At 40.9% G+C, this 57,671-nt stretch carries 54 protein-coding genes, 1 pseudogene and 1 riboswitch (1 of these 56 running past the window's edge); of the genes and pseudogenes, 44 read left to right on the top strand and 11 right to left on the bottom strand.

From position 1 onward, the window contains the following. The first annotated feature begins 164 nt into the window (after window positions 1-164). From ACYSNU_RS14650 to ACYSNU_RS14630, 5 genes are all read left to right on the top strand, one after another. On the top strand, window positions 165-377 hold the full coding sequence (locus ACYSNU_RS14650; RefSeq protein WP_461737928.1) for a hypothetical protein: 213 nt from the start codon (window positions 165-167) through the stop codon (window positions 375-377). A gap of 396 nt (window positions 378-773) precedes the next feature. Continuing rightward, window positions 774-1,040, top strand: coding sequence for a phosphocarrier protein HPr (locus tag ACYSNU_RS14645; protein WP_048603058.1), 267 nt, complete (start codon window positions 774-776; stop codon window positions 1,038-1,040). Further along, window positions 1,040-2,773: a phosphoenolpyruvate--protein phosphotransferase gene (ptsP, locus tag ACYSNU_RS14640; protein WP_461737927.1), complete on the top strand. Its 1,734-nt coding sequence runs from the start codon at window positions 1,040-1,042 to the stop codon at window positions 2,771-2,773. The genes ACYSNU_RS14645 and ptsP overlap by 1 nt, the downstream gene beginning before the upstream one ends. A gap of 499 nt (window positions 2,774-3,272) precedes the next feature. After that, the gene (locus ACYSNU_RS14635; RefSeq protein WP_461737926.1) at window positions 3,273-4,322 is read left to right on the top strand and encodes a glycosyltransferase family 4 protein; all 1,050 of its coding nucleotides are present in this window, start codon (window positions 3,273-3,275) and stop codon (window positions 4,320-4,322) included. A gap of 10 nt (window positions 4,323-4,332) precedes the next feature. After that, window positions 4,333-5,571, top strand: a complete 1,239-nt coding sequence (locus tag ACYSNU_RS14630) for a glycosyltransferase family 4 protein (protein WP_461737924.1) — start codon at window positions 4,333-4,335, stop codon at window positions 5,569-5,571. Window positions 5,572-5,805: 234 nt separating this feature from the next. On the opposite strand, the gene ACYSNU_RS14625 is transcribed toward ACYSNU_RS14630, so the two are convergent. Then, window positions 5,806-6,696 (bottom strand): ArsR/SmtB family transcription factor, encoded by an 891-nt coding sequence (locus ACYSNU_RS14625; protein WP_461737923.1) that lies wholly within the window; start codon window positions 6,694-6,696, stop codon window positions 5,806-5,808. A gap of 256 nt (window positions 6,697-6,952) precedes the next feature. Here ACYSNU_RS14625 and ACYSNU_RS14620 point away from each other — a divergent pair, with 256 nt between their 5' ends. From ACYSNU_RS14620 to ACYSNU_RS14555, 14 genes and pseudogenes are all read left to right on the top strand, one after another. Beyond that, on the top strand, window positions 6,953-8,293 hold the full coding sequence (locus ACYSNU_RS14620; RefSeq protein WP_461737922.1) for an ABC transporter substrate-binding protein: 1,341 nt from the start codon (window positions 6,953-6,955) through the stop codon (window positions 8,291-8,293). Between the two features lie 104 nt (window positions 8,294-8,397). After that, a complete protein-coding gene (locus ACYSNU_RS14615) occupies window positions 8,398-9,309 on the top strand; it encodes a carbohydrate ABC transporter permease (RefSeq protein WP_461737921.1) in 912 nt (303 codons plus the stop codon). 12 nt (window positions 9,310-9,321) lie between these two features. After that, window positions 9,322-10,155, top strand: coding sequence for a carbohydrate ABC transporter permease (locus ACYSNU_RS14610; protein ID WP_461737920.1), 834 nt, complete (start codon window positions 9,322-9,324; stop codon window positions 10,153-10,155). Window positions 10,156-10,160: 5 nt separating this feature from the next. Beyond that, complete coding sequence (locus ACYSNU_RS14605) at window positions 10,161-10,793, top strand: DUF624 domain-containing protein (protein WP_461737919.1); 633 nt, start codon at window positions 10,161-10,163, stop codon at window positions 10,791-10,793. Then, on the top strand, window positions 10,771-12,204 hold the full coding sequence (locus tag ACYSNU_RS14600) for a glycoside hydrolase family 43 protein (RefSeq protein ID WP_461737918.1): 1,434 nt from the start codon (window positions 10,771-10,773) through the stop codon (window positions 12,202-12,204). Before ACYSNU_RS14605 ends, ACYSNU_RS14600 begins: the two co-directional genes overlap by 23 nt. 2 nt (window positions 12,205-12,206) lie before the next feature. Beyond that, on the top strand, window positions 12,207-13,184 hold the full coding sequence (locus ACYSNU_RS14595; RefSeq protein WP_461737917.1) for a glycoside hydrolase family 43 protein: 978 nt from the start codon (window positions 12,207-12,209) through the stop codon (window positions 13,182-13,184). A 1-nt stretch (window position 13,185) separates the two neighbouring features. Continuing rightward, window positions 13,186-14,631, top strand: a complete 1,446-nt coding sequence (locus ACYSNU_RS14590; RefSeq protein ID WP_461737916.1) for an alpha-N-arabinofuranosidase — start codon at window positions 13,186-13,188, stop codon at window positions 14,629-14,631. A 28-nt stretch (window positions 14,632-14,659) separates the two neighbouring features. Next, window positions 14,660-14,872: a DUF6171 family protein gene (locus ACYSNU_RS14585; protein ID WP_461737915.1), complete on the top strand. Its 213-nt coding sequence runs from the start codon at window positions 14,660-14,662 to the stop codon at window positions 14,870-14,872. Between the two features lie 56 nt (window positions 14,873-14,928). After that, a complete protein-coding gene (locus tag ACYSNU_RS14580) occupies window positions 14,929-16,131 on the top strand; it encodes an arabinan endo-1,5-alpha-L-arabinosidase (RefSeq protein ID WP_461737914.1) in 1,203 nt (400 codons plus the stop codon). After that, on the top strand, window positions 16,106-17,344 hold the full coding sequence (locus tag ACYSNU_RS14575) for an alpha-galactosidase (protein WP_461737913.1): 1,239 nt from the start codon (window positions 16,106-16,108) through the stop codon (window positions 17,342-17,344). Before ACYSNU_RS14580 ends, ACYSNU_RS14575 begins: the two co-directional genes overlap by 26 nt. 1 nt (window position 17,345) lies before the next feature. Continuing rightward, window positions 17,346-19,280 (top strand): glycoside hydrolase family 127 protein, encoded by a 1,935-nt coding sequence (locus tag ACYSNU_RS14570; protein ID WP_461737912.1) that lies wholly within the window; start codon window positions 17,346-17,348, stop codon window positions 19,278-19,280. A 460-nt stretch (window positions 19,281-19,740) separates the two neighbouring features. After that, entirely contained in the window at window positions 19,741-21,114 is a 1,374-nt protein-coding gene (locus ACYSNU_RS14565) for a DUF1576 domain-containing protein (RefSeq protein ID WP_461737911.1), read from the top strand. A gap of 103 nt (window positions 21,115-21,217) precedes the next feature. Next, window positions 21,218-22,084: pseudogene (locus ACYSNU_RS14560) on the top strand (NAD(P)-dependent oxidoreductase); the annotation flags it as partial. Window positions 22,085-22,188: 104 nt separating this feature from the next. Continuing rightward, a complete protein-coding gene (locus ACYSNU_RS14555; protein WP_265458896.1) occupies window positions 22,189-22,419 on the top strand; it encodes a YkuJ family protein in 231 nt (76 codons plus the stop codon). Between the two features lie 47 nt (window positions 22,420-22,466). Here ACYSNU_RS14555 and ACYSNU_RS14550 read toward each other — a convergent pair whose 3' ends face one another. The 3 genes from ACYSNU_RS14550 to ACYSNU_RS14540 are packed head-to-tail and all read right to left on the bottom strand — an operon-like array spanning window position 22,467 to window position 24,609. Continuing rightward, window positions 22,467-23,300 (bottom strand): amino acid ABC transporter substrate-binding protein, encoded by an 834-nt coding sequence (locus ACYSNU_RS14550; RefSeq protein ID WP_461737910.1) that lies wholly within the window; start codon window positions 23,298-23,300, stop codon window positions 22,467-22,469. Then, window positions 23,290-23,952: an amino acid ABC transporter ATP-binding protein gene (locus tag ACYSNU_RS14545; protein WP_461737908.1), complete on the bottom strand. Its 663-nt coding sequence runs from the start codon at window positions 23,950-23,952 to the stop codon at window positions 23,290-23,292. Before ACYSNU_RS14545 ends, ACYSNU_RS14550 begins: the two co-directional genes overlap by 11 nt. Window positions 23,953-23,961: 9 nt before the next feature. Beyond that, window positions 23,962-24,609, bottom strand: coding sequence for an amino acid ABC transporter permease (locus tag ACYSNU_RS14540; RefSeq protein WP_461737907.1), 648 nt, complete (start codon window positions 24,607-24,609; stop codon window positions 23,962-23,964). A gap of 298 nt (window positions 24,610-24,907) precedes the next feature. Between ACYSNU_RS14540 and ACYSNU_RS14535 the strand changes: the two genes are divergently transcribed. The 17 genes from ACYSNU_RS14535 (at window position 24,908) to ACYSNU_RS14455 (ending at window position 40,160) form a co-directional block, all read left to right on the top strand. Continuing rightward, window positions 24,908-25,042 (top strand): hypothetical protein, encoded by a 135-nt coding sequence (locus tag ACYSNU_RS14535; protein ID WP_461737906.1) that lies wholly within the window; start codon window positions 24,908-24,910, stop codon window positions 25,040-25,042. A gap of 41 nt (window positions 25,043-25,083) precedes the next feature. Then, window positions 25,084-25,584: a hypothetical protein gene (locus ACYSNU_RS14530; RefSeq protein WP_461737904.1), complete on the top strand. Its 501-nt coding sequence runs from the start codon at window positions 25,084-25,086 to the stop codon at window positions 25,582-25,584. Between the two features lie 262 nt (window positions 25,585-25,846). Beyond that, window positions 25,847-25,930: riboswitch (glycine riboswitch) on the top strand. Between the two features lie 61 nt (window positions 25,931-25,991). Next, the gene (gcvT, locus tag ACYSNU_RS14525; RefSeq protein ID WP_461737903.1) at window positions 25,992-27,083 is read left to right on the top strand and encodes a glycine cleavage system aminomethyltransferase GcvT; all 1,092 of its coding nucleotides are present in this window, start codon (window positions 25,992-25,994) and stop codon (window positions 27,081-27,083) included. Window positions 27,084-27,128: 45 nt separating this feature from the next. Next, the gene (gcvH, locus tag ACYSNU_RS14520) at window positions 27,129-27,500 is read left to right on the top strand and encodes a glycine cleavage system protein GcvH (RefSeq protein ID WP_461737902.1); all 372 of its coding nucleotides are present in this window, start codon (window positions 27,129-27,131) and stop codon (window positions 27,498-27,500) included. Between the two features lie 717 nt (window positions 27,501-28,217). Then, the gene (gene gcvPA / locus ACYSNU_RS14515) at window positions 28,218-29,537 is read left to right on the top strand and encodes an aminomethyl-transferring glycine dehydrogenase subunit GcvPA (protein WP_461737900.1); all 1,320 of its coding nucleotides are present in this window, start codon (window positions 28,218-28,220) and stop codon (window positions 29,535-29,537) included. Between the two features lie 11 nt (window positions 29,538-29,548). Next, window positions 29,549-30,982 carry an aminomethyl-transferring glycine dehydrogenase subunit GcvPB gene (gene gcvPB, locus ACYSNU_RS14510; RefSeq protein WP_461737899.1) on the top strand — a complete coding sequence of 478 codons (1,434 nt, stop codon included), beginning with the start codon at window positions 29,549-29,551 and terminating at the stop codon, window positions 30,980-30,982. A 227-nt stretch (window positions 30,983-31,209) separates the two neighbouring features. Beyond that, complete coding sequence (gene fabT, locus ACYSNU_RS14505; RefSeq protein ID WP_265458914.1) at window positions 31,210-31,650, top strand: fatty acid biosynthesis transcriptional regulator FabT; 441 nt, start codon at window positions 31,210-31,212, stop codon at window positions 31,648-31,650. A gap of 9 nt (window positions 31,651-31,659) precedes the next feature. Then, window positions 31,660-32,628 carry a beta-ketoacyl-ACP synthase III gene (locus tag ACYSNU_RS14500; RefSeq protein WP_461737898.1) on the top strand — a complete coding sequence of 323 codons (969 nt, stop codon included), beginning with the start codon at window positions 31,660-31,662 and terminating at the stop codon, window positions 32,626-32,628. Window positions 32,629-32,689: 61 nt separating this feature from the next. Further along, window positions 32,690-32,920, top strand: coding sequence for an acyl carrier protein (locus tag ACYSNU_RS14495; RefSeq protein WP_265458918.1), 231 nt, complete (start codon window positions 32,690-32,692; stop codon window positions 32,918-32,920). A 170-nt stretch (window positions 32,921-33,090) separates the two neighbouring features. Next, the gene (fabD, locus tag ACYSNU_RS14490) at window positions 33,091-34,032 is read left to right on the top strand and encodes an ACP S-malonyltransferase (RefSeq protein WP_461737897.1); all 942 of its coding nucleotides are present in this window, start codon (window positions 33,091-33,093) and stop codon (window positions 34,030-34,032) included. Next, window positions 34,022-34,759 (top strand): 3-oxoacyl-[acyl-carrier-protein] reductase, encoded by a 738-nt coding sequence (gene fabG / locus ACYSNU_RS14485; RefSeq protein WP_461737896.1) that lies wholly within the window; start codon window positions 34,022-34,024, stop codon window positions 34,757-34,759. Before fabD ends, fabG begins: the two co-directional genes overlap by 11 nt. Window positions 34,760-34,826: 67 nt before the next feature. Continuing rightward, window positions 34,827-36,062: a beta-ketoacyl-ACP synthase II gene (fabF, locus tag ACYSNU_RS14480; protein ID WP_461737895.1), complete on the top strand. Its 1,236-nt coding sequence runs from the start codon at window positions 34,827-34,829 to the stop codon at window positions 36,060-36,062. Window positions 36,063-36,179: 117 nt separating this feature from the next. After that, a complete protein-coding gene (gene accB, locus ACYSNU_RS14475) occupies window positions 36,180-36,656 on the top strand; it encodes an acetyl-CoA carboxylase biotin carboxyl carrier protein (protein ID WP_461737894.1) in 477 nt (158 codons plus the stop codon). Window positions 36,657-36,679: 23 nt separating this feature from the next. Continuing rightward, entirely contained in the window at window positions 36,680-37,105 is a 426-nt protein-coding gene (gene fabZ, locus ACYSNU_RS14470; protein ID WP_265458923.1) for a 3-hydroxyacyl-ACP dehydratase FabZ, read from the top strand. A gap of 6 nt (window positions 37,106-37,111) precedes the next feature. Further along, the gene (locus ACYSNU_RS14465) at window positions 37,112-38,476 is read left to right on the top strand and encodes an acetyl-CoA carboxylase biotin carboxylase subunit (RefSeq protein ID WP_461737893.1); all 1,365 of its coding nucleotides are present in this window, start codon (window positions 37,112-37,114) and stop codon (window positions 38,474-38,476) included. A gap of 35 nt (window positions 38,477-38,511) precedes the next feature. After that, entirely contained in the window at window positions 38,512-39,375 is an 864-nt protein-coding gene (accD, locus tag ACYSNU_RS14460) for an acetyl-CoA carboxylase, carboxyltransferase subunit beta (RefSeq protein WP_461737892.1), read from the top strand. Next, a complete protein-coding gene (locus tag ACYSNU_RS14455) occupies window positions 39,375-40,160 on the top strand; it encodes an acetyl-CoA carboxylase carboxyl transferase subunit alpha (RefSeq protein ID WP_461737891.1) in 786 nt (261 codons plus the stop codon). Before accD ends, ACYSNU_RS14455 begins: the two co-directional genes overlap by 1 nt. Window positions 40,161-40,310: 150 nt before the next feature. Here the strand turns inward: ACYSNU_RS14455 and ACYSNU_RS14450 are convergent, their stop codons facing one another. Beyond that, complete coding sequence (locus ACYSNU_RS14450) at window positions 40,311-42,785, bottom strand: transglycosylase domain-containing protein (RefSeq protein ID WP_461737941.1); 2,475 nt, start codon at window positions 42,783-42,785, stop codon at window positions 40,311-40,313. 448 nt (window positions 42,786-43,233) lie between these two features. Here ACYSNU_RS14450 and tyrS point away from each other — a divergent pair, with 448 nt between their 5' ends. From tyrS to ACYSNU_RS14435, 3 genes are all read left to right on the top strand, one after another. Then, window positions 43,234-44,496, top strand: a complete 1,263-nt coding sequence (gene tyrS / locus ACYSNU_RS14445) for a tyrosine--tRNA ligase (protein ID WP_461737890.1) — start codon at window positions 43,234-43,236, stop codon at window positions 44,494-44,496. Window positions 44,497-44,587: 91 nt separating this feature from the next. Further along, window positions 44,588-45,487, top strand: coding sequence for an AEC family transporter (locus ACYSNU_RS14440; RefSeq protein WP_461737939.1), 900 nt, complete (start codon window positions 44,588-44,590; stop codon window positions 45,485-45,487). 70 nt (window positions 45,488-45,557) lie between these two features. Then, complete coding sequence (locus tag ACYSNU_RS14435; protein ID WP_461737889.1) at window positions 45,558-46,448, top strand: deoxyribonuclease IV; 891 nt, start codon at window positions 45,558-45,560, stop codon at window positions 46,446-46,448. Between the two features lie 70 nt (window positions 46,449-46,518). Here the strand turns inward: ACYSNU_RS14435 and ACYSNU_RS14430 are convergent, their stop codons facing one another. Then, the gene (locus ACYSNU_RS14430; RefSeq protein WP_461737888.1) at window positions 46,519-47,796 is read right to left on the bottom strand and encodes an MFS transporter; all 1,278 of its coding nucleotides are present in this window, start codon (window positions 47,794-47,796) and stop codon (window positions 46,519-46,521) included. 350 nt (window positions 47,797-48,146) lie between these two features. Between ACYSNU_RS14430 and ACYSNU_RS14425 the strand changes: the two genes are divergently transcribed. Beyond that, window positions 48,147-48,497 (top strand): cyclophilin-like fold protein, encoded by a 351-nt coding sequence (locus ACYSNU_RS14425; protein ID WP_461737887.1) that lies wholly within the window; start codon window positions 48,147-48,149, stop codon window positions 48,495-48,497. Window positions 48,498-48,583: 86 nt separating this feature from the next. Here the strand turns inward: ACYSNU_RS14425 and ACYSNU_RS14420 are convergent, their stop codons facing one another. Next, window positions 48,584-48,784: a hypothetical protein gene (locus tag ACYSNU_RS14420; protein ID WP_461737886.1), complete on the bottom strand. Its 201-nt coding sequence runs from the start codon at window positions 48,782-48,784 to the stop codon at window positions 48,584-48,586. 19 nt (window positions 48,785-48,803) lie between these two features. Further along, window positions 48,804-49,142, bottom strand: a complete 339-nt coding sequence (locus ACYSNU_RS14415) for a GNAT family N-acetyltransferase (RefSeq protein WP_265458933.1) — start codon at window positions 49,140-49,142, stop codon at window positions 48,804-48,806. A 193-nt stretch (window positions 49,143-49,335) separates the two neighbouring features. On the opposite strand from ACYSNU_RS14415, the gene ACYSNU_RS14410 reads away from it, so the two are divergent. After that, the gene (locus ACYSNU_RS14410; protein ID WP_461737885.1) at window positions 49,336-50,034 is read left to right on the top strand and encodes a helix-turn-helix domain-containing protein; all 699 of its coding nucleotides are present in this window, start codon (window positions 49,336-49,338) and stop codon (window positions 50,032-50,034) included. A gap of 58 nt (window positions 50,035-50,092) precedes the next feature. Here ACYSNU_RS14410 and ACYSNU_RS14405 read toward each other — a convergent pair whose 3' ends face one another. From ACYSNU_RS14405 to ACYSNU_RS14395, 3 genes are all read right to left on the bottom strand, one after another. Beyond that, complete coding sequence (locus ACYSNU_RS14405; RefSeq protein WP_461737884.1) at window positions 50,093-50,722, bottom strand: NAD(P)-dependent oxidoreductase; 630 nt, start codon at window positions 50,720-50,722, stop codon at window positions 50,093-50,095. 103 nt (window positions 50,723-50,825) lie between these two features. Next, window positions 50,826-51,689, bottom strand: a complete 864-nt coding sequence (locus tag ACYSNU_RS14400) for an SDR family oxidoreductase (RefSeq protein ID WP_461737883.1) — start codon at window positions 51,687-51,689, stop codon at window positions 50,826-50,828. 383 nt (window positions 51,690-52,072) lie between these two features. Beyond that, the gene (locus tag ACYSNU_RS14395) at window positions 52,073-53,878 is read right to left on the bottom strand and encodes a heavy metal translocating P-type ATPase (protein ID WP_461737882.1); all 1,806 of its coding nucleotides are present in this window, start codon (window positions 53,876-53,878) and stop codon (window positions 52,073-52,075) included. 247 nt (window positions 53,879-54,125) lie between these two features. Between ACYSNU_RS14395 and ACYSNU_RS14390 the strand changes: the two genes are divergently transcribed. The 3 genes from ACYSNU_RS14390 to ACYSNU_RS14380 form a co-directional block, all read left to right on the top strand. Further along, window positions 54,126-54,350 carry a YneF family protein gene (locus ACYSNU_RS14390; protein ID WP_265458938.1) on the top strand — a complete coding sequence of 75 codons (225 nt, stop codon included), beginning with the start codon at window positions 54,126-54,128 and terminating at the stop codon, window positions 54,348-54,350. A gap of 164 nt (window positions 54,351-54,514) precedes the next feature. After that, entirely contained in the window at window positions 54,515-56,263 is a 1,749-nt protein-coding gene (locus tag ACYSNU_RS14385; protein ID WP_461737881.1) for an ABC transporter ATP-binding protein, read from the top strand. 1 nt (window position 56,264) lies between these two features. Further along, window positions 56,265-57,671, top strand: partial view of an ABC transporter ATP-binding protein gene (locus ACYSNU_RS14380; RefSeq protein WP_461737880.1) — the 5' portion only. The gene runs 375 nt beyond the window's last position; only the first 1,407 of its 1,782 coding nucleotides appear in the window; its start codon is at window positions 56,265-56,267; the stop codon falls past the right edge of the window.

The raw sequence follows: 57,671 nt of genomic DNA, 5'->3' as shown, positions 1-57,671 counted from the left end.
AAATTTGACCTTTTGTAATTATTATACGATATTTTCTAAGAAGTGCAAGTATTTGGCTTGGTTTACTTCCATTACCAAATGTTTTTTTAGAATTTTATTTTCTGGTTCTTGTCCGATTGACTTTTTTTATTTATGATAGAAAAAACAAACAGGAGGTGTCAAAGATGTTTGAAAATCCTTTTGCAGAAAAAATAACTGCCTTAAGAGCTGGTGAGCTTTCTGAAATCGTCGTCACCCGGGAAGAATTTTTAGTTTTTCGCGATGTCTGGAAGGAGTTACCAGATAAAAAAGATATTGTCGGTGAAGCGGGATTAGAAGGTAAGATTATTTATCGCTATCAGCCTGAAAGTCAGGCGGCCGAGGAACCGACAGAATAAAGCTAACGACCAACAATGGTGTTACCAGAAATTTTTTTATAAGCAAAATTCATTTTAATAGGAAAAGATCTTTAAAAAAAATGCAAACAGGAGCCTTCATTCCTGACAAAAGTTTAAAATTTTTGCTAAGACGGTGGGGAGAAAAAAGCTGACTTATATGACGGGAAGCACTTGAAATCACCAGAAAAATCAAGTTTGTTTTTAAATAACGGTCTTTCTTAGTTTTTTGTGAAAAATTCCGCAAAAAGCCCTAGAGATTTCCCGAAAATCAATCGAAAATAGTTGTCTCTAGCGTGAAAAAATGGTAATCTTTTAAATTGAAGGGAATTTCTGTTTGAAGACTATTTAAAAAAAGAAAACCCTAACAATATGTAAACTCAAAGGAGCATGTTTATTATGGAAAAAAAAGACTTTCACGTAGTAGCTGAAACAGGGATCCACGCACGTCCTGCAACTTTATTGGTGCAAACAGCTAGTAAATTCAACTCAGATATCAACCTTGAATACAAAGGCAAATCTGTCAACTTAAAATCAATCATGGGCGTTATGTCTCTTGGTGTTGGCCAAGGTTCTGATGTAACAATCACAGCTGAAGGTGCTGACGAAGCAGATGCTATGGCAGCAATCGTTGACACAATGAAGAAAGAAGGACTTTCTGAATAATGGTTGAAATGCTAAAAGGGATTGCCGCAAGTGATGGCGTTGCTGTCGCTAAAGCTTACCTGCTAGTTCAACCTGATCTGTCCTTTAGTAAATTTTCTGTTGATGATACTGCGGCTGAAGCAGCTCGTTTAGACAAAGCTTTGGCACAATCAACAGAAGACTTGCAAGCGATTCGGGAAAAAGCAGCGCAAAGTCTTGGTGAAGCAGAAGCGCAAGTATTTGACGCGCATTTAATGGTTTTGGCAGATCCAGAAATGGTCGGCCAAATTAAACAAAATATTACAGATAACAAAGTAAATGCAGAATCTGCTTTAAAAGAAGTAACGGATATGTACATCGGCATGTTCGAAGCAATGGACGATAACGCCTATATGCAAGAACGTGCTGCCGATATTCGTGACGTAACCAAGCGGATTTTAGCTCATTTACTAGGAGTTACACTACCAAATCCTTCTATGATTAATGAAGAAGTGGTCGTTGTTGCCCATGACTTGACCCCAAGTGATACTGCACAATTAGACCGTAACTTTGTTAAAGCCTTTGTCACTGACATCGGCGGACGGACTTCTCACTCAGCTATCATGGCTCGGTCTTTAGAAATTCCAGCAATCGTTGGAACTAAAGAAATCACAGCTAAAGTTAAAGCTGGCGATATTTTAGCAGTTAACGGTATTGAAGGGGACGTTATTGTCAATCCTACTGATGACCAAGCTGCTGAATTTAAAAAAGCTGGCGAAGCTTATGCGGCTCAAAAAGCTGAATGGGAAAAATTAAAAAATGCTGAAACTGTCACTGCTGACGGTAAACATTTTGAATTGGCTGCCAATATTGGTACGCCAAAAGATTTAGATAGTGTTCATAATAACGGGGCGGAAGCCATCGGTTTATACCGAACTGAGTTCTTGTATATGGATGCGCCTGATTTCCCATCTGAAGACGACCAATTTGAAGCTTACAAAGCTGTGTTGGAAGGCATGGATGGCAAACCAGTTGTTGTTCGGACAATGGATATTGGTGGCGATAAGGAATTACCTTATTTGAAATTGCCTCATGAAATGAACCCATTCTTGGGCTATCGCGCTTTGCGCATTAGCTTATCAGAATTAGGCGACGATATGTTCCGCACGCAAATGCGGGCATTGTTGCGGGCTTCTGTTCACGGTAATTTACGCATTATGTTCCCGATGGTTGCGACCTTGAAGGAATTTAGAGCGGCTCGTAAAATCTTTGATGAAGAAAAACAAAAATTAGTCGATGCTGGTACGAAGGTTTCTGATACCATTCAAGTGGGTATCATGATTGAAATTCCAGCGGCAGCTGTTTTAGCTGATAAATTCGCTAAAGAAGTTGATTTCTTCTCAGTTGGAACCAACGACTTGATTCAATACACAATGGCAGCTGACCGGATGAACGAACAGGTGTCTTACTTGTATCAACCTTATAACCCATCAATTTTACGTTTAATTAAAAACGTGATTGATGCAGCTCACGCTGAAGGTAAATGGGCAGGTATGTGTGGCGAAATGGCCGGCGACCAAACTGCTGTGCCAATTTTAATGGGGATGGGCTTAGATGAGTTCTCAATGAGTGCAACATCTATTCTGAAAACCCGCAGCTTAATGAAACGTCTTGACACAACTAAAATGACTGAACTTGCAAATCGTGCTCTTAACGACTGCGATACAATGGAAGAAGTTGTTGAGTTGGTCAATGAATACGTTGCTGAAGCTTAATCTGAATTTGAAAGTTCTATTCTCTCTAGCATTTCGCTGGGGAGAATGGAGCTTTTTTTATTTTAAAATCGTGTAAGTGATTGAAACAAAAAAAAACGCGGACTGCGCGCGGAGGCTATTTAATCGGACTTCGAAAAAGTTAGTTCTTAAACTATTTGCAATAGAAAGTCTGGGATGGCAAAAATTATTACTCAAATTTTTTAATTTGTTTTATGATTTCGCCAACAGGTTTGCCAAAATGAATGTGTGATTTAAAAACCAAAAACTATTCCCCCCTTCAAAGTTGTCAATAATTTTCCGGCATTTCAGTAAATTTTCAACTCAAAGCTTCACCTAACAATATTGTTAGAATGAACATCAGAAATTGAATTATCCTTGATTTAGTAGGGTTTTTTATGAAAAAATGCTGAATTTTTTGAAAAACATCAGACTTTAGTTTGAGAGACAAAGTAACTAGCTATGCTATAATAACTGTGAACTACTGAAAGGAGGAGCAACCATGAAAGTGCTATTGTATTTCGAAGGAGAAAAAATCTTAGCTAAGTCTGGTATTGGTCGCGCCTTAGACCATCAAAAACGTGCTCTCTCAGAAGTTGGTATTGAATATACACTTGATCCGAACTGTGAGGATTACGATATTTTGCATATCAACACATACGGCATTAACAGTCATAATATGGTCGCTAAAGCGCGGCGAATGGGTAAAAAAGTCATTTATCATGCCCACTCGACCGAGGAGGACTTTAGAAATTCATTCATTGGGTCCAATCAAATTTCGCCACTTGTCAGACGCTATTTAACTAGTTTATATACGCGGGCGGATTATTTAATTACTCCGACCAGCTATTCAAAATCGCTTTTAGAAAGCTACGGAATTCAAGTGCCGATTACCGCAATCTCCAATGGCATTGACTTGGAGGAGTATCGGCCGGATCCTCAAAAAGAAAAACTTTTTAGAGAGTATTTTCATTTAGCACCAGATCAAAAAGTCATTATCTGTGTCGGATTATTTTTTGAACGAAAAGGGATTATCGATTTTGTTGAAATCGCCAGACAGATGCCAGAATATACCTTTATCTGGTTTGGTCATGTTGCAATGATGAGTATTCCTAAAAATATTCGCGATATCGTCAAAGAAAATCATCCTGAAAATGTCATCTTCCCTGGTTATATTAAAGGAGATATCATTGAAGGAGCATACTCTGGTGCGGATTTATTTTTCTTTCCTTCATACGAAGAGACAGAAGGCATCGTTGTCTTGGAGGCTTTAGCCAGTCGTCAGCAAGTTTTAGTTAGAGACATCCCAGTCTATCAGGATTGGCTAGTTGCCGGAGAAAATTGTTACATGGGTCAGTCTAATCGTGATTTTCGTCAATTGATTCGAGGAATCGTCGAAGAGGAGCTGCCGTCAACGGTCAAGGCGGGCTATTATACGGCTCAACAGCGCAGCATTAGAGAAATCGGTTTTGAATTAAAAGCAGTTTATGAAAAAGTTTTGTACCAAGCGGATTATGCCAAAAAGAAAGAGCAGGTTCTGCAAAAGGGATAGGAGGCGCAACATGCGTATTGGATTTTTTACAGACACGTACTTTCCCCAAGTCAGTGGGGTCGCAACGTCAATCAAAACCTTAAAAGAAGAATTAGAAAAACACGGTCATGAGGTCTACATCTTTACCACTACAGATCCCAATGCCAGTGGAATTGAACCCAATATTATTCGGATGCCCAGCGTCCCTTTTGTTTCCTTTAAAGATCGGCGGGTCGTGGTGCGGGGCATGTGGTATGCCTATCTGATTGCCCGGGAATTAGAATTAGATTTAATTCATACCCATACTGAATTTGGTGCTGGCTTTTTAGGCAAGCTCGTCGGCAAAAAAATGCGCATTCCAGTAATTCATACCTACCACACCATGTATGAAGACTACCTGCATTATATCGCCCACGGCAAAGTGATTCGGCCAGTCCATGTAAAATACTTTTCAAGAATGTTCGTTAATCATTCAACCGGCGTCGTATGTCCAAGTCAGCGGGTCATTGATAAATTGCGCAGCTATGGCGGCACTTCACCAATGCGGATTATTCCAACCGGCATTGATGTGCGTAAATTTTCCGGTAGTAAAGTGACTGCTGAAGACACGCAACAACTGCGGGCTTCATTAGGCATCTCCGAAGATCAGATTATGCTATTATCATTGAGTCGTTTATCTTATGAAAAAAATATTCAAGCCTTAATTCAAGGTTTACCGGCAGTTATTGAAAAACTGCCACAAGTTAGAATGGTCATCGTCGGCAAAGGACCGTATCAAGAAGGTCTAGAAGAGATGGTCACAGAGTTAAATTTACAAGATTACGTCCAATTTACCGGCGAAATCAGTAACAATCATGTAACCCGCTATTATAAAGCCGCCGACTATTTTATTAGTGCTTCCCGTTCAGAAACCCAAGGTCTGACTTACACTGAAGCGATGGCCGCTGGAACTCAGTCCGTCTTATTAGGCAATGATTATTTAGAACAATTATTAAGCGATGTGACGCTCGGCGTTACTTATAAAACAGAAGCTGATTTTCCAACAGCTTTAGTGGATTATATTCACTCAGAGGTCAAAATGGACTCGGAAGTGTTAGCCAACAAAATGTATGAAATTTCCTCTGAACACTTTGGCGAATCAATGTTAGAATTTTACAATGATATGATTGATTACTATCAAGAACAAAGCTTTGAAAAAGAATATGAAAAAGAGTTTGATCCCACATTTGAACGTTTAAAAGTAAAATTAACTTCTTTGCGTCAACGCTAAAATAAAAATACGGCCTTTACTTCAAGGCCCAGCTGTTAGAGATAAATCTGACAACTGGGCCTTTTTGTATAGGCAGTTTTTTTGAGAAATATTTTTTTGTCTGGTAGTAAATTCTATGCAAGGGACTATTTATTCAGTATGCAGCTCCCTTCTGATTTATCAGCATCTGAGATTTGCAAATTTCTAAAAGATAAATTATCACTAGATTTCATTTTTGTTTCAGAAAGCCAGCAGTTAACTATAAAACATTTTAATTTTAATGTCCTGGTCGTAATTACCAAAGCCTTTACCAAATAAAGTGCAACCACCAACGTGTTTAGCATCTTCTTTGACTTCAATTTTTAAATGCCAAGTGTCTTCAGTCGGGGGAATATCAGAGATTTTAACGTCTGACAGGGGTTCACCGTCCATATAAGTTCCGTGATCCATAATCCGAATCGTCTTCAAAAGACCGTATTGGTTTAAATTATCAACATACCAATCCGGATTGTATTTGCCGCGAATATCAGCGAAATCTCCGGGACTAGTCCAGGTCCCCAATTCAATCCCGTTTAAAGAGAAAGTAATATCAGAAGGCCAATTATTATTAGAAAAAGGAAACTCAGAGGAAATCTCCATTGAAATTTCCATCATCTCCAATTTTTCAGTCACTGCTAAAAAGTTTGGCGTCTGATATTCCACGAAGCCTTTTGTGAACCATAAAATCCGCGCATCCATCCGATGAGGGTCCATAAAGTATTTTGGCTCGTCGACCGGTCCGATAAAGCCCTGCAAGGTAGCTAGTCCGCAGGTCGGTTCAACATAATAATTTGTATAGTGGCCGACTGGTATGGAATTTTCCTTGGTATCAAAAGCATTAAAGATTTTTTCAGGAAAATTAATATCGATATGGTCGACCCGCAGACTGGAAATTTTACTCTGGCCAACTTTTTCGGTCTTGATGATACTAGCCTCTTCCAATTTTTTAACATGCATGGTGACAATAGCACTACTCAAGCCTAAAGCCTGAGCCAGTTCCTTAACGCTCATTTTATTTTTGGACAGCAGCTGAATAATATTAATTCTGACATTACTCGCCAGCGCCTCGTACACATTCAATGAATCTTGATTAATTTCTAATTGCATTTTCCATTCACCTCTATATTAAAGCGATTTCATAAATATGTTAACATATTTATTAATCACTGTAAATGATAAACTTGAATTTTCTTTTGATTAATAAATATGTTAATCTTAATTTAAAAATTTTTTCTATAATTAGTAAAAATATTGTTGACAGCGTTTGCAATTTGTATTATTGTTTACGTGTAAGTTAGATGTGTTTGCAAATGCGTTAGGTTATCTTCAGTGAATTACTATCTAAATAGGAGGAAGTCAAAGGATGAAAATCAAAAAAATACTTTTAGCGGGTGCAGTTTTGGGTTTGGCAGGCTTAACATTATCAGCTTGTGGTGGAGGAAGTTCAAGCTCCAGTGGTGACAGTGATTCTAAAGAACTAACCTTCATGTTCCGTGGTGGGGAAGATGAGAAAAAGGCCTATGAAGCAGCAATTAAACAATTTGAAGAGGCTGAGGGTGTTTCTGTAAAAATTATTGCAACAGATGCCGATCAATACGCTACCAAATTGCAAGCGGCTATATCAGGCGGAAATATGCCAGATGTATTTTATATCGAGCAAGGAAATGTTATGGCTTATGTTGACAATGGTGTTCTACTAGATATCACAGATGAGATTGAAAATTCAGATTTTGATTTAGCTAATGTTTGGGAATATGGTGTTGATAGTTATCGATATGATGGCGAGAAGGTGGGAGAAGGAGCCTTATATGGTTTGCCTAAAGATGTGGGACCATTTGCATTAGGCTATAACAAGCAAATGTTTGAGGATGCCGGAATTGCACTTCCGGACAATGATACTCCGTACACTTGGGAGGAATTTGCTCAAGTTGCACAGGAATTAACAAAGGATACTGATGGGGATGGCAATTTAGATCAATGGGGAACAGGTTTCAACGTAAACTGGAGTTTACAGTCCTTTGTTTGGAGTAATGATGGTGATTGGATTAACGAAGACAAAGATACGGTCACTGTCGACACACCAGAATTTGCTGAAGCACTTCAGTTCTTTGCTGATTTACAAAATGTTTACGAAGTAACTCCTTCTATCTCAGATTCTCAAACATTGGATACTTATCAAAGATGGATGAATGGCGAGATTGCTTTCTTCCCAGTCGGACCATGGGATATGAGCACATATGCCACTTTAGATTTTGAATACGATTTGATGCCTTGGCCAGCAGGTTCAACTGGTGTCCCTGCAACTTATGTGGGTTCCTTAGGAATTGGTGTTTCAAGCAATACTGAGTACCCTGACGAAGCGGTTAAATTAGTTGAGTACCTGAGTGCCTCTGAAGAAGGACAACAGCAATTAGTCGATGCTGAGATTCAAATTCCCAATCTAATTGATATGGCGGAAACATGGGCATCAGATACAGCAACAGTTCCAGCTAACAAAGAAGAATTTATACAAATTGTGCAAGATTATGGACGGGCGCTACCGGCAGCAACAACGTACAATGCTGAATGGTATGACGAATTCTTCATTAATATCCAACCAGTTTTAGATGGTGACCAGACTGCAGCAGATTATTTGCAGGAAGTTCAACCAAAAATGCAGCAAAAACTTGATGCCGCCTTGCAACAACAAGCAACAGCGAATTAATTTCTGATAGTAGTCAAAAAGCAAGGATTCTTGAAGGATTCCTATTTATATAATTTAGGAATCCTTCAAGTTGTTACTATCAACAAAGAAGTGGAGGTTTATCCATGAAACAATCAGGGGCAAATGTTGCCAGAAAAAGTAAACTGTATGCAAAAGAACATCGAGTTGCTTTCCTTTTTATTTTATTGCCAATTATTGGCTTTGTTCTCTTTTCTTTAATTCCGCTTTTCTATTCAGCCTATGCAGCATTTACAGACTGGAACGGTTTAGGAAGAATGAACTTTATCGGTCTTGATAATTTTATTAATCTATTTAAAGATGAATATTTTTATAAAACAATGTACAACACGCTTTATCTAATGTTAGGAATTCCGATTGGCTTAATTCTATCCTTTATGTTGGCATCTGCGTTAAGCCGAGACATCAAGGGAACAACTATCTTTAGAACGGTTTATTACATACCAGTTATTTCGTCTTTAGCAGCTATTTCAATTTTATGGCAGTGGGCTTATAACGGTGATTTTGGATTAGTGAACCAAGTGCTAGATTTGTTTGGTATCGATGGACCCAATTGGTTGCAAAATGCTGCAACAGTTAAACCGGCAATTATTATTATGACAGTCTGGAAAGGTTTAGGTTATTCAATGTTGCTCTATTTAGCCGCTATTCAAAGTGTTCCTAAAACTTTTTACGAGGCTGCTGAATTAGACGGTGCATCCTCCTTCCAGAAATTCAAAAATATTACCTGGCCAATGGTAAAACCCGTTACTTTCTTTTTAGTAGTTACCAATATCATTGGCGGTTCACAAATTTTTACAGAAATTAATATCATGACACCGACTGGCGGTCCTGGTTATAGCAGTGCAACAGTTGTTTGGTATATCTGGCAGAAGGCTTTTGGCAATTGGCAAATGGGATACGCAAGTAGTATGGCGCTGATTTTAGCTGTCCTCGTATTTGCGATTACCGCTTTCCAATTTTATATGAACAATCGCTCAAGCTATAAGATAGATTAGGGGGGAGCAAAGATGAAAAAGAGCAAAGTCAGTAGCATCATTATCGTGATAATTTTATCGATTGGTGCCATCGTAATGATTGGTCCCCTTCTTTGGATGGTGTCCACTTCATTAAAAGATCGAACGGGGGTTTTTCAATTGCCTCCGCAATGGATTCCCAACCCTATCAGGTTTGACGCTTATGAGCGTTTAGCTAATCTAGATACCCTTTTTTCAGGGATTAAGAATACTGTAATCGTCTCCCTTTCAGTGACGGTTGTTGGAACAATTACTTCAAGCTTGGCGGCGTTTTCCTTTGCCAAATTAAGGATGCCGCATAAGAATTTACTATTTTTAATCTTGTTAACAGCCTTGATGATTCCATATCCAGCTGTAATGATTCCGCAATTTATGATGTTTTCGAAAATTGGTTGGGTGGATACATTATTGCCTCTGATTATCCCTGGAATGTTCGGGAATATAACGATGATCTTCTTTTTGAGACAATATTTATCCAATATTCCTGATTCAGTTGTTGAAGCGGCAAAAATCGATGGAGCAGGTTACCTGCAGACTTTTTTCAGACTAATCTTTCCATTGATTCGTCCAGCAGTAGCTGCTCAATTCATTTTGTGGTTTATGGGAGCTTGGAACGACTATTTGGCACCATTAATTTATCTAAATAGTCCTGAAAAACAAACATTGCAAGTTGTTATTGCTAATTTGAATGCGGCTTACGCCATTCAAACGGATTATCCATTAATCATGGCGGCTTCTGTAGTTTCTTTGTTACCAGTATTAATTGTGTTTATTATTTTCCAAAAACAAATCATTGAATCAGTGGCACTTTCTGGTTCGAAGGGATAATTCTTATGACGACAAAATTAATGAAGGGATTAAATGTAATTGTCATTTTAATTCTAGTCAATGGAATGTGGTTGATTGGAGCAGCAGTGGGACTATTTATTGCTGGGCTAACTCCAAGTACGGTAGCTGCTGTAAAGATTCTAAGGAATCCTCAGTTATTTGACGACTATAGCTCATATTTTGAACTGCTTAAACAATTTACCAGAGAATATATCAATGCTTTTCGTGTCTACAATTGGCGAATTATAATCCCTTCTACAATCGCTTTATTACTTTATTTTGATTTGCTAATTATTCAGGGAAATGAATTGTTGCGGGCAATGATTCAATGGCCGTTACTTATTCTGGCAAGTTATTTCTTTTTAAGTTTTATTAATTTGATAATGGCTGTGGATATTAGTCAAGAATCATGGATTAAAAAACTCAAATTTGCGTTAGCAGCGCCTATCTTATTACCATTACAATCAATTTGCAGTTTATTGATGATTGTCTCATTTTTTGTTTTAGTTCTGGCTTATCATTGGTTATTTTTTGTAGCCATTTCGACACTACTTTATACGATGATTAGACTTTTATCCAGCGGCTATGAGCAGAAGGGACTGTTGGTGGTTGCCAATGAAACCTTCGCAGAAATTTAGCAGCTTGCTGCTGGCTACCTTGTTATTGGCTGGTTGCGCCGATAATCAGCAGGTCACTCAAACTCTTGAAGATCCAGAGTTTGAGAATGTCAGCGTACATGATCCATCTATTATCAAAGATCAAGATGAATTTTATATTGTGGGTTCCCATGCACAATTTGCGAAATCAACAGATTTGATGCATTGGGAACAAGTATCTAATTCTGTTGCTGAAGATAGTTTATTTGAAAATGTGCGGCAAGAATTAGCTGACGAATTTGCCTATTCGAAGACGGACACAATGTGGGCGAGTGATATTTTCGAAGCAAAGAATGGGAAATTCTATTTGTATTATTGTTTATGCCAAGGAACATCACCATTAGCAGTTTTAGGCGTTGCGGAATCTGAAAATGTCGACGGACCTTATAAGAAGGTCGAATCATTTTTATATTCGGGAAGTTCGCCTCAGTTTGGTGAGACATATGATGCAACAATCAATCCCAATGTCATTGATCCGCAAGCTTTTTACGATAATGATGGAAAAATGTGGATGGTTTATGGTTCTTATTCAGGTGGCATCTTTATTTTGGAAATGGATGATCAAACAGGCTTACCTGTTGATAGAGATTCCTATGGTACCCATCTGATTGGCGGAAACCATAGCCGTATTGAAGCACCATATATTCAGTATAACGAGCAAAATGGATATTACTATTTGTTTACTTCTTTTGGTGGACTGGATTCATACGGTGGCTATAACATTCGTGTTGCTCGCTCAAAGAATCCCGATGGACCTTATGAAGATAGCCAAGGAAATCTGATGTCTGAAGTAAAAGGTGCAGAGGGAAGTTCTTTTGACGATACAAGTATTCAAGATTATGGTGTTAAGCTGATAGGAAATTTTCTCTATGAAGAGGACGATGGCTTAACCAATGCTGGCTACATTTCGCCAGGACATAATTCATCATATTATGATGCAACTCAAGATCAATATTATTTGATTTTCCATACTCGTTTTCCAAATTCGGGCGAATTACATGAAGTAAGAGTGCATCAGTATTATTTTACTGAAAATGGTTGGCCCATTATGAGTCCTTTAAGGTTTGCGGATGAGTCGTTGGCAGACTATTCAAAAAAACAAGTGACAGGTAGCTATTCTTTGATTACCTTCACAAAGGATATATCTGATTGGCTAAATAATCCTCAGACAATTGAACTAACTTCAAAGCAAACTATTACTGGTGATGTTACCGGTGAGTGGACATTGTCAGAGGACAATCTGAATCAGGATTCAAGTGTTATCTTGAATGGAAAAAAATATAACGGAAAATTTATTTCAAATTGGGATGAAAATCAGGGACAACAAGTCATTACCTTCAGTGGAATGGCAGATGATGGGATTCCTGTATTTCTAGTTGGAAGAGGGGAATAAGTATGGAAGATAAGTTGCGCATTCAAAATCCCATCGTATTCGAAAGAGCAGACCCGTGGGTTTATTTGCACACAGATGGTTACTATTATTTTACTGGATCTGTCCCAGGCTATCAGGGAATCGAAGTCAGAAGGAGCCGGTCCATAAATGACTTGGAAAATGCTGAAAAAGTTTTGGTTTGGCACGCTCACGACACAGGACCTATGAGTCGCTTAATTTGGGCACCAGAAATCCATTTTTTAAAGGGGAAATGGTATATCTATTTCGCAGCAAGCGATGAAGAAGATGTTCGCAATCGTCATCATCACCATCGCATGTTTGTAATTGAAAATACCAACGCCAATCCTTTAGAAGGCAGCTGGCAGGAAAAAGGCCAGCTTAAAACGCAATTTGAAAGTTTTAGCTTGGATGGCACAGTTTTTACTCTGAAGGATAAACTCTATTATGTCTGGGCGCAACAAGATCCGAATATTCCAGGAAATTCGAATTTATATATTTCTGAGATGGCAAATCCTTGGACTTTAAAGGGCAAGCAAACTTTAATTAGCATGCCGACAGAGCCTTGGGAAAAAATCGGCTTCAAGGTTAACGAAGGCCCAGCGGCTATCATCAGAAACGGCAAAGTTTTCATTACTTATTCGGGAAGTGCTACTGATGAAAATTACGCAATGGGATTATTATGGGCTGATGAAAACAGCGATTTATTAGATGGGTTTTCATGGCATAAAGAATTAGAGCCGGTCTTTGTTTCTTCAGAAAGCCATCATCAATTTGGACCGGGACATAATTCATTTACGACTGGGCCCCATGGTGAAGATATATTAATTTATCACGCACGTCCAGAAAAAAATCAAGAAGGAGATCCGTTGAGTAATCCAAATCGGCATGCGATTGCCCAGCAATTTGATTGGAATGAGTCAGGTTTTCCAGTCTTCGGTGAACCGGTAGAAAATACTCGAGAATTGGGAGTGAAAAACTAATATGTCTATCAAAATCTTAAACAAAAAATCAGGGCCAACAATCAGTAAATATATCTATGGTCACTTTGCAGAACATTTAGGTCGCTGTATTTATGAAGGTCTTTATGTAGGAGCAGATTCACCAATCGCCAATGTAAATGGCATGCGGACGGATGTTGTGGAAGCACTGAAAAACATTAAAATTCCCGTGTTGCGTTGGCCGGGGGGCTGTTTTGCCGATGAATATCATTGGAAAGACGGCATCGGTGCCAAAGAGAACCGCAAAAAAATGATTAATACTCATTGGGGCGGTGTTGTGGAGAATAATCATTTCGGAACCCATGAATTTTTTGAGTTGGTCAAGCAATTAGAGTGTGAAGCCTATGTCAATGGCAATGTCGGCAGCGGCACAGTTCAGGAAATGTCTGAATGGGTGGAATACATTACGATGGCCGGCGTTTCACCGATGGCCGATTGGCGCAGAGAAAATGGGCGAGAAGAACCGTGGGATATGAAATTTTTTGGCGTCGGCAATGAAAACTGGGGCTGTGGCGGCAATATGCGCCCCGAATATTATGCAGATTTATACCGTCGCTATCAAACTTATGTTAGACAATATGGCGACCAAAAAATTTATAAAGTTGCTGGTGGGGCCAATGTTGACGATTATCATTGGACTGATGTATTAATGAAAAATGCCCACTGGCTGATGGATGGCTTGAGTTTACATTATTATGTGCATCCCCAAGGGTGGGAGAAAAAAGGCAGTGCCTTAGATTTTGATGAAGCAGAATGGTTTATCACCTGCCAAAAGGCGGCTCATATGGATGAGTTAATTACGCGCCACAGCACCATCATGGACCAATATGATCCAGAACAACGAGTGGGCATCATTGTTGATGAATGGGGCACATGGTTTAGCGCTGAACCTGGCACAAATCCAGGCTTTTTATATCAGCAAAATACAATTCGTGATGCAATGGTAGCGGCGATTACTTTAAATATTTTTCATAACCATGCAGAACGGGTGCACATGGCAAATATTGCACAAACGGTTAACGTCCTGCAGGCGATGATTTTAACTGATGGCGATAAAATGATTAAAACACCAAGCTATCACGTTTTTGATTTATACAAAGAGCATCAAGATGCTGAGCGGGTGGATTTATATGGTCAAGCACCGGAAACCATAACTTATACGGCTTCAAAAAAAGACGGTGTCCTGCAGTTATCGATTTGTAATTTTGCAGTCAGCGGCTCAGAGGAATTGAGTTTTGAGATGGAATCAGCGATAAAAGCTGTCAAGTCAGCTCGCTTCATCACGGCAGATAAAATGAATCAGCATAATGATTTTGATTCACCAGAAGAAATTGTTATTCAAGATTTTAAAGATTTCGCAACTGCGGGGGAAAATTTAACTATCACAGTTCCAGCGATGAGCGTTATGACGCTCGCAATTCAATTGTAAAATGGCTTGCCGTGGATGCGATATTCAGATGGAAGTGGAGGCAGCCGATGTTGCCAGCTTAATTGCCGAGCAATTGACTTTAGAAATAAATTTAATTCATCCAGAAATTGCTGAACAACGTAAAACAATTTGTGAGGCTTGCCCGTTTCGTTTTAAAGAAAACTGTAGCAAGTGTGGTTGTTTTTATGAATTTCGGGCCAACTTAGCAAATAAAGATTGTCCAGCTGGTTTCTGGAAATAAGAATAGGCTTGGGACATCCAGTTGGAGGTGCCAAGCTTTTTTTAGTAGGTGAATAGATGGAAGATGTTAGAGGGGTTCATGACCCAACGATTATTGAAGCGAATCAGCAATTTTATTTATTTTCAACTGACACGCAACAACCACCAACTCAAGGCGTGCCAATTCGAGTCTCGAAGAACTTGTCCGATTGGCAGTTTGTCGGCGCTGCTCTAAAAGGAGTACCGCAAGAAGCACAGGTGTGGAGTCAGGCACAAGGGCTTTGGGCTCCTGATGTGGTTCAAGTCAGTGCAGAATTTCGCATGTATTATTCGGCTTCAACTTTTGGCAGTAAAACCTCGCTGATTGGTCTAGCAACGGCCGCTGACCCAAGCGGCCCCTGGACCGATCAAGGGGCAGTAGTTAAAACCAATCCAGAAATTGCTGACCATAATGCAATTGATGCGAATCTCACTTTGGATCGTGAGGGCAATCAATGGCTAGTCTATGGTTCATTTTTTGGCGGGATTTATTTAGCGAAGATTAATCCTAAAACAGGTAAATTATTAAACCCTGACGATTATGGAATAAAAATTGCTCAGCGGCCGCAGACAGTCGATGGGGCAATTGAAGGGCCTTTTATTTATTATCATCCTGAAACAGATTATTTTTATTTATTTGTTTCCTTTGATTCTTTAAACGATAGCTATAATATCCGGGTCAGTCGGGCTCGGGAAATTACGGGGCCGTATCTTGATTTAGCAGGTCGCAAAATGACGGACTTTGACTCCCCACCAAGAGAAATTGGTGTTAAACTTTTAGGGAGTTATCAATTTGCTAAAGAAAATCCCATCTACGGACCGGGGCACAATTCTATTTTAAAGACGACGCAAGGAGAGTTATTTTTAGTCCATCATTATCGGCGGCGGCCTTTTTCCGATGAATTTTACTTAGGCATCCGCAAACTTTTTTGGTTGGATAATGGCTGGCCGGTGGTGGCTGCTGCAACAATTGGAGAGATTGGTGAGATAGAAACGTTAGATACATTAACTGGCTCTTGGAAAGTGGTGACGTTTGATTATACTGAGACATTGAAAAAAAGTGTCCTTCAAGAAGTAGAAATTAAGCGTCTGAATGATCAGTATTACTGGAATGAAATGCAAATTATTCCCTATAGTATCGATCAGCAGCTTTATTTTTCTGGATTAAATCATCAGGGCGTTGCTGTTTTTGGAAAAAAATTTAAGGAGGCTAACAATGATTTCACCAAAAGGCTGGAATAGCTGGGACAGTTATGGTGCCTCAGTGACAGAAGCTGAGGTTAAGCAAAATGCATTATGGTTAAAGGAAAATTTATTGGAATTTGGCTGGGATTATGTCGTTGTCGATATTCAATGGTACGAGGCGACGGCCGATTCCTCTTTGTATCATAATTTTGCTCATTTAACGATGGATCAGTTCGGTCGGCTGCAGCCGGCTGTCAATCGGTTTCCATCAGCAACAGGCGAAAAAGGTTTTAAACCATTGGCCGATTTTGTTCATGATTTGGGTTTGGAATTTGGCATTCACATAATGCGGGGGATTCCTAGAGAAGCAGTGCATCAGCATTTGCCGGTTTTTGGTACGGATAAAACGGCGGATCAGATTGCGTTAAATAATATTTGTCCATGGAATGCTGACATGTATGGTGTCGATGTCAGTCAGCCGGCTGGACAGGCCTATTATGACAATCTTATCCAAATGTATGCTGATTGGGGCGTTGACTTTATTAAAGTCGATGATATTGCCGATTCAAAAATTTATCACGGTGCCCACAAAGAAGAGATTGCGGCTTTAGCTCAAGCCATAAAAAAATGTGGTCGAGAAATTGTCTTGTCTCTATCACCGGGACCGGCTCATCTAGAAGATGGCAGTTTCTTGCAGCAGCACGCCAATATGTGGCGCTTAACCGATGACTTTTGGGATAATTGGCCGCAGCTTTATCAAATGTTTGAAAAATGTGAGCAGTGGGCGCCGTTAATTGAAAACGGTAGTTATCCTGATTGTGATATGCTGCCGCTGGGTCATATCGGGATTCGCTCAGTTGATGGCGGTGGCGGCAATCGACAAAGTAATTTTACCCCTGCCGAGCAACAGACAATGATGACTTTATGGGGGATTTTTCAATCGCCGCTGATGTTCGGCGGCGAGCTGACAGATATAAATGAAGCGACGTACCGCTTGCTAACTAATAAGGACTATTTAAAAATGCACGAGAGTCTGAATTATCAACGACAAATCTTCCGAGCAGACGAATGGGTTATCTGGTTTGGAAAAAGTGCTGATGCTGAGTATTACGCTATTTTTAATTTGGCGGATGAAGAACGCCAGCTACCAGACGACTTATTGTCAGCCTATTTTTCAGGAACAAACTTTTTTGATATTTGGCAGGGGACAACTTGGCAGCCTGGAAAACTAGCGGCCCATGGTGCAACTTTGATCAGAAAGGAAAATTAGCATGCGGGAATTTTCATTAAAAGAAGTCAAGATGCAGGATGATTTTTGGCGGGGTTATCAAAAATTAGTCGCCAATGAAACCATTCCTTATCAATACCAAGTTTTAAACGATGAAATTGAAGTGGATGTTCAGGCGGAGCGTGAGGATAATAATCTGCCAGCCGGTAAAAGTCATGCGCTAGCCAATTTGCGGATTGCTGCGGGTCAGGAAAAAGGCGAGCACTTTGGCTGGTTTTTTCAAGATAGCGATGTCTATAAATGGTTAGAGTCATTAGCCTACAGTCTGTTGAATCAGCCGGATGCAACTTTAGAAAAGTTGGCAGATGAAGTGATAGACTTGATTGCAGATGCGCAAGAGGCAGATGGCTATTTGAATACTTTCTTTCAATTGACTCGTCCAAATTTAAAATATCGGCAATTGTACTTTAGTCACGAGCTGTATTGTGCAGGACATTTGATTGAAGCGGCGATAGCTTATGATTTAGCTACTGGCAAAACAAAACTTTTGGCAATTGCTGAAAAATTTGTCGAGCATATTGCGGCTCATTTTGGCACTGAGCCACAAAAAATCCAAGGAGCAGACGGCCATCAAGAAATTGAATTGGCCTTGGTGCGCTTATATGAGCATACAGGGAACAAAGACCATTTAAGCTTGGCGGATTTCTTTATTGATGTGAGGGGGAAAGATCCGGAATTTTATGCAAAAAAAATTGCTGAAAATATCGAGTTGGGTTTATCGACTGAAACGCTGCTAGTCAATTTAGAATATTTGCAGGCCTATACCCAGCCTAAATATCAAACCCAGGCGAAGGGACATGCTGTACGGATGCTTTACATGGCCAGTGGGATGGCAAAAATTGCCCAGCACACGGCTGATAAGCCTTTGCTGGCAGCCTGTGAAGCAATTTGGCAGGATATTGCTGAAACAAAAATGTATATCACTGGTGGTGTCGGCTCGACGGTGCAAGGGGAGGCCTTCACGGGTTCTTATGATTTACCAAACGAGACGATGTATTGTGAAACTTGCGCAGCCATTGCCTTGGCAAATTTTTCCTTTGAAATGTTTAAATTGACAAGCCAGCATCAGTATCTGGAAACAATGGAGCGGGCCCTTTACAATTGTGTTTTGGCTGGCGCCGCAATTGACGGCAAGCATTTCTTTTATGTAAATCCGCTGTCTGTTAATCCGGACCACTGTGCTGAAAATCCCGATTTAGGACATGTCAAATCACAGCGCCCTGATTGGTTGGGCTGTGCCTGTTGCCCGCCAAATTTTGCCCGGACAGTTGCCAGCGTTCAGCATTATTTTTATACAAGAGATGAAAAAGCTCTGTATGTAAATTTATTTGGCGCCAGTCAAATCGTGACAGCTGATTTTCAGTTGCAACAAAAAACTGATTTTCCTTATGATAACCAGATTAGCTTGATTTATCAGGGAATACCGCAAAAAATTATTTTGCGGAAGCCAAGCTGGTGGCAAAATCTTGAGATTAAAACCGATGGAAAGTATCAAGAATTTGCCGATTATTTAGAATTTCAAGGGGGAACGCAACTAGAAATCCAACTTACGTTTTCCCAACAAGTCAAAGCAATGATTGGGAACCCCTTGCTTCAACAGACAATTAACCAGACGGCCATCCAACGGGGCCCGTTTGTCTATTGTTTGGAAGAGGCGGGGAATGAATTTTCGGTGGAGCTATGTCATTTGCAACCGAAAGATTTAGCGGCCGAAGTCTTTGAAACTGCTGATATTTTACCGCGGACGCTGAATATTAAAGTGCAGGGGACTGCCAGTAAACCCTGGCAGGAAAAACTTTTGTACCAAGAATATTTTAAAGCTGAAACGGCAACAGTGTGGCACCTGATTCCCTATCATTTGTGGGGTAATCGGGGACTAACTAAGATGAAAGTGTGGCTGCCGCTTCAATCATCTTAATTTAGTAGTCTCAAGTTTTAGAGAAGGGCAATCTGAAAATTATTAATTTTTTAGTAGCCAAATCTAAAGCTTCAGGCTATTTTTGCATAAAAAACACATAAAGAACAATATTTATTTAAAAAAGTGACTATTTTCAGATGAAAAAGATTGCAATGTAAAACGTTTTCTTAGTATAATCAAAGAGAACTTGGATTTAAGTTTTAGTGCTGAAACGACATTTATTGCCTGTTCCAGCTTTTTTTATGCCTCTGAGTGTTTAATCACAGCCAGCTAAGCATGAAAACGGACGCTTCGTCCTGTGAATAAAAATTACGAGCCTTTTGGCGAGTAAATTTCCAGCATACATATGCCGTTTTTAGACCAAAATGTTCCTAACACTCAGTTGATGTCCAAAATAAAACATTTGTTTATAAATAAAAAGGAGGCGCAATGGGAAAAATTTATCTCAATAGGAGGTTCTATGGAAACTAACTTTAGCCAGAAAATCGCCATCTTCAAAAGAGGCGATTACTTTGACAATCAAAAGTTAACTGTCATTTTTACGACAGTCTACACGTTATCTTTGCTAGCTTTTGGCATGATCCTGTCAAAACCTCAGGAAATCATCAAAGGACTCAGCAAAATATTTAATTCCCCCAGTCACTTAATTACCGATTATTTCGCATTTACGAACTTTGGAAGCGTTTTTATCAATAGCGGCTTATTAACGATGCTGAGTTTGATAATTGCAATTCGTATCAAAGTACCAATGGATACAAAATTTGTCGCAGCTATTTTTTCCGTTTCGGGTTTTTCATTTTTCGGGAAAAACTTATTTAATTCGCTGCCGATTATCATCGGCATTTGGCTCTATTCAAAGGCCGTTAATCAACCCCTCAATAAACATTTCAACACAGCCTTATTTGGCAGTTCACTTTCGCCTGTGATTAGCTATTTAGCTTTTGGTCTAAAGCTACCGTTAGCAGCAGGAATCTTCATCGGCCTAATCGCCGGTATTTTAATGGGCTTTTTCCTGCCCCTCTTAGCGGATCATTTCTTTCATTTCCATAAAGGTTATAATTTGTACAATGTTGGTTTTGCTTCGGGGATTATCAGCATGTTTATCATGGGCGTGCTCACGATTTTCGGACAAACAGTTGAGACAGTCAATCTAATTTCTGACAACGCCCAACGACCGATATTAATTTTTTTAATCGGACTTTGTCTAACAATGATTTTGGTTGGGGCTTTGAATTATCATATTGAAGTTGGCAAAAATCAAAAGGTTTTTGACCGAGAAAAACACCATGTGGCTGTTGGCTTAATCAATATGGGCGCCTTAGGAATTTTTCTAATCGGTTATATTATCCTGATTGGTGGTGATTTCAACGGGCCAATTCTCGGCAGTATCCTGACTATCATCGGTTTTGCACCCCTAGGGATACGCGTAAACAAGGCTTGGCCAATCCTTTGTGGTGCCTTTTTGGCGAAACTATTTGGTATTGTAGACATCGCTAGTTGTAGTGCAATCATGTCTGCGCTATTCGCTCTAGGGCTGACACCACTGAGTCGGCGCTTTGGTATTTTTGCCGGCATCATCGCTGGAGTGTTGCACATTTCGATTGTCGGCAATATCTTTTTCCTACATGGCGGCTTAAACCTCTATAACAATGGCTTTACCTGTGGCTTCGTGGCAGCTTTTCTGTTGCCAATTTTTGAGTATCTTAAAACCAGCCAGCTTTTTATAAAAGTTGCCAGACAAGGGCTGACTCTTCAAACTACTATTAAAAGAATTCCAGGAGAGCTATTTAAACGGCTAAAAATGAATATGAATATTAAAAAGCGTTTGTCATAAAAAACGCTGAGTTTTCTACCTTTCCCTTTGCCAATAATTTCATCTGGCGTATACTGAAATGGTACACAAAAAATGTGAAAAATAATCAGCAGGAAAGGAAGTTTGGCAAATGAAAATTGGTTTTATCGGAACAGGTGTCATGGGGGCGGCGATTGTCCGCAACTTGATGGCAGCAGGTTATTCAGTCAATGTTTATAATCGGACGAAAAGTAAGACAGATGCGCTTGTAGCAGAAGGGGCAGTCTGGTATGACAATCCCAAAGAAATTACGGCGGCCAGCGATGTTGTCTTTACGATGGTTGGGTATCCCAGTGACGTTGAAGAAACCTATTATGGTCCAGTGGGAATTTTTGCGACGGATGTAACGGGTAAAATATTAATTGATATGACGACTAGCACGCCAACTTTGGCTGAAAAAATTGGTAAAACGGCGGCTGAAAAAGGTGGCGAGGCACTGGATGCACCCGTTTCTGGTGGCGATGTGGGTGCCAAGAATGGGACGCTGACTATCATGACAGGCGGTTCAAAAGAAGCCTACGATGCAGCCTTGCCAATCTTTGAAAAAATTGGCAAAACAATTTCCCGTCAAGGAAATTCTGGAGCTGGTCAGCATACTAAAATGGCCAATCAGATTATGATTGCCGGCACGATGTTAGGCGTGTCAGAAATGTTGGTTTATGCTAAGGCTGCTGGTTTAGATTTGCAGGATGTCATGGCAGCATTAGGCGGTGGCGGGGCAGCCAATTGGTCGATGCAAAATTATGGCCCACGGATTTTGAAAAATGATTTTGAACCGGGCTTTTTCATTAAGCATTTTATTAAAGACTTGCGGATTGCATTGGATGAAGCGAAAAAAATGCAGCTTGATTTGCCGATGACGACCTTAGCAGAAAAACTTTATGACCAACTGGCCAACGAAGGCTTGGAAAATGAAGGAACGCAGGCGCTGATTAAGTATTGGTGGAAATAATTCCCGATTATTTTTAAGAAATTACTCAAAACTGTAGAAATGTAATGCATGTTGCAGACTCTTTTGATACAATAATACAGAAATGATAAGGAGGAGGCGCCTGTATGAAACATTCACAACTGGTGGCAATTATTAAACGTCTTGAAGCGATGACGGAAGCCACAGATAACGAAGTACAAGTTCGCCGTTTTGAAAAAGACGGAGTTGAAAAATGTACGGTTACCTATGATCAATCCACAGATACTTTTGAACTTACTGAAAGTGACAGCAATCAAAGCTATCAATTTGATAATATTGATATTGTAGCCATGGAAATTTATGATTTAATTCAATAAACCTTTCCAAAAAAGAGCAATTCCTGCGTAAAAGGAATTGCTCTTTTTCATTTTGGCGAAACGTCTTCGCCAAACCATTTATCTGAGATTTCTAAAAATTTCCCATTACTCTGCAAAGCTTTTAACGCATCATTGATTTTGGCAACTAAAGTGGTGTCTGTCTTTCTAGCTCCGACCGCAAAGTCCTCGGTCACAAAGCCGCCCTCCAATAAATTGTAATTCTCCAAATCACCAGTTTGACTCAAGTAATAATTGGCATAGACGTGGTCAATTAAAAGGCCATCAATTCTTTGATGTTCTAAATCAATAAAGGCTTCATTAAAGCTGCTGTATAAAACAGCATCCTCATCGGCCACCAAATCCTTAAGAATTTCCGGCTGCTGGGTGAAGGCATCATAGCCAGAGGAACCAGTTTGCGCCCCTAAGACTTTGCCCTGCATATCAGCAAAGCTTGTAATGCCGGAATCTTTGCGAGTAATTAAAACCTGATCATTTTCCATATAGGTATTAGAAAATAAAACCTTTTCTTCACGGGCGGGTGTCACCGAGTAACCGTTCCAAATTAAATCAATGGTGCCGTTAGTCAGCTCCATTTCCTTTAGGGACCAATCAATCGGTTGAAAATCTACCTCGATGCCGTATTCCGCAAAAACGGCAGTCGCCAAATCAACATCAAAGCCAACGAGATAGCCGTCTTGATCACGAAACCCCATTGGCACAAAGGTGTCATCTAAGCCGATAGTAACTTTGCCGCTACTTTGAATCGTTTCCCAAGTATCACCGCTGGTATTTTTCAAGATACCGCAACTGCCAAGAAAAACCATTAAAACCAACAACAATAGGCTAGCAAAAATTTTTTTGCTGCGGTTTTTATTTTTCATTGTCACTCAGCTCCTCGGTCTCTAGTGGCTGAACCCGCAACAGTTGATCACCAATATGCTCAGCAAAATCCCAGTCGTGGGTGACGACGATTTGTGTCATCTTGGCATTTTTCATCGATAATATCAATTGCTCTACCTGTTGGCGCAACTCTGGATCAAGGGCGCTGGTGGGTTCATCATAGGCGAGGACTTTTGGATTCATGGAAAGGGCCCGCGCTATTGCTAGCCGTTGTTTTTGCCCACCGGATAATTGATAAGGGTAGCTTGCTAATAAATCCTCGATGCCTAACAATCGGGCTAACTCACGAGCTTCCGTTTCACTGGCACTTTTATCTTTTTTTAAGACGAGTCTAGGCGCCAAAGTAATATTCTCTAAAGCATTTAAGTGCGGAAATAATTGAAAATCCTGAAAAACGACACCGACGATCTGTTCCGTGGGATTGCCATCAGCCAAATTATACGAAGTGCCATCTAAAACCAGTTCACCGTTGTCTGCGGATTCTAAACCGGCTAAAATTCGCAGGAGAGTCGTCTTGCCACCGCCGGAAGGACCGACAATCGCCAAAATTTCTCCTTCAGGAATTTCCAGATTTAAATTACGAATTACATTTTTGCTGCCGAAACTTTTATTGATATTTTTTAAAGTAATCATGGTAAGCTCCTAACGATAATAATTTAAGCGGCTCTCGACTTGTTTTAAGAGGACAGTCAAAAGTCCCGTCATCACTAAATAAATCACACCGACACCGATTAAGGGCAGCAATGTTGCATCCCGTTCCATTGCAATTTGACCGGCGCGCATCACATCACCTAAGCCTAAGATGTAAATTAAAGAGGAATCCTTGACTAAATTAATCACCTCATTGCCAACTGAGGGTAGGACAATCTTAAAGACTTGCGGAATAATAATGCGACGCACCGTTTGAAAGCTGGAGAGCCGCAGGACCTTCGCCGCTTCGTATTGCCCTTTCGGAATTGATTGAATCCCGCCACGGAAAATTTCTGCAAAATAAGCCGCATAATTGATAATAAAGGTGACCACGGCGGCATCAAAGCGGTCACTGAAGACAATACCGATACTCGGTAGACCATAGAAAACAAAAATTAATTGGAGCAGTAAAGGTGTTCCCCGCACAATCCACACATATAATTGCAGTAAATAATTCAATGGCTTAAATTTGATTGCCAAGCCGAATGATAGCAGCAGACCCAAAATCAGTGAACCGACTAAAGTTAATCCAAATAGCTGCAGCGTAGTCACTGCACCCCGTAATAATTGGGGCATTACGCCGATTAAATATGAAAACATCGCAAATCCTCCTAAAATTTACCCAGACGAATGTAAAAATAAAAGCATCAATCTCTCAGAAAATGAAAATTTTCTCAGATAATTTTTGCTGTCACTTTGCCATCTAGCCCACTTATTATACATAATATTAAAATTAAATTAAAGAATAAAATTTCCTTACAGAGAAATTTTCAGAAAAAAGGATAAAAAAATTGGCGACAGTATTGGTAATTCTGTTTATTTAATTTGTTCAAACTGCTGAAATTATTTAAATTAGAGACAACAAGTGCTTGAGAAAAAAGAAAACGGAGGATGAAAAATGGCACAGGCTTTAGTGGAAACAATTTTTGATGTATGTTATTTGGTGGGGGTTATTTCAGTTGGTGTCTTAATGGCAACCAAAGGAAGAAATGAAAGCATTGTAAAAAAATTCGGTCTGATGGCAATTTTCTAGGAGCTGGAGATTCTTTTCATCTGGTTCCTCGGATGTATGCCTTGTGGACAACGGGTTTAGAGGCTAATGCTGCTGCTTTAGGAATCGGCAAGTTTATCACCTCGATCACGATGACGATTTTCTATTTGATTCTCTATTACATTTGGCGGGAATACTTTGCAATTAAAGGAAGAAACGGGTTGACCATAAGTATGTGGGCTCTAACTATTATCAGAATTGCTCTATGTCTTTTGCCGCAAAATGCTTGGCTGGATTATCAACAGCCGTTGCTATTTGGTATTTTACGCAATATTCCTTTTGCTGTGATGGGCATTATCGTCATTGTGATTTTTGCCAAGGAGGTTAAAAAAGACAATGATAAAATTTTCAGATTTATGCCGTTAGCGGTGACGCTCTCCTTTGGTTTCTATGTTCCGGTGGTCTTATTCAGTAGCAGTCTGCCGCTACTGGGAATGTTAATGATTCCAAAAACCTTGGCCTATGTTTGGGTGGTGCTTATGGGCTGGCAGCTATACAAACAGAGTCAAATGGTCCTAAATTGAAACAACGAGAAACTTCGCGACTAAATTTAAGTTTGCTGAAGTTTCTTTTTTCTATAAAAGCAGACCTTATCACCAATTCCTTAAAACTTTTTTAAGCATTTTTAGTGAAAAAAATCCAAAAGTTATTTAAAATAGAGGTAACTAGTTCCATTATCAATTATATTGGGTGAGGGTTATGGGAGAGAGCTACTTTGGCGCCGAAGGAATAAATTGAGTTGCGCAGAACAACTCGATGAAGATCTCAGGCAAAAGGACCGTAATCTGACAAACCTCTGGAAAGTGCACATACACCGAAGGAGCAATCTAGTTTAGAGAATCTCTCAGGTCAATCAACAGAGGACGACTGCATATTTTTTTATGCTGTCGTCCTTTTTTGCTGGCCAAAAATTGAAAGCGAGGGGAAGACCATGCCAAAACACACACCGTTATACGAGGAGCACAAAAAAGCTGCCGGAAAAATGGTGGAATTTGCCGGTTATGAATTGCCGGTGCAATATCCAACAGGGGTCATCAAAGAACATCTGGCTGTGCGGGAAACCGCCGGGCTCTTCGATGTCTCCCACATGGGGGAAGTAATTTTTGAAGGAACAGACGCACTAGCTAATTTGCAGCAGCTTTTGACCAATGATTTTTCAACATTGGCAATTGGCAAGGTTCGGTACACATTGATGTGTAATGACGATGGTGGTGTTTTAGATGATTTATTGGTCTACCGTTTAAATGAAGACAAATTTTTAATTGTTTTAAATGCTGCTAATAGAGAAAAAGATGTTGCTTGGATGGAGAGCCATTTATTTGGCGATGTGACGTTTGCCGATATTTCTGACGAGGTAGCGCAAGTTGCTTTACAAGGACCGGTGGCGAAGGAAATTTTGAGTCAATTGACAGCCAGTGAAAATTTGCCGGAAAAATATTACTTCTTTAAAGAAGGAGTTCTGTTTGCTGGTGTCAGTTGTTTAATTTCTCAAACCGGCTACACCGGCTCATTTGGTTACGAAATATATTGCCAGGCCAGTGATGCTCCTAAATTGTGGCAAGCCATCTTACAGGCAGGTGCTGAATTTGCATTAATTCCAGCTGGCTTAGCGGCCCGCGACACCTTGCGTTTGGAAGCGGCGATGCCGTTATATGGACATGAGATGGATGAAACAATCACACCGTTTGAAGCTGATTTGGGCTTTGGCGTGAAGCTGGCGAAGGCTGATTTTATCGGCAAGCAGGCTTTGACTGACAAGGAGAAGCCGGAAAAAACCCGCGTTGGCCTGGAAGTTGTCGGCAAAGGTATTGCAAGAGAGCATGTCGAAATTTTTGCTAAAGATGGTCAGCCAATTGGTCAAACAACCTCCGGCACGATGAGTCCTTATTTGAAGAAAGCCATTGCGATGGCTTCAATTGATCGCAATTTTGCTGAGAACGGCACGGAAATAGAATTGCAGATTCGTAACAAGCGCGTGCCTGCTGTCATTGTTCCACTGCCTTTTTATAAACGGCCCAAATAAGGTAATTATTTTTTATTAATTCATAAAACGAAAAGGGGAAAAAACATGAGCGAAATTAAATTTACGAAATCCCACGAATGGATCAAAATTGACGGTGACTCTGCTAAAATCGGCGTGTCTGACTATGCCCAAGGCGAATTAGGCGACATTGTCTACGTGGACCTGCCGGACATCGGCGATGAAATCAAAAAAGGCGCCAACTTTGCCGATATTGAGTCCGTTAAAACCGCCTCGGAAATTTATTCACCAGTCAGCGGCGTAGTTGTTGCTATCAATGAAGAATTGGAAGATGCTCCAGAATCAATCAATGAAAAAGCCAACGACACATGGATTATCGAAGTCGGCGAATTAGGTGATTTGGAGGATTTATTAACCCAAGAAGAATACGACGCTTATTTAAAGGAAATTGATGATTAGAGGTTTAAAACTATAATATTTTGTAAGGATGCCAGTACCACTTTTGGCAGTTCTGCAAACAGCTAGCAGTTTAGTGGAATGGTATACGGAATGAAAATCAGATTAATTTTGAAAAAATTATTACCTTAATATGAATGAGGATGCCAGTACCACTTTTGGCAGTTTTGTAAAAGTCAGCAGTCTAGTGGAATGGTATTCGTACGAAAATCAAACGAAATTTCTGGAAGAAATTTATTACCTTAATTTTGAGTTAGGACACCAGTTCCACTTTTCGCAGTTTTGCAAACAGTCAGCAGTTTAGTGGAATGGTATACGGCGCGAAAATCAAACTAAATTTCTGAAAGAAATTTATTACCTTAATATGAATAAGGATGCCAGTAACACTTTTGGCAGTTTTGTAAAAGCCAGCAGTCTAGTGGAATGGTATTCGTACGAAAATCAAATTAATTTTGGAAAAATTATTACCTTAATATGAATGAGGATGCCAGTTCCATTTTTCGCAGTTCTGCAAAAAGCTAACACTCTAATGGAATGGTATACGGCGCGAAAATAGAACTAAATTTCTGGAAGAAATTTATTACCTAAAAATGAGCAAGGATGCCAGTACCACTTTTCGCAGTTTGTAAACAGTCAACAGTTTAGTGGAATGGTATACGGAATGAAAATCAGATTAATTTTGAAAAAATTATTACCTTAATATGAATGAGGAGGCACATCATGGCAAACTATATCGGCACCACCTCCGCAGAACAGCAGGAGATGCTTCAAAAAATCGGCCTCAATCAGTTAGAGGACTTATTTAAAGAAATTCCCGAGGCGGTTAAAGTAAATCAATTGAATTTACCAGCCGGAAAAAGTGAGCGGGAAGTCCGTCGGGCAATGAGTCAGTTGGCCCACAAAAACCAAGTTTTTCCAACAGTTTTTAGAGGCGCTGGGGCATATCGTCATTATATTCCGTCAGTTGTTCAGCAAATTACCAGCAAAGAAGAATTTATGACCGCTTATACACCTTACCAACCGGAAATTAGCCAAGGAATTTTGCAATCTATTTTTGAATATCAAACGCTGATTTGTGAGCTGACGGGGATGGAAGCGTCGAATGCTTCGGTGTATGATGGAGCGACGGCGGCAGCTGAAGCGGTGAATATGTGCACAGATAAGAAACGGAAAAAAGTTTTAGTGGCGGCAACAATGCATCCGATGACGATTGCAACGATTGAAACCTATTACCGTTATCGCGATGTTGAAATCGTATTAATTCCAGAAGTTGATAATCAATTGGATATCGCGGCTTTGAAGGGGCAACTAGATGAAACTGTTGCCTGTACGATTGTCCAGCAGCCAAATTATTGGGGAGCTTTGGAAAATGTTGAAGAAATTATTTCCCTGACCCATGAAAATCAAAGTAAATCAGTTCTTTCTGTAAATCCGATGACCAACGCACTATTGAAATCTCCGGGGGAATTAGGCGCAGATATTGCGGTGGGAGAAGCCCAGCCTTTAGGTTTGCCACTAAATTTTGGCGGTGCCTATATTGGTTTTATGGCGACTAGCAATAAAATGATTCGTAAACTACCTGGCCGGATTGCCGGACAAACTGTTGATAATCAAGGCCGCCGAGCTTTTGTGTTAACGTTGCAGGCTAGAGAGCAACATATTCGGCGGGAAAAATCTAATTCAAATATCTGTTCCAATGTAGCCCACTGTGCTTTGACTGTCTCAATTTATCTCAGCGCAATGGGACCAAATGGTTTGGCAAAAGTCGCTCAGCAATCCTATGACAAGGCCCACTATTTTGCAGCAGAGCTGGCAAAAATTCCCGGAATCAAAATTTTAAGTCAAAACTTTTTCCACGAATTTGTTACGGAAATGCCAATTGATGATGAAATTTTATTAGCAGAATTAGCCAAGCAAAATATCTTAGGCGGCCTGCCTACTGACAAAGGCCTGCTCTGGTGTGCAACTGAAATGAATACAAAAGCAGAAATTGATTTGGTGGTAGCCGCTGTTGACCAGATGATTTCTGAGAAAGTTTAGGAGGTGCCACGATGAAATTAGTTTTTGAAAGAAGCATTCCCGGTTACGAAACCGATTGGCTAGGGGCTAGCGATATGCCAAGCAGCGCAATTCCCGAAAATTTGCGGCGCCAGACTGACTTGCATCTGCCAGAACTTTCTCAAAATGAATTAAGCCGTCATTATACTCAACTGGCTAAAGAAAGTTTTGGGGTCAACGATGGGTTTTATCCCCTCGGTTCTTGTACGATGAAATACAATCCGAAAGTCAATGATGAAATGGCCGGCTTAGAGGGCTTTAAAGAGATTCATCCTTTGCAGCCAATTGAAACAATTCAAGGTGCACTAGAGGTGATGACGACGGCCGAAAGCTGGTTAAGTGAAATCAACGGCATGGACGCTTTTACTTTTCAACCGGCTGCTGGCGCCCATGGTGAGTTAACCGCTTTGCTGATGATTAAAGCCTATCACGAGCTTAACGGGGATCACCACAGAACCAAAATTATTGTGCCGGATTCCGCTCACGGAACGAATCCCGCCAGTTCGGCAATGGCCGGCTTTGAAACTGTCAATATTCCGTCAGATGAATTTGGCTGTGTCGATTTAGAGACTTTGAAGGCGGCGGTTGGACCAGATACTGCTGGCTTAATGTTGACAAATCCAAATACGGTTGGAATTTTTGATCCAAACATTACAGAAATTACAAAAATTGTACATGATGCTGGTGGCCTAAATTACTATGACGGGGCCAACTTAAATCCGATTATGGGGATTGTGCGCCCGGGGGACATGGGTTTTGATGTTGTTCATTTAAATATCCATAAAACTTTTTCAACTCCCCACGGTGGCGGCGGACCCGGCATGGGACCTGTCGGCTGCAAAGCAATTTTAAAGGATTTTCTGCCGGATTATTATCCAGTTGAAACGAATGGAACTTGGGCCTTTACCACACCAAAACATACAATTGGTCAGGTCAAAGGCTTTTACGGCCATTTTTCAATTTTGACAAGAGCCTTGACATATCTGCTGACGCTTGGTGGCGACGGTATCACCGCCTCAGCTAAAGCCGCTGTTTTAAACGCCAACTATTTACTCCATGGACTCAAGGAAAAATATCAAGTCCCTTATGGCGAGCATTGTATGCATGAATTTGTAATTAGTTTAAGTCAGTTGAAAAAACAAACAGGTGTAAGTGCTTTGGATATGGCAAAAGCTTTATTGGATTATCAAATGCATCCGCCAACCATGTACTTCCCGCTGATTGTTCCAGAGGCGTTAATGTTAGAGCCGACTGAAACTGAATCAAAACAAACCTTAGATGAAGCAATTCAAATTTTCTTGGACCTGTATGACCAAGCTGTGGAAAATGGTGAAGTTTTCCATGAGTATCCATTGACGACACCAGTCGGGCGAGTGGATGAGGTGGGGGCTGCCCGCAATCCGCAAATTCGCTATCTCTTTGATTAAATCTTAAAAAAAGTTAAAGCTTCTCAAAAAAGTTTCATAATCAAACTAAATTGAATAAGTTTGAAATGCTGATTTTGCATAGGTTTAAAAGAATGCGACGGGTTTTTGACAATTATTTCTTGAGAATGTCTAGAAATTATTGTTAGAATCCTATTGCATTTTTTTTTTCAGTAAGATATAGTTTGAACATCAAATGATTTGATAATCAAACTAATTGGTGGTGGACCATGGAACCGAATTTAGAAACAGTCAACGACTATTTAGTGAGCATCTTTAATGATATTTTGACAATTGAAGAATCGGAATTAAAAAAGTCGCGATTCGATGATGTCTCAATAACAGAAATGCACACGATTGAAGCCATTGGCATGTATCGCAAAAAAACCACTTCCGAAGTTGCTAAAGAATTGTCGATTACCGTTGGGACCTTGACGACGGCAATCAATCGTCTTGTCAAAAAAGAGTATGTCGAACGCATCCGCAGCGAAGATGATCGCCGAGTAGTGAAGCTGGGACTTACCAAAAAAGGAAAACTTTTATTCCGAGTGCACCAGCACTTTCATCGGCAAATGGTGAAAAATATTTTGACAGGAATGGAAAAAGATGAAGAAACGGCGTTGTTAAAAGCGTTAAAAAACCTTCATGATTTTCTGCATTCTTATAAGTGAGGATCACGGATGAAAAATTATGCAAAAATTACTGCTACTGCTAGTTATGTGCCGGCTAATCGGGTAACCAACGATCAGCTTTCCGAAATGATGGAGACCTCAGATGAATGGATAACCAGTCGGACAGGCATTCACGCTCGTCATATCACGACTGGCGAAGATACTTCGGATTTATGTATCCAAGTTGCTGAAAAACTTATCGCTGAAAATAATTTTTCAGCAGATAGTTTAGATTTTATTATTGTCGCAACCATGTCACCAGATTATACCTGTCCTTCAGTGGCCTGTATGATCCAAGGGGCAATTGGGGCTACGCAAGCCTTTGCTTTTGATGTAACGGCTGCTTGTTCGGGATTTGTCTTTGGCTTAGCCACTGCCGAAAAATTTATTCGCGGCGGCTATCAAAGAGGACTAGTCATCGGTGGGGAAACCACTTCAAAATTATTAGATTGGGAAGACCGCAGTACTGCTGTTTTATTCGGTGATGGCGCCGCTGGAGTCGTAGTTGAAGCCAGCGATGTGCAACATTTTCACCGAGAACTGTTGGCCTCTGATGGTACTCGGCAAAAGAGTCTGACGGCTGGTAAGAAAAATTTTGACAGTCCCTTTTGGCAAGAGCCACCGACAGATGAGTATTTTTTACAGATGAATGGTCGCGATATTTTTGATTTTGCCACGAGAGATGTTGTCAAAAACATCTCAGCAGTTGCGGCAGAAGAAAAAGATACGATTGATTACTATTTATTGCATCAAGCAAATGAGCGGATTATTGATAAAATTGCCCGCAAGTTGAAGGTACCACGAGAAAAATTTCTCACCAATATGGCTGACTATGGCAACACATCAGCAGCTAGTATCCCGCTTTTATTAGATGAAGCCGTTCAAGCCGGCACCATCCAGCTGGGATCAAATCAAAAATTGATGTTAACGGGTTATGGCGGCGGCTTAACCTGGGGAAGTCTCCTGGTCACCGTTTAGGACCGTTTGCATATACAGAGCACTGCTCAAGAAAACTAACAAAACAATCGGAGGATTTATTATGGTATTCGAAAAAATTCAAGGCATCATTGTAGAAGAATTAGGTAAGGACGCTGAAGAAATTCAATTGACAACAAACATCCAAGAAGACTTGGAAGCAGACAGCTTAGACCTTTTCCAAATCATCAATGAAATTGAAGACGAATTCGATGTGAAAATTGAAACGGAAGACGGCATTGCAACCGTTCAAGACTTAGTTACTTATGTTGAAAAACAATTAGCAGAAAAATAAAGAATTAGTGGGACTGTGACATAAGTTAACGGCCAAAATGTTCTGAAGACGTTTAAGCTTTTGTGATGGCTGGATTCTATGCCCGGCTGTCACAAAGGCTTGAACCAAAACATTTTGCCGGATTATGTCCCAGTCCCTACTGCTATTTTGCTGATGAGAAAGGAACTACCATGAAAACAGCCATATTATTTAGTGGACAGGGTGCTCAATATCCCGGTATGGGAAAAGAATTATACGAACAAGAAGCGATTATGAGGGAGACCTTTGCCGAGGCCAGCGCGAGTTTAGGCTATGACGTCGCTGAATTATGTTTCACCGAAAATGAACGTTTAAATCAAACAGAATTTACCCAACCAGCAATTTTGACCGTCTGTGTAGGATTTTTGCGAGTATTGCAGGAAAAAGGTATTACCTACGACGCGGCCGCTGGATTGAGTTTGGGAGAATATACAGCTTTAGTTGCTAGCGGAGCTTTAAGCTTTACTGATGCAATCGCCTTGATTGCCAAACGCAGTCAGTATATGGCAACTGCCGCACCAAAAGGCGTCGGTAAAATGGTGGCGGTCATGAACACACCAGTTGAAGTGATTGAAGAAAGCTGTCGGGAGGCTAGCCAATTTGGCATCGTCTCACCAGCGAATTACAACACGCCACAACAAATCGTAATTGGCGGTGAAGTAGCAGCCGTTGACAAGGCGATGGAAATTTTAACTGCAAAAGGTGCAAAACGAATGATGCCCCTCAATGTCAGTGGACCTTTCCACACAGCCCTATTAAAACCGGCTGCTGAAAAATTGGCAGTAGCTTTAGAAGACGTGACTTTTCACGATTTTAAAGTGCCGGTTGTCAGCAATACAACCGCTCAGGTGATGGAAAAAAATCAAGTCAAAGATTTATTAACTAGACAAGTCATGTCACCGGTACGCTTTTATGAAAGTGTTGCAACGTTGCAGGGCTTAGGCATCGACACGATGATTGAAGTTGGTCCCGGTAAAACTTTGACCGGCTTTTTGAAAAAAATCGATAAGACAATCCAACACAGCCGCGTTGAGGATAGTAAAACCCTCGCTGAAACGCTAGCGCTGTTATCAGGAGGAAGCAATGGAAATTAAGGATAAAAATGTTTTTATCACTGGCAGTACCCGGGGCATCGGCAAAGCTTTGGCCCACGCATTTGCTAAAGCGGGTGCCAATATTATTTTAAATGGCCGCAGCCAGATTTCAGATGAACAAGTTGCTGAGATTACTGCCCATGGCGTGAAATGTATCGGAGTTTCTGGCGATATTGCTGATTTTGATAACGCCGCTAGCATGTTGGCAGAGGCGGAGGCTAATTTAGGTCCCGTGCATATCTTAATCAATAATGCCGGCATCACCGATGACAAATTGCTAATTCGCATGAAGGCGGCTGATTTTGAAGAAGTTATCAAAATCAATTTGACCGGTACTTTTAACATGACTCAGCACGCTTTGAAAAAAATGATGAAGCTTAGAGAAGGCGTGATTATCAATTTGGCCAGCGTTTCTGGATTGATAGGCAACCTTGGACAAGCTAATTATGCTGCTAGTAAAGCCGGCGTCGTCGGTTTTACCAAATCCGTTGCCCGAGAAGCTGCTGCCCGCGGGATTACAGTCAATGCGATTGCCCCAGGTTTTATTGAAACGGATATGACAGAGGTTCTCTCTGACAAGGTTAAAGAACAGACTGTTGAGCAAATTCCTTTAAAACGCTATGGCAATGTTGAAGAAGTTGCCCAAACGGCTTTGTTTTTAGCGCAAAATCAATATATCACCGGTCAAGTTATCAATGTTGATGGTGGCTTAGTGATGAACGGCTAAAAAAATTCAGAGTGTTTGACACCTGAGTTTCTGGAAAAATGGATTACCTTAAATAGGAGGAATAAAAATGACACGAGTAGTAATTACTGGTTATGGTGTTGCTTCGCCGATTGGCAACGATGCTGAGACCTTTAGAAATAGTTTAAAAGCCGGCACTAATGGCATTGGTCAGATTACTAAATTTGATGCCAGCGAAACCGGCATTTCTTTAGCGGGGGAAGTCAAAGATTTTCCTTATGATAAATATTTTATAAAAAAAGATGCCAAACGGATGGACTGGTTTTCTTTATATGGAATTTATGCGGCTTTAGAAGCGATGGAAATGGCTAATTTGAAAGCTGAAGATACCGATGCAGATCGCTTCGGTGTGATGGTAGGTTCTGGTATCGGTGGACTGCCAACGATTCAAGATCAAGTTACCCGCATGAATGAAAAAGGACCACAACGGGTGTCACCAATGTTCGTGCCGATGTCGATTGCCAACATGGCAGCCGGCAATATCGCTTTGAAGGTTGGCGCAAAAGGAATTTGTACAGCAATTGTTACGGCTTGTGCCAGTGGAACGCATTCGATTGGTGAAGCCTTTAGAAATATCAAACATGGCTATCAAGATGTTATGTTAGCAGGTGGCGCTGAAGCTTCAATTTGTGAAATCGGCATTGCCGGTTTTGCTGCATTGACGGCTTTATCAACGGCAACAGACCCAGCAACTGGTTCTCGACCTTTTGATGCTCACCGCAACGGCTTTGTGATGGGAGAAGGCGCTGGTGTATTCCTTTTAGAATCTTTAGAGCATGCCGAAAAACGTGGGGCTACTATTTTAGGTGAAGTTGTCGGCTATGGTGCAAACTGTGATGCTTATCATATGACTGCTCCAACACCGGACGGCTCAGGTGCCTCTAAGGCAATGAAGTTGGCAATGGCTGAAGCGGGAATTATTCCGGCTGAAGTTGGTTACATCAATGCCCACGGAACAAGCACGCCAACAAATGACGTAGCAGAATCTAAAGCTATTAAACTAGCATTAGGTGACGATTATGCAAAACCATATGTCAGCTCAACTAAGTCAATGACGGGCCACTTATTAGGTGCAGCCGGCGGAATTGAAGCGGCAGCGGCCTTAGTTGCTTTACAGGAGCAATTTATTCCACCAACCATCAATGTAACTGAATTGGACCCAGACGTTGAAGTTAACGTAGTCATCAACGAAAGCAAACCAGCTGAGATTACTTATGCTTTAAGTAATTCACTAGGTTTTGGCGGCCACAATGCGGTTCTTTGCTTGAAGCGTTGGGAAGCTTAATTTATATTTTATTTTTTTACGGGTCTAAGGTGTCTAGAGCATTTTAGTTGGAAGTCTTTAGACCCGTTTTTTGCAATTATTTTTTGAAACTGTGTAGACAGTGAGGAGCAATTATTCATGAATATTAATGAAGTCAAAGATTTATTAAAAAGTTTTGACCAATCCAGCCTGACAGAGTTTGACTTAAAGGAAAGCTCTTTTGAATTATATATGAACAAAAATGATATGACCCGTGGCCAGCAAACGACTGTTGCTGTGACAGAAGCACCATTAGTTAGTTCACAACCAATACCTGTAACACCGGCAGCTGAAGTGATTGGCAGCAATGATGGACCAACAGAAATGTTCGTTGTGGAATCTGGTACCGAAATTGTTTCACCAATTGTTGGTGTCGTCTATCTATCACCATCACCAGACCAAGGAAACTTTAAAGAAGTCGGTGACACTGTAAAAAAAGGTGACATTATTTGTATTGTGGAAGCGATGAAGGTCATGAACGAAATCACTAGTGAAATTGACGGCGTGGTCGCTGAAATTCTAGTGGAAAATGAAGCCGTGGTAGAATTCGGCCAACCGTTATTCCGCATTCAATAAACTACTCAAAAAGGATAAAGCACATGAAATTATCAATAGAAGAAATTAAAGAAATTATTCCCCATCGCTATCCAATGCTTTTGATTGATGGCGTGGAGGAATTAGAAGAAGGTAAGCGGGTCGTTGCCAAAAAAAATGTCACCTTCAATGAACAAGTTTTTCAAGGACATTTTCCCGGTAATCCAGTAATGCCCGGCGTTTTAATTTTAGAAGCCTTAGCACAGGCTGGAGCCGTTGCTTTATTGTCATTGCCGGATTTTAAAGGTAAAACCGCTTATTTTGGCGGCATCGACAAAGCTAAATTTCGTCAGAAAGTGGTGCCCGGCGACACCTTAATGTTAGAAGTCGAAATAATTAAAGTAAAAAAAGTAGCTGGCATCGGTAAAGGGATTGCCTATGTAAACGGCAAAAAAGTCGCCGAGGCCGAGTTAACTTTTATGATTGGATAGGTGTCTATGTTTACAAAAGTTCTAATCGCCAACCGGGGAGAAATTGCCGTGCGGATTATCCGTGCTTGTCGTGAGATGGGCATTGCGACGGTCGCTGTTTATTCAGAAGCGGACCGAGAAGCGCTCCACACCCAGTTAGCAGATGAAGCAATTTGTATTGGACCGGCCAAAGCGACCGATTCATATTTAAATATTCAACAAGTTTTAAGTGCTGCGATTGTGACAAACGCTCAGGCGATTCATCCCGGCTTTGGTTTTTTATCTGAAAATAGCCGCTTTGCATCGATGTGTGAAGAATTAAATATCACCTTTATCGGACCAAAAGGCGCGACCATTGATGCAATGGGTAATAAAATCAATGCCCGCACGTTAATGCTAGAAGCCAACGTGCCAGTAATTCCCGGCAGTGATGGTGCTGTTGCTAACGTTGAAGAAGCTTTGAAAATTGCTGAAGAAATCGGTTATCCGGTGATGCTAAAAGCAGCAGCCGGTGGTGGCGGAAAAGGTATTCGTAAAGTTTTAACAGCTGAAGAATTGCCGCAGCATTTTCAATCCGCCAGTTCAGAAGCCCTAGCCGCTTTTGGCAATGGCGATATGTATTTGGAAAAAATTGTCTATCCGGCTCGGCACATCGAAGTCCAAATTTTAGGGGACGCCTTTGGCAATATCATTCATCTTGGCGAGCGGGATTGCTCTTTGCAGCGGAACAACCAAAAAGTTTTAGAAGAATCCCCCTCGGTTGTCATCGGCAAACAAAAGCGTCAAGATTTAGGCGCAGCGGCTGTTCGAGCAGCGCAGGCGGTAAACTATCAAAATGCCGGCACTATTGAATTTTTGATGGACGAAGCAGGGGATTTTTATTTTATGGAAATGAATACTCGCATCCAAGTGGAGCATCCAGTAACTGAAATGGTGACCGGTGTTGACTTGGTTAAAAAGCAAATTGAAATTGCTGCAGGTTTACCCTTAGAGTTGCAGCAGGCTGATATTTGTTTTAGCGGTCATGCGATTGAATGCCGCATCAATGCAGAAAATCCAGCCTTTAATTTTGCCCCTTCACCGGGAAAAATTAAAAATTTATTACTGCCAAGCGGCGGTATGGGACTGCGGGTGGACAGCGCCATGTATTCAGGTTATACTATTCCCCCGTATTACGATTCGATGATTGCAAAAGTGATTGTCCACGGTGAAAGCCGCTTTGAAGCCTTGATGAAGATGCAGCGGGCTTTAAGCGAGCTGGTGACAGAAGGCGTCGTCACGAATGCGGAGTTTCAATTAGACTTAATCAGCCATCCCCAAGTTTTAGCTGGTGATTATGATACTGCCTTTTTACAAGAAACCTTTTTACCAAACTGGTCACCAGAGGATTAAATTAATCTGGGCTGAAAAATGAAGGAGGCGTGAAATTGGCGCTGTTTAAAAAGAACAAAAATTATATTCGCATCAATCCCAATCGTCCCGGACAACCCAGCAGCAAGCCGGAGGTTCCCGATGATATGTTTGCCAAGTGTCCTTCCTGTAAACGAACCATTTACACGAAGGATATCGGTACGGAAAAAATCTGCCCTTATTGCGGCTACAGTTTTCGGATTAATGCTTGGGAGCGTTTAGCCTTAACGGTTGACAGCAAAAGTTTTCGAGAATGGGATACTGAGGTTGAAACCAAAGATCCGCTAGATTTTCCTAACTATCTTAGTAAGATTGATCAGCTGCGGGAAAAAACTGATTTGCATGAAGCTGTGGTCACGGGAAAAGCCAAGATTAACGGCAATTCAGTGGCGATTGGTGTTATGGACGCCAATTTTATCATGGGCAGCATGGGCACCGTGGTCGGTGAAAAAATTACCCGTCTTTTTGAAAAGGCCTTGGCAGAAAAATTACCAGTGGTGATTTTCACAGCCTCTGGTGGCGCTCGGATGCAGGAGGGAATATTTTCTTTGATGCAGATGGCGAAAATTTCTGCGGCGGTCAAACGCCACAGTAACGCAGGACTGTTATATATCACAGTCTTAACCGATCCAACGACGGGCGGTGTGACGGCAAGTTTTGCGATGGAAGGCGACATTATTTTAGCGGAGCCGCAAAGTCTGATCGGTTTTGCCGGTCGGCGGGTTATTGAGCAAACCATCAAACAAGAACTGCCGGAGGACTTTCAAAAAGCAGAATTTTTGTTGGCCCACGGCTTTGTCGATCAAATCGTACCCCGAACCGAATTAAAAGAGCGTTTAAGTGAGTTATTAATCATGCATACAATGGAGGGGTGGAACTAATGGCTTTAACTGCAAATGAAATTGTTCAATTAGCCAGAAAGCAGGACCGCCCCACCAGCTTAGATTATTTTGAAACGATTTTTGATGACTTTCAAGAGTTTCATGGCGATCGTTTATTCGCAGACGACAGTGCAATTGTCGGCGGTGTCGCTAAATTAGCCGGCAAGCCGGTGACAGTGGTTGGCATTCAAAAGGGTAAGGATTTACAGGACAATATCAAACGGAATTTTGGGGCTCCTAATCCGGAGGGTTACCGCAAGGCGTTGCGCTTGATGAAACAAGCGGAGAAATTCAAACGACCGGTGATTACCCTAATCAATACAGCCGGCGCTTTTTGTGGCGTCGGTGCGGAAGAACGAGGCGAAGGCGAAGCTATCGCTAAAAATTTGATGGAAATGTCAGATTTAAAGGTTCCAATTATCGCCATTATTATCGGTGAAGGTGGCAGCGGTGGCGCCTTAGCGTTGGGCGTTGCAGATGAGGTCTGGATGATGGAGCATAGCATTTATGCCATTTTATCACCAGAAGGCTTTGCATCAATTCTTTGGAAGGATGGCTCACGGGCGGCTGAAGCAGCTGAGCTGATGAAAATCACAGCCAATGAGCTTCAAGAGATGGCTGTCATTGAACGGGTGATTCCAGAAACCTTTAACGGTGAAGCTTTGCCACAAGACAAAATTAATCGTCTGATGCAAAAGGCTTTAATTGAAAAACTAACAGAATTAAGTAAAAAGGATACAGAAACACTTTTGGCTGAACGCTATCAGCGTTTCCGTAATTTTTAGTTAAAAAAAATATTAAAGAGGCTATACAATTAGTTAAAACAGAGCCGAACTATCTTATATTTGCGATGAGGACCAACTGGACCACAGTTGCAAATATAAGATAGTTCGGCTTTCATCTGTTAAAAAACTAATTGTAGAGTCTCTTTTTGTTTATTCGGTATTATTCCCTTCAGTGATTGTATCATCTGCAGGGGTTTCTTCATCGGTATTATTGTTATCCGTTCCCGTGTCGTTGTCGCTATCAGCATCATCGCTATCATTATCTGTAGTAGCTGAATTATTCGAGTTAGAGCCGCTACTTCTAGAATCTGAAGACGAGGTTGTCGAACTAGCATTGTGCTGCGCCCAATAACTTTGATAGTTTTCTGTGGTGCCGCCAATGCCAAAGTTATAACGACTATTGGCGATAGTGGCTCCTGATGCCCACAGTGAGGTAACTAAGCTGCCGGGATCTGAATAACTTTTGTTCTCATAGGTAAAGTTGCCTTTTCTTAAACCCGTCACATCTGAAACCTGAACAGATTGAACATCAGAGGATAAAGAAAATTTCTGATCAGCGCCAAAGACCGTACTATTGGTTTGGTAAAGGCGATTGACCATATAGGCTAAAAAGTTACCGCTCCTAACGCCAGAGTAGCCATAGAGGGCACTATTGTCATCTTTACCGGACCAATTGCCAATGGTAATCGCCGGTGTCTGCACAATTAACCAAGAATCGGTATTATCCTCTGTAGTCCCGGTTTTTCCGGCCCAATCAGCTTGACCAATTGGCGAGTTTAAACCGGTTAAAATTCCTTTAAAGGATGTCGTCTGAGCTGCTGTAATGACGCTTTCCATTAAATTATTCATAATGGAAGCGGCAGACTGGCTGTACACTTGCACAGGATCGGCTTGATGCTGATAAATCACATTGCCGGCATTGTCGACAATGTTTTCCACTAGATAACCTTCTAGATAATTACCGCCGTTTGCTAATGTTTGATAAGAATTTACCATATCCAAAACAGTAACAATTGAGGTACCCAATGGAGCAGATTCCGTGTTCCAGTCGCCATTGTCAGGAAAATTCATTTTTGATAAATAATTTTCATAGACATAATTAGCGCCTAAAGTATCTTGAATTTCTTGGTAAGTATGATAGGCGGTAACATTGTCTGAAGCTTGTAAGGCAGCACGGGTTGATAGAAAATTGCCCACACCTGAGACACCATTCGCATTTTCAATTGGTTGATCGATAGTTTTATACTTAACTTCATAACTGGCAATTTTTGATTCGGTCCCAATCAATCCTTGATCGACGGCGGGACCATAGGCTAAGACCGGTTTGATTGTCGAACCCGGCTGCCGTTGAGTGGTTAGGGCATGATTATTTTGATTTGTGGAATAATCTAAACTACCGAGAAAGGCTAAGATTTTTCCGGTGGTATTGTCCATCATAACGGTTCCCGTTTGAACTTCATTGCCGGAACCATCTTGAAGCATGTAGCCGTAATCAACGGCTGCTTGTTGCATGGAGTCGTACAACGACTGGTCAATTGTTGAAGTAACCGTGTAGCCGTTATTTTCGATTTGTCGTTCGGCTCTGGTTAAATATTGATTCATATTAGTTGATTCTTGATAGTCTGTTTCGGACAAACCATCATTTAAAGCCAACTGCTCAGCTAAGACATTGATAGCCTCATCCATCACCGAATAGTAAAGAAAATCTCGATCATCAGTTTCGGCAGTGGCCTGCGGTAAAAAGTCAGCAGCCAAATCATAATTTTTAGCATCATTATAATCCGCTTCTGAAATCAAACCCTCTCGATACATCGCAAATAATACTTCGTCCTTGCGTTCTAATCCAGCTGAATAATCTTCCTTCAAAGCACCGCCTTGCGTGTAAGGACTGTAAACAATCGGGCTTTGAGGCAAGCCAGCAATAAAGGCGGCTTGGGCTAAGTTGACCTCAGCTGCACTGACGCCAAAAATGCCTTCTGCGGCTTCTTGAACGCCGGCGATATTTTGACCACGATTATTACGGCCAAAGGGTGAAACATTTAAATAGGTTGTGACGATTTCATCTTTGGTATAAAATTTTTCGGCCTGAGCCGCCAATAAAATTTCATTGGCTTTTCGGTCAAAGGTCGTTTCATCCGTTAAGACTTGCTGCTTAATCAATTGTTGCGTCAGAGTTGAACCACCAGAGGAACCTAAGCCAGTAACTTCAGAAATCAAAGCCCGCAAAACGGCTTTTGGCACAAAGCCGGAGTGTTCATAAAAATTTTCATCCTCGACACTGACAATGGCATCCTTTAATAAGGTAGAAATTTCTTCTGATGAAACGGTTGTTCTTAATAAATCTGAACTGATGGTGGCAATCTGGCTGCCATCAGCATAATTTAAATAAGATGTCTCCGTGATATTTCCAAAGGCCCGGTCAAAATCATCCCGTTCCATTAAACTGGTATCTGCTACTAGCGAGGCGAAATAACCAGCCCCGATTCCTGCTCCTAATGCGCCTAGAAACAAAAGAATGACAATCACAAAGACAAAAAGTGATTGGAAGATGCCTAGTGTCACATTTGTAATAAACCCAGCTTTTTTTTCAACTTTTTTGAGCTGTTGCTGCTGCTCATGATCCATTGGCAAAAGCTTTTCCCTCCTTGCAAAGACTTGAGAATTCCCGAAAAGTAAATAAAAGTCTTCATGGTATTATAGCAAAAATCAAAATAAATGAATAGGTTTGCGGACAAATAGGTCTATTCCAAAAAAAAATCGCATTTTCCCGCTAGATTCTAGACTTTGCCCTTTTATTTCACCGCTATTTCAGTTAATATGAATAAGTATGTACAGCGTGGCTAAAATCTTTTGTAGAACCGTTTTTCAGACGGTTTCAGCGGGTTTTAAGAGTCGACTAGTAGAATTTTCGCCGATTGCTGTTTGGTTCACACTGACCGATTACCAAGCTTCTAACGAAAAGAACCGGCTGATGAAGGCCAAGGCAAGACAGTAATTTTCTATTAGAAACAACGGCAATAGCCACAAACTTTTACCAAAAATTAATAACTTAGCTAAATTAGGAGGAAACAACATGAGTTCAGGCTTTTTTGAAGAATTAAAGCTGCGGGGCTTGGTTCATCAAGTCACCGATGAAGAAGCATTAACAAAACAATTAAACGAAGAGTCTGTCAAGCTGTATATCGGCTTTGACCCGACTGCTGATAGTTTGCATATCGGGCATCTATTACCGATTTTAACTTTGCGTCGTTTCCAACAAAATGGCCATGTGCCGATTGCTTTAGTTGGCGGTGGTACTGGTATGATTGGAGACCCGTCATTTAAAGACCAAGAGCGTCAGTTGAACACCTTAGATACTGTCAAAAACTGGTCAGCTAGTATCAAAGATCAGCTGTCACGTTTTATTGATTTTGAAGATCAAAAAAATCCAGCACTGGTGGCCAATAACTATGATTGGTTAGGTGAAATTAGTTTAATTGAATTTTTACGGGATGTCGGTAAAAATTTTACGATTAATTATATGATGAGTAAAGAAAGTGTGAAGCGCCGAATTGAAACCGGAATTTCCTACACTGAATTTGCTTACCAATTATTACAAGCTTATGATTTTCTAAAATTATACGAAACCCACGGCTGTCTGTTGCAATTAGGCGGCAGTGACCAATGGGGCAATATCACTTCTGGAATTGAATTATTACGCCGGGAAAAAGAAGTCCAAGGCTTTGGCATGACCATGCCGTTAATCACCAAAGCAGATGGCACAAAATTTGGTAAAACAGAGGGCAATGCGGTGTGGCTTGATGCCGAGAAAACCTCTCCCTATGAATTTTATCAATTTTGGATTAATACCGATGATCGGGATGCCGTGAAATTTTTGAAATATTTCACTTTCTTGAGTTTGGCTGAGATTGCCGCAATTGAAGCGGAGTTTACAGCTGCACCAGAAGGCCGAGCTGCTCAAAAAGCTCTAGCCAAAGAGGTGACGAGTTTAGTTCACAGCCCAGCGGCCTACGAACAAGCGGTTCATATTTCAGAAGCTCTTTTCAGTGGAGATATCAAAGGGTTAACAGCTGAGGAAATCAAACAAGGCTTTAAAGACGTGCCAAGCTATGAAGTGCAAACTGATGAGAGTTTGAACTTAGTTGATTTGTTGATTGCTTCTGGGATTGAAGCTTCTAAACGTCAAGCCAGAGAAGATATTCAAAACGGTGCGATTTACCTTAACGGTGAACGCCAAACTGATTTAGCTTATCAGCTAGCCGACAGCGATAAAATTTCCGGTCAATTCACTGTTGTTCGTCGAGGAAAGAAAAAATATTTCCTATTGAAATTTTAAAAAGCAGATGAGTGTCGCTTAAGAAGAAAAAAGGCTGGGAATTTTAACTCCCAGCTTTTTCTATTATATGGAGGAGAATATTTTGGCTGTTGTGTTAATGAACGCTTTTGCGTTGTTTACCATTATTATTTTTGGTTATTTATTAAAACGCTGGAATCTGTTAGCCAAACGAGACGGCGATATCATTTCAAAAATTATTATTAATTTGACACTGCCGGCTGCGGTGATTACCAATATGTCGACTTTGGTGATTGAACAAGGGTTGTTAATTTTAGTTTTAATAGGCTTCTTGTTTAATGGTCTGATGGTTTTGGTTGGCTATGTAACTACCCGCAAGCAACCTTTAGAAGCGGAACGACGCTTTGTGATGTTCAGCAGTTCTGGTTACAATATCGGCAATTTTGCTCTACCCTTTATTCAAAGCTTTTTGCCGGTGGCGGTCCCTTATCTGGCGATGTTTGATATCGGCAACAGCATTATGCTTTCTGGTGGAACGACGATTTTTATCGATCGTTTGGAGAAGGTCAAAGATGATTTTTCTTTGTTGAAGATTTTAAAACGTCTGTTTGCTTCTGTTCCTTTTACAACTTATGTTTTGATGTTACTGATTCGCTTATTGTCGATTAATTTACCAGCATTTGTTTTATCGGTAACAGAAGTTGCTGGCAGTGCCAATACCTTTTTATCGATGCTGATGATTGGCTTGTATCTGGAATTGGTCTTACCGAAAGCTTATCAAAAAATTGTCGTAAAGGTTTTAGCTACTCGTTATGGTGGCGGCATTGTGATGGCAATAATTATTTTTCTTTTGCCGATTCCTGCCATGATGAAAACAGTTTTGTGTCTGCTTTGTCTAGGTCCAGTGCCGACTTTCGGGGTAATTAATTCAGTAGCGGCTGGGATGAAGGCTGAGGCGGTTGGCTTTGCTTCTTCAATTAGTTTTCTAATCAGTTTTGCACTGATGACCGGCGCTTTAACTATTTTACTTTAGCAGACAAAAAAGTTGAGTTGCAGCAGGTTTTTGGTTAGTCTAAATGAAAAGCAGAAAAATGGAGGACAAGATGTTAATTGGATCACACGTAAGTATGAGCGGCAAAAAAATGCTCTTAGGGGCAGCTGAAGAAGCAGCTAGTTATGGTGCTAGTACCTTTATGATTTATACCGGAGCGCCACAAAATACCCGCCGAAAAGCAATCGATGAAATGAATATTCCCGCTGGCGAAGCTTTTATGGAAGAGCATAATCTTTCCAATATTGTGGTGCACGCTCCCTATATTATTAATTTAGGCAATACAATTAAGCCGGAAAATTTTGGTTTTGCAACGGAATTTTTGCGGGCTGAAATTGAACGGGCCGAAGCATTAGGTGCCAGACAAATTACTTTGCATCCAGGAGCCCACGTGGGTGCTGGTCCGGATGCGGCGATTCAGCAAATTGTTAAAGGTTTAAATGAAGTCTTGACGAAGGATCAAAAAGCTAAAATTGCTTTAGAAACGATGGCTGGTAAAGGGACGGAAGTCGGCCGCACCTTTGAAGAGTTAGCACAAATTATTGACGGTGTGACATTAAATGAAAAATTATCCGTGACCTTTGATACCTGTCACACCAATGACGCCGGATATAATATCAAAGAAGACTTTGACGGTGTATTAACTGAATTTGATAAGGTGATTGGTTTGGAGCGCCTGCAGGTTTTGCATATCAATGATTCAAAAAATCCTCAGGGCTCCCACAAGGATCGCCATGCCAATATCGGTTTTGGCACGATTGGCTTTGATGCACTGAATAAAATTGTCCACCATGAGAAATTTAGCGACGTTCCTAAAATTTTGGAAACTCCTTATGTCGGCGAAGATAAAAAAAATAAAAAAGCTCCATATAAATTTGAAATTGAAAGTTTCAAAGAACAAACCTTTGATCCCGATTTATTAGAAAAGATTATGAATAGTTAATAGAAAAAAGAACTGCTTTGTTATCGCCAACCTTAAAAATAAGGTCGGTTAACAAAAGCAGTTCGTTTTTTTATTCAGGCGAATCTTTCAAGGAGGAATTTTCGGCCAATTTTTTTTGTAGTTGACGATCATAATTACGAGCGGCCGGGACGAGCCAAGTTGCTACACCACAGATAAGTGTGCCAATCCCGGCAATCATAAACAGTTTTTCTACCCCTAAAAAATCCGCCAGAGGTCCAGCAAAAATTAAACCGACGGGTCCGGTTAAACTGATTAAAGAATTTAAAACGCCTAAAATCCGGCCTAATTGGGCGGCTGGATAGCTTTGCTGAATCATCGCCATCAACATCGTGTTAAAAAATGGTGTGGCAATGCCAGCAAAAGCGTTTAATCCGACAAACCATAAAAAGCCCGTTTGATTGCCCGGTAAAATACCGCTTAAACCAGTCGTGACACCAATTACGATATAAGAAATTAACACCGGCAGCATCCGATTTTTCCAATTTCCAAAAAAGCCGATTAGACTGCCGCCTAAGAGCATCCCCACCGAATAAATCACTTCAACTAAACCCGCTTGACCAACGGTGCCATTAAAATATTGCATGGTCATCAACGGGTACATACTGGCAGCCGGCATATAAATTAACGTGAAGGCCGCACCAATTAACGTGATGTACCACAGCCCGCGATTGCTGATAAGTTTTTGAAAACCAAATTTAGTGTCCGCTAAAAGCTGAATTTTTTCTCCCTGCGAGACAACCTTAGGAATGCGCACTAAAATCATCAGACTGACGCCGAAAACCGCACCCAATACATCCAACAAAATTAAAAGATTTATCGGCACAACAGCGTAGAGAAAAGCCCCTAAGGCAGGAGCGATAATAAAATTGGCGGATTGGACCATGCCTAATTGACCATTGACTTTGGTCAGCTGATCTTCTGGAACCATCGTGGGCAAAATGGATTGAATTGTCGGCATTTGAAACGTTTGGGCCACCGAGCGCATCAACAGGGAAACAAAGACCAGCCACAAGGGAAAATGATTTGCCAAAGTGCCGGTGATAGCCAAAATAATGGCAAAAATTGCCACTACAATATCTGTGATGATTAACAGACGTTTTTTATCCCAACGGTCAATTAGAGGGCCGACGAAAGGTGAAAGCAAAACCATCGGCAGCATACCTAATAAGGTAGCCAAGCTTAAAACTGTTGCCGAACCTGTTTCCCGGGTCAAATACCAAATGATTGCATATTGGACAATCATACTGGTGATACCAGAAAGAAATTGCCCGCTTAAAAAGATATAAAAATTTTTGCGCCAACCCTTTAAATCAAAATTAGTTTCCATAAAGAACTCCTTAGGTGAATTAATTCAAGTTTAGCACAGCCAAAAGCCTTTGAGAAAGCTCTTTTAAAAAAGAAGTAGTAGAATTTTTGGCACAAATAAAAATTTTGCTGGTTTCTCCTTGAAAAAAATAAAAAGGCTTGGCTTAGATAGAGGGGGAAATTTTTTTGGCTCCTTTGTATAAGAAGCCGCCATCTTCATGAGTGCACTTTTCTTAGTCTGTGAGACACATAGTAGACTAGATTATTTTAGCTGCAATAATTTTTTTATTTTTTTGCAGCAAAATACTTGCCTTAGAGTTCACTTCAAGTTGTATCCTTAGTTTATAAAGAGGTTCAAGGAGTTTTGCAGCGATGGCACAAACAAATATTTATATCGGCCAGCAAAAGTTACCTATAGAATTATTGGATAGTCAAAGTGTGGCTGAATTTATCGCCACCAGTCCAGCAACAATCTTTTTTGAAAAAGATTGTCAAGCACAATTCCGAGCACAGGCCAACGCCATCTCCCAAAATGGTCGGGTGATTGAAGAGGTGAGCGCCGGTGATTTATGTTATGAACCGGCCAATTTACGTCTGTGGCTGTTTACCAAGAGTCAAAAGCTGCCAAAAGATCGGCTGTTGATTAAATTAGGCAACACCAAGCAGGCTTGGCAAGCACTGGATCACGAACCAGAAATGTTACTGAATAAAGTAATTGAATAAACAAAAAAACGGCCTTAGCGTTGTACCGCCGCCAAAAATCTATTTTTTGGTGGCGGTATTTTTATGCTCTGGCCGTTTTTTATCCTTTAACAAGCTATTTTTTCAGTCTCAGGCTGATTTGACTGATTTTTTTCAGCAGAATCAGCTTGAGGATTAACTTTTAGTGCCTGTAGATGGGAATCGTGTAAAACATTTGAGACAAAGGCGCCATAGTATTGGTTTTTTAATTCTAATTCTATTTTGATTTTTTCTTCTTCAAGTAAGTTTCTAGTTTTTCTTTCAGTCATAGTAGTTGCTCCTTTTTAGTTAGACGGCCTGCGTCAGGTAAGCCTTTTTTCCAAATAGAATTGGCCTATTGCCGCTATTGCGGTTAGTTAAGAAATCTTCAATGAAGCGGATTAGCCGTTGTTCGACAAATTTATTTTCAAAATCCGGAGTGACGGCAATTTCACGAATTCGTCCCATTGAATTGGTAAAAATCTGTAAAGAGGCGGTGCCGACAATTTGCTGTTGGTATCTGGCGACAAAGGTGATGTACTTTTGTTCTTTCAAATAATTAATTTTATTGGGACTGGTTTGTTTTCTGAGGGAGACTGCTTCAAAAAAATCTTTGCTTAACGGTGTGGTTAATTGGATAGATAGCATCGTCTTCATCCTTTCTTGGCTGTTGATGTTTATAGTGTACAAGTTGGAGTGGACTCGAAGTCAATAGGAATGCTCAGAAAAATTTCATTTTATTTTCAGCAGGTTTTTATCTTTCTAAGTTTAATGGTAATTGCGATGTGGGGGGCATAGCAAAAGTTTGCTTCGCTTTGTTATACTGAAAATAAGAAAAAGCTTGGTAATTCAACAACTCAACCAGCAGTTAAGTGCAAAAATCAGGCACTCAACGACTGCTCAATTGCCAGGCGTACAACCCGGAGGTATTCTGAAGAGGGAATTAGGCCTAAAAATTAAAACATTACGCAGCGCCAAAAAGCTGACGCAAAAACAATTGGCAGAAATTTTACATGTCACCCCTCAGGCTATTTCGAAATGGGAGAACAATAAAAGTTATCCTGATTTAGAAATGCTGTTGGCATTAAGTAATTATTTTCAGGTTTCGGTGGATGAACTCCTCGGTCAAAAACCGCCAACGATTTTGGAAAAGCTTTTTGGCAAGAAGGGGAGACAGAAAATGGAAAAAACAACGAACACGACCCAGACACAGGAGCAGGCGAAACAGATAACAATTTTTGATATCAATGTTGATTTTACGCAGGACGGTTTGATGTACAGCCAATTTTTAGCCACTAAAATGCAAAACCTAAGTAATAAATCTGGGAAAAATTATCAGGTTAGGGCCCATTCAGCTGCTACATTGAAAGCAGAAGGACCAAAGGCCGATCTTATTTTATTGATGCCGACTTATGGAAACGCAAAGGAAAAAATTGAGGCGGATTTTCCAGAAACACCAGTCTTGGCTATTTCGAAAAAAGATTATGGTTTATTAAATGCAGAGGGCTTGTTAGCAGAAGCTGAGCCGCTATTGTCATAAAAAAACCGCTTAGCTGACAGCCCGTTAAAAAAGGCTAGAAAGCTAAGCGGTTTTTATTTTATTGGCTCACGACACTGATGTGCTCGTTTAAATGCTGTGGTTTTTCAATTTCATCCACCATGGCGATGGCATAATCCGCCATACTGATTTCACTTTGACCTTGGCTATTCATCTTCATGCGGTCATCACTCAGTTGATAGTGACCGGTCCGGGTTCCGTTTGGATTGAAGTAGGCTGCCGGTGAAATATAAGTCCAAGTTAAGTCACTCGCTTTTTTCAAATCGACAAGAGCTTCATACATGTTGAAGGCAGTCGGATAAAATGGTGCACTAGGGTCAACGCCGTCAATCATGCGTTCGCTGCGGTTCTCATTGATAAATAACGAAGAGGTTCCGCCAATTACTAGCAGTCGCGTTTTAGTGCCCGTTAAGATTTTTACAAGATGTTCAACGGAAGTTTTGTGGAGCTCTTCATGACCATTTGGGGCACGAAAGGCATCAACCACCACATCAAAGGGGGCTAAATCTTCCTGCGTTAAGGCAAATAAATCTTTTTTTAAATAAGGGACATCCAACTTTAAGCGTTCAGGGCTGCGGACGATGGCCGTGACATCTAAATTCCGGTTGACGGCTTCCTTTAAAATTTCTGATCCGGCGTGACCAGTGGCACCGATTAGAGCTATTTTCATGATAATTCCTCCTTAAATAAAGCTTTGTCTTTATTGTAGGGAAGAAAAAAATTTAAGTAAAGCAAAGGGTCTTTTGGTAAAACATTTTGCTAGAAATAAAATCTCACGGCTGATAGACGGCCTTAAAGTCCGGTAAAATTTCTTGGACTAAACTTTCACTGACTGACCACAAACGTTCCATCGTATTTAAATCGGTGGCTTTGGCTGCGAGTTTGCGGCGTCGCCCCTGGTCAAAATATTTGCCAGAGACAGCGAATAAAGCAGAATCAGTTGCCAGTTTAATCGCAGTTGCCGCGCCTTTTTCCGGAGTTAAAAACACCTTGGAAATAAAAGGGGCCGCTGCTAAATAGTCACCGCCAAAACGACTGGTGACACTGGTGTTAACAATTCCCGGATGCAAACTGTTGGCAGTTACTTGCGTGAAACGCAAGCGTTTAGCTAGCATTTCCGTAAAGAGAAGGACAGCCAATTTGGAATTACTATAGGCTTTAACAAAGGAATAATGTTTCTCACTATTTAAATCAGTAAAATTAATCTCGCCAAAACGATAAGCAAGCGAGGCGACATTGACAATCCGTGCCTGGGGAGCATGTAGGAGCTGTGGCATTAATAAATTAGTTAAGGCAAAATGCCCCAGAAAATGGACAGCAAACATTTCTTCAAAGCCGTCTTGGGTTTCTTGGCGTTTTGGTGGCAACACGCCGGCGTTATTCACTAAAATATCCAGCTGATTGTGCTCTGCTTGATATTTATGTGCCAAACGCTCTAGACTCTGCAAATCTCCTAAATCAGCCTGCAAAATTTCAGCACTACCGCCACTTTCTTTTTTGACCTGAGCTAAAGCAGCCAGTCCTTTGGCATAATTCCGAATCAACATCACGACATGAATATTCTGTTTTGCTAAGGCAGTTGCAGTCGCCAAGCCCATTCCAGAACTGGCACCTGTCACTAAGGCAATTTTTTTCATCCGAATCAGTCCTTTCACTACTTTAAGCTTACAGTTTTATTTTTAAAATACAAAAAAGCCGTTCGTCTAATTGTCAAAAAAATTCCAATTAAAGTAAAAATCAAAAAAACTTCCCTGAATCATCAGCTTTGAGCCAACTTTTTAAGGGAAGTTCAACTTCGTTTTGCTTTAAATTTTTTACGACGAGGCTGTGACCTTAGTTACAACGGAATGGATTTTTTCCGAAAAATATCTAGTGAGCACCAGCAAATTTTTAAAATTTACGACGAAGGCTAATAGACCGCACTCGCACTTTCTGTCTTGCAGACCTACTGGACCGCAGAGACAAATACAATATATTTCGAGAGTCCATCTGTTCGTAAAACGAATGTCACAGCCACAGTTTAGCGATCTTTTCTAGCTCGTAAGGCAGATAAAATCGAAATCGTGTCAATACATTCTTGTAAAATGGCGCCAACTAAAGTAGGAATCACACCAAAACTAGCAATCAGCATCAGCACAACACAGATAAAAATCCCAATCAGCACCGATTGTTTAGCAATTTTCATCGTGTCTTGAGAAAGACGCACCGCCTCTGATACTCTAGTTAAGTCGTCTTTTAAAATGACAGCGTCGGCACTTTCACTGGCAGCTGTCGAACCATGAGCCCCCATGGCAATACCGATGTCGGCCATCGCCAAAGCTGGCGCATCATTCACACCATCGCCCACCATAACGGCAGGGGAAACGTGTTGGGTCAAATCCTGAATGACCGCAATTTTTTCTTGGGGCAGACAGCCTGAATGAATTTCAGTGATGCCAACTTCTTGACCAATTTCATTGGCAATTGTAGGACCATCTCCGGTTAGCATCAGAATTCTTTGCAGACCTAATTGTTTTAAGTTTTGAATCGTTGCTTTGGCTTCAGGTCGAACGATATCTCTAAAGGTGATGTAACCGGCATAGTGATTATCCAATGCAATGTAGACAACCGTTTGATCGGTTGTTAAATCAGTTGTTGAATCGGTCGCCGCTGCAAAATCGGCTTTGCCAATTTTAATTTCCTGATTGTTAATCGTAGCCTGAATTCCTGCTCCCGTCACTTCTTCTAAATTTTGTACCGGCAATAAAGAAACTTGCTGTTCTTTGGCGTGGGCTACCAACGAGCGGGCTAAAATATGGGTGGATTCTTGTTCAGCGCTGGCTGCTAAGCGAAATAAATCTTCAGCAGAAATACTTGTCGAAGTTGGCTGAATCTGATCGACATAAAGTTTGCCCTCTGTTAAGGTACCAGTTTTATCAAAGGCAATGCTCTGCGCTCTGGCTAATTTTTCAATCGTGGTACCGGTTTTTACGACAATTCCGTTGCGGCTAGAACGACTCATGCCAGCAACTAAGGCAATCGGAGCCGCTAAAATTAACGGACAAGGAGATGCGACAACTAACACTTCAGCAAAACGCACTGGATCTTTTGAAACAAACCAAGCGACGCCACCGATTAGATAGGCAACAATCGTAAAAGGCACAGCGTAGCGATCTGCCAAGCGAACAAAGTGGGCGGGTTTCGCCTCAGATTCTTTGACCAACTTAACTAAAGTTTGGTATTGACTGTCGGCGGCGGCTTTAGTGACTTTAAAACGCAATGCGGCATCGCCATTTAAGGAGCCGGACATTAATTCATCATTAACTTTTTTATCAATCGGTTTGGATTCGCCAGTTAAAGAAGACTGGTCAACGGCGGACTCGCCTTCTGTCACAATACCGTCAACCGGCACTAGTTCACCTGGTTTAACTAAAAGCAAATCTCCAACAGCTACATCCTCTACGGCAATATCTTCAATAGTATCTCCCTTCAGGCGATGGGCAACCTGCGGCGAATTATCTAAAAGAGAACGCAGCTCACGACTGGCTTGACCAGAAGCATAATCTTCTAAGCTATCGCCGCCGGTCAGCATAATCAAGACCATCAAGCTGGCCCAATACTGCCCGACAGCTAAGGTGGCGACAATCGCCGTGATAGCTAAAATATCGATACCGTATTTGCCTGAGCGGAGCGTTTCAATCATGCCGATAAACATGGAAATTGTTGTGACCCCACCCACAAGAACCACAATCCAGTAGGCAATGGTTGGTTGTTGAAAAATAAATTCCGCCGCCAAGGCAATTCCGCCAGCGATTAAAGTCACGATGAATTTTTTAAAATTACTCATGCAGACACCTTCTCATTTGATTTTGTAAATTAAGTGTAGCACCTAGAATTTTTAATTGATAACAAAAACATTTAAATGAAAAAGAGAATCATTAACAATCTATTTTAAAGAAGATTATTTTGTAATTATTATAATGAAATCAAAAAGCCTCAGATTTTTTCGCAGCTTTTTTTGAAAATCGCTTTTCTTTTGCGGCGCTTTCTAGTACAATGTTTTCTTGAGAGTAACAGAGAAAGGAGCGATTTAGATGGTATCAACAGGAATTGTAATTTTAATTGCCGTAGTTGCCCTACTTGTGGGTGGCGTAGCCGGTGTTTTTATAGCACGTAAATTAATCAAGAGTGAATTAGAAAAAAATCCTCCCGTTAATGAGGAATTCTTACGTTCAATGATGGCTTCCATGGGTCAAAAACCTTCCGAGAAAAAGATTCGCCAAATGATGGCGCAGATGAAAAATAATTCTGGGAAATAAGCGTTTTTATACTAGGGGAAACTGATTGTCGAGAATAGACGGGCTGAATTTTTTCAGCCTGTTTTTTGTGCTTTCAAGACAATGGGTTAGGCAAAAAAGTAACAACTACCAACAGGAAAATGAAAAATGAAGAGTTTGCATTTGCAGATGGAAAGAGGTGTCATATGTCGATTTATCGACGGTTAAGTTGGTTTTTTAAACGGGAAAAGAAAAATTATATTATCGGAGTGACGGCGCTGATTTTAGTGGCGTTAGCGCAGTTAATTCCGCCGCGAGTGATTGGGATTATCATCGATGAAATCAATCAGCACGAGATTTCAATTCAACGGATTATGCTGTGGATTGGTATCTTAGTCGTGGCAGCGTTAGCCCAGTATATTTTCCGCTTTGTTTGGCGGGGACGTATTTGGGGGGGAGCGGCTCGCCTGGAAAAGGATTTACGCGCGCAATTATTCGAACATTTTACTAAAATGGACCACGTCTTTTATCAAAAGCATCGGACCGGTGATTTAATGGCCCATGCTACCAATGACTTAAACGCCATTCAAAATGTGGCGGGGGCGGGGATTTTAACCTTTGCCGATTCGATTATCACCGGTGGAGCAACGATTGTCGCCATGGTTTTATTTATTGATTGGCGTTTGACCTTGATTGCCTTATTGCCGCTACCCTTTTTAGCTGTTATGGCTCGGGTCTTGGGCAGTAAATTACACGATGCTTTCCGGGATTCACAAGCAGCCTTTTCTGATATTAATGATAAGACTCAAGAGAGTATCACTGGGATTAAAGTCATTAAAACTTTCGGGCAAGAGCAGGAGGATTTAGCAGATTTCAATCAAAAAATTGACAGTGCGATTGTCAAAAATCGCCGTGTTAATTTACTAGATGCGTTATTTGACCCAGCGATTACAATTATTATTGGTGTTTCATACGTGCTGACAATTATTGTCGGCGGGAACTTTATTATGGCCGATGAAATTACCATTGGTCAGATGGTCTCTTTTATCAGCTATATCGGCATGCTGGTGTGGCCAATGTTTGCGATTGGCCGCTTGTTCAATGTCTTAGAACGGGGCAGTGCCAGTTATGATCGGGTGAGCGAATTATTAGCAGAAAAAACCCATATTGAAGAAAAAGCAGATGGTGTGCAAACACCAGCCCATGGCCGCGTGAATTTCGAGGTCGCTAATTTTAAATATCCAGATGATGAAAGAGATACTTTGGAGCAAATTAAATTTGTCATTGGTGAAGGTAGCACTCTCGGAATTGTCGGAAAAACCGGTGCAGGTAAGACCTCGATTTTGAAATTATTGATTCGGGAATACGATGATTACAAAGGGAAGATTACCTTTGGGGATGTGGATGTCAAAGATTATTCTTTGGATGCCTTATTGAAATCAATTGGCTATGTTCCTCAAGATCACTTTTTATTTTCGATGACGGTTCGGGACAATATCCGCTTTGCTAATCCTGATTTTACTGAAGAGCAAGTGGAGGAAGCTGCCCGTTTAGCCTTTGTGGATGAAGATATCAAAGGGTTTTCAGAAGGGTATGACACGATGGTCGGCGAGCGGGGCGTTTCCTTGTCCGGTGGTCAAAAGCAACGCTTGTCTATCGCACGGGCGCTAATTGTCAATCCAGAATTATTGATTTTAGATGACGCTTTATCAGCAGTCGATGCGAAAACAGAAGAAGCAATTTTGAAAAATTTAAAAAGCTATCGTTCAGATAAAACGACAATTATTTCCGCTCACCGCCTAAGCAGCGTGATGCACGCGCAGGAAATTATTGTCATCGATGAAGGCCGAATTGTTGAACGGGGCAATCATGAGGAGCTGCTAGCTTTAGACGGTTGGTATAACCAAATGTGGCGTAAACAACAATTAGAAGCCAAAATTGAAGGGGGGGAGTAAGATGGAAAAATATCAATCCGAATGGACAAAATCGATGCCGATGAAAGAGCAGGTGACCTTGGTCAAACGCCTGTTGAAATTTACTAAGCCTTTCCGTAAATCTTTTTATGTGGCGATTATTTTTGCCCTCTTGCTTTCCGTGATAAATGTTCTCTTACCAAGAATTATCCAAACCTTTATGGATAATTATCTGACGAATCAAACAGCTACCACGCAAGTTATTTTCTTTTTTGCCGGCTTGTATTTCTTAGGGACCGTCATCAAAGCAATTGTCTGGTTTTTCCAGTGGTTCTTGTACAATATGGCGTCTTTAAAAACCTATCAGTCAATCCGCAGCCAGCTTTTTGAAAAGCTGCACACTTTAGGGATGCGCTATTTTGACCAGACACCAGCCGGTTCGATTGTCTCACGGGTTACCAACGATACAGAGACGTTGTTTGAATTTTGGAATGTCTTTTTGATGGTCTTAACAGGGATTTTTGCCGTGGTAACTTCTTTTATTGCCATGATGCAAATCAATACCAAAATCGCTTTATTAAATCTAATTTTCCTACCGGTGCTTTTTGGAATTATCTGGTACTATCAAAAATTTAGTTCCCGCATCTACCGGAACATGCGGGAGAAACTCAGCCAATTAAATACAAAATTGAATGAATCAATTTCTGGCATGCAAATCATTCAGCAATTCCGCCAAGAAAAACGTCTCGAAAAGGAATTTGACGAGACGAATGTCGAGTATTTAGAAACTCGCTACAATATGATTCGCACCAATTCCTTACTATTGAGTCCGGTGATTAGCTTTCTTTATGCGCTGGCAGTAGCGGCTTCATTGACCGTCTTTGGCTTTGATGCGTTGCATTCACCAGTAGAAGTGGGGCTGATTTATGCCTTTACGACTTATATTCAAAGTTTCTTTAATCCTATGTCTCAGATGATGGATTACCTGAGTATTTTTACAGATGGTTTGGTTGCCGGTAGCCGTATTTTGCGAATCATGGACACAGAGGAATACACACCAGCGCAAAATCCAGAGGCGGATGGCGAAATCCTCTTAGGTAAAATTGAGTTTCGCAATGTCAGTTTTTCCTATGACGGCAAGCAAAACGTCTTAAATAATATTTCCTTTGTTGCCAATCCCGGAGAAACAATTGCTTTAGTCGGCCATACCGGTAGCGGGAAAAGCTCAATCATCAATGTCTTAATGCGCTTTTATGAATTTTATGAGGGTGAAATTTTAATTGATGACCGCAACATTCGTGATTTTCCGATGGCGGAACTTCGGAAAAAAATGGGCTTGGTGCTGCAGGATGCCTTTATGTTTTATGGCGACATCTCCAGCAATATTCGCATGATGAATCCTAACATCACCGACAGTGAAATTATCGCAGCTGCCAAATTTGTCCAAGCC

The organism is Enterococcus sp. LJL120 (genome assembly GCF_054871765.1).
This window is presented reverse-complemented; position numbering and strand designations above follow the sequence as displayed.

What these genes read in the sequence shown, in the direction of transcription:
- ACYSNU_RS14650 (WP_461737928.1), top strand. Translation starts at nt 165, where the DNA reads ATGTTTGAAAATCCTTTTGCAGAAAAAATAACTGCCTTAAGAGCTGGT.
- ACYSNU_RS14645 (WP_048603058.1), top strand. Translation starts at nt 774, where the DNA reads ATGGAAAAAAAAGACTTTCACGTAGTAGCTGAAACAGGGATCCACGCA.
- ptsP (WP_461737927.1), top strand. Translation starts at nt 1,040, where the DNA reads ATGGTTGAAATGCTAAAAGGGATTGCCGCAAGTGATGGCGTTGCTGTC.
- ACYSNU_RS14635 (WP_461737926.1), top strand. Translation starts at nt 3,273, where the DNA reads ATGAAAGTGCTATTGTATTTCGAAGGAGAAAAAATCTTAGCTAAGTCT.
- ACYSNU_RS14630 (WP_461737924.1), top strand. Translation starts at nt 4,333, where the DNA reads ATGCGTATTGGATTTTTTACAGACACGTACTTTCCCCAAGTCAGTGGG.
- ACYSNU_RS14625 (WP_461737923.1), bottom strand. Translation starts at nt 6,696, where the DNA reads ATGCAATTAGAAATTAATCAAGATTCATTGAATGTGTACGAGGCGCTG.
- ACYSNU_RS14620 (WP_461737922.1), top strand. Translation starts at nt 6,953, where the DNA reads ATGAAAATCAAAAAAATACTTTTAGCGGGTGCAGTTTTGGGTTTGGCA.
- ACYSNU_RS14615 (WP_461737921.1), top strand. Translation starts at nt 8,398, where the DNA reads ATGAAACAATCAGGGGCAAATGTTGCCAGAAAAAGTAAACTGTATGCA.
- ACYSNU_RS14610 (WP_461737920.1), top strand. Translation starts at nt 9,322, where the DNA reads ATGAAAAAGAGCAAAGTCAGTAGCATCATTATCGTGATAATTTTATCG.
- ACYSNU_RS14605 (WP_461737919.1), top strand. Translation starts at nt 10,161, where the DNA reads ATGACGACAAAATTAATGAAGGGATTAAATGTAATTGTCATTTTAATT.
- ACYSNU_RS14600 (WP_461737918.1), top strand. Translation starts at nt 10,771, where the DNA reads ATGAAACCTTCGCAGAAATTTAGCAGCTTGCTGCTGGCTACCTTGTTA.
- ACYSNU_RS14595 (WP_461737917.1), top strand. Translation starts at nt 12,207, where the DNA reads ATGGAAGATAAGTTGCGCATTCAAAATCCCATCGTATTCGAAAGAGCA.
- ACYSNU_RS14590 (WP_461737916.1), top strand. Translation starts at nt 13,186, where the DNA reads ATGTCTATCAAAATCTTAAACAAAAAATCAGGGCCAACAATCAGTAAA.
- ACYSNU_RS14585 (WP_461737915.1), top strand. Translation starts at nt 14,660, where the DNA reads ATGGAAGTGGAGGCAGCCGATGTTGCCAGCTTAATTGCCGAGCAATTG.
- ACYSNU_RS14580 (WP_461737914.1), top strand. Translation starts at nt 14,929, where the DNA reads ATGGAAGATGTTAGAGGGGTTCATGACCCAACGATTATTGAAGCGAAT.
- ACYSNU_RS14575 (WP_461737913.1), top strand. Translation starts at nt 16,106, where the DNA reads ATGATTTCACCAAAAGGCTGGAATAGCTGGGACAGTTATGGTGCCTCA.
- ACYSNU_RS14570 (WP_461737912.1), top strand. Translation starts at nt 17,346, where the DNA reads ATGCGGGAATTTTCATTAAAAGAAGTCAAGATGCAGGATGATTTTTGG.
- ACYSNU_RS14565 (WP_461737911.1), top strand. Translation starts at nt 19,741, where the DNA reads ATGGAAACTAACTTTAGCCAGAAAATCGCCATCTTCAAAAGAGGCGAT.
- ACYSNU_RS14555 (WP_265458896.1), top strand. Translation starts at nt 22,189, where the DNA reads ATGAAACATTCACAACTGGTGGCAATTATTAAACGTCTTGAAGCGATG.
- ACYSNU_RS14550 (WP_461737910.1), bottom strand. Translation starts at nt 23,300, where the DNA reads ATGAAAAATAAAAACCGCAGCAAAAAAATTTTTGCTAGCCTATTGTTG.
- ACYSNU_RS14545 (WP_461737908.1), bottom strand. Translation starts at nt 23,952, where the DNA reads ATGATTACTTTAAAAAATATCAATAAAAGTTTCGGCAGCAAAAATGTA.
- ACYSNU_RS14540 (WP_461737907.1), bottom strand. Translation starts at nt 24,609, where the DNA reads ATGTTTTCATATTTAATCGGCGTAATGCCCCAATTATTACGGGGTGCA.
- ACYSNU_RS14535 (WP_461737906.1), top strand. Translation starts at nt 24,908, where the DNA reads ATGGCACAGGCTTTAGTGGAAACAATTTTTGATGTATGTTATTTGGTG.
- gcvT (WP_461737903.1), top strand. Translation starts at nt 25,992, where the DNA reads ATGCCAAAACACACACCGTTATACGAGGAGCACAAAAAAGCTGCCGGA.
- gcvH (WP_461737902.1), top strand. Translation starts at nt 27,129, where the DNA reads ATGAGCGAAATTAAATTTACGAAATCCCACGAATGGATCAAAATTGAC.
- gcvPA (WP_461737900.1), top strand. Translation starts at nt 28,218, where the DNA reads ATGGCAAACTATATCGGCACCACCTCCGCAGAACAGCAGGAGATGCTT.
- gcvPB (WP_461737899.1), top strand. Translation starts at nt 29,549, where the DNA reads ATGAAATTAGTTTTTGAAAGAAGCATTCCCGGTTACGAAACCGATTGG.
- fabT (WP_265458914.1), top strand. Translation starts at nt 31,210, where the DNA reads ATGGAACCGAATTTAGAAACAGTCAACGACTATTTAGTGAGCATCTTT.
- ACYSNU_RS14500 (WP_461737898.1), top strand. Translation starts at nt 31,660, where the DNA reads ATGAAAAATTATGCAAAAATTACTGCTACTGCTAGTTATGTGCCGGCT.
- ACYSNU_RS14495 (WP_265458918.1), top strand. Translation starts at nt 32,690, where the DNA reads ATGGTATTCGAAAAAATTCAAGGCATCATTGTAGAAGAATTAGGTAAG.
- fabD (WP_461737897.1), top strand. Translation starts at nt 33,091, where the DNA reads ATGAAAACAGCCATATTATTTAGTGGACAGGGTGCTCAATATCCCGGT.
- fabG (WP_461737896.1), top strand. Translation starts at nt 34,022, where the DNA reads ATGGAAATTAAGGATAAAAATGTTTTTATCACTGGCAGTACCCGGGGC.
- fabF (WP_461737895.1), top strand. Translation starts at nt 34,827, where the DNA reads ATGACACGAGTAGTAATTACTGGTTATGGTGTTGCTTCGCCGATTGGC.
- accB (WP_461737894.1), top strand. Translation starts at nt 36,180, where the DNA reads ATGAATATTAATGAAGTCAAAGATTTATTAAAAAGTTTTGACCAATCC.
- fabZ (WP_265458923.1), top strand. Translation starts at nt 36,680, where the DNA reads ATGAAATTATCAATAGAAGAAATTAAAGAAATTATTCCCCATCGCTAT.
- ACYSNU_RS14465 (WP_461737893.1), top strand. Translation starts at nt 37,112, where the DNA reads ATGTTTACAAAAGTTCTAATCGCCAACCGGGGAGAAATTGCCGTGCGG.
- ACYSNU_RS14455 (WP_461737891.1), top strand. Translation starts at nt 39,375, where the DNA reads ATGGCTTTAACTGCAAATGAAATTGTTCAATTAGCCAGAAAGCAGGAC.
- ACYSNU_RS14450 (WP_461737941.1), bottom strand. Translation starts at nt 42,785, where the DNA reads ATGGATCATGAGCAGCAGCAACAGCTCAAAAAAGTTGAAAAAAAAGCT.
- tyrS (WP_461737890.1), top strand. Translation starts at nt 43,234, where the DNA reads ATGAGTTCAGGCTTTTTTGAAGAATTAAAGCTGCGGGGCTTGGTTCAT.
- ACYSNU_RS14435 (WP_461737889.1), top strand. Translation starts at nt 45,558, where the DNA reads ATGTTAATTGGATCACACGTAAGTATGAGCGGCAAAAAAATGCTCTTA.
- ACYSNU_RS14430 (WP_461737888.1), bottom strand. Translation starts at nt 47,796, where the DNA reads ATGGAAACTAATTTTGATTTAAAGGGTTGGCGCAAAAATTTTTATATC.
- ACYSNU_RS14425 (WP_461737887.1), top strand. Translation starts at nt 48,147, where the DNA reads ATGGCACAAACAAATATTTATATCGGCCAGCAAAAGTTACCTATAGAA.
- ACYSNU_RS14420 (WP_461737886.1), bottom strand. Translation starts at nt 48,784, where the DNA reads ATGACTGAAAGAAAAACTAGAAACTTACTTGAAGAAGAAAAAATCAAA.
- ACYSNU_RS14415 (WP_265458933.1), bottom strand. Translation starts at nt 49,142, where the DNA reads ATGCTATCTATCCAATTAACCACACCGTTAAGCAAAGATTTTTTTGAA.
- ACYSNU_RS14405 (WP_461737884.1), bottom strand. Translation starts at nt 50,722, where the DNA reads ATGAAAATAGCTCTAATCGGTGCCACTGGTCACGCCGGATCAGAAATT.
- ACYSNU_RS14400 (WP_461737883.1), bottom strand. Translation starts at nt 51,689, where the DNA reads ATGAAAAAAATTGCCTTAGTGACAGGTGCCAGTTCTGGAATGGGCTTG.
- ACYSNU_RS14395 (WP_461737882.1), bottom strand. Translation starts at nt 53,878, where the DNA reads ATGAGTAATTTTAAAAAATTCATCGTGACTTTAATCGCTGGCGGAATT.
- ACYSNU_RS14390 (WP_265458938.1), top strand. Translation starts at nt 54,126, where the DNA reads ATGGTATCAACAGGAATTGTAATTTTAATTGCCGTAGTTGCCCTACTT.
- ACYSNU_RS14385 (WP_461737881.1), top strand. Translation starts at nt 54,515, where the DNA reads ATGTCGATTTATCGACGGTTAAGTTGGTTTTTTAAACGGGAAAAGAAA.